Annotated in this window: 60 protein-coding genes and 2 tRNA genes (1 of these 62 only partly in view); 21 read left to right on the top strand and 41 right to left on the bottom strand. The window is 42.6% G+C overall.

The features are described from left to right. The 3 genes in view from OA79_RS12135 to OA79_RS12125 are tightly spaced (at most 39 nt apart) and all read right to left on the bottom strand, a layout consistent with a single transcriptional unit that may run on beyond the window. Positions 1 to 612, bottom strand: the 5' portion of a protein-coding gene (locus OA79_RS12135) for a DUF4194 domain-containing protein (RefSeq protein WP_013796246.1). It extends 36 nt beyond the left edge of the window; 612 of the gene's 648 nt are visible here — the first part of the coding sequence; its start codon is at positions 610 to 612; its stop codon lies off the left edge, out of view. Continuing rightward, positions 612 to 2,003: a Wadjet anti-phage system protein JetA family protein gene (locus tag OA79_RS12130; protein WP_063333510.1), complete on the bottom strand. Its 1,392-nt coding sequence runs from the start codon at positions 2,001 to 2,003 to the stop codon at positions 612 to 614. The genes OA79_RS12135 and OA79_RS12130 overlap by 1 nt, the downstream gene beginning before the upstream one ends. Before the next feature lie 39 nt (positions 2,004 to 2,042). Next, the gene (locus OA79_RS12125; protein WP_063333509.1) at positions 2,043 to 2,420 is read right to left on the bottom strand and encodes a sirohydrochlorin chelatase; all 378 of its coding nucleotides are present in this window, start codon (positions 2,418 to 2,420) and stop codon (positions 2,043 to 2,045) included. 162 nt (positions 2,421 to 2,582) lie between these two features. Here OA79_RS12125 and OA79_RS12120 point away from each other — a divergent pair, with 162 nt between their 5' ends. Further along, the gene (locus OA79_RS12120; protein ID WP_063333508.1) at positions 2,583 to 3,470 is read left to right on the top strand and encodes a TIGR01777 family oxidoreductase; all 888 of its coding nucleotides are present in this window, start codon (positions 2,583 to 2,585) and stop codon (positions 3,468 to 3,470) included. Positions 3,471 to 3,474: 4 nt separating this feature from the next. Here OA79_RS12120 and OA79_RS12115 read toward each other — a convergent pair whose 3' ends face one another. From OA79_RS12115 to OA79_RS12090, 6 genes are all read right to left on the bottom strand, one after another. Next, positions 3,475 to 3,984, bottom strand: a complete 510-nt coding sequence (locus tag OA79_RS12115) for a DNA topoisomerase family protein (RefSeq protein ID WP_063333507.1) — start codon at positions 3,982 to 3,984, stop codon at positions 3,475 to 3,477. Between the two features lie 5 nt (positions 3,985 to 3,989). Continuing rightward, complete coding sequence (locus tag OA79_RS12110; RefSeq protein WP_063333506.1) at positions 3,990 to 4,370, bottom strand: hypothetical protein; 381 nt, start codon at positions 4,368 to 4,370, stop codon at positions 3,990 to 3,992. Further along, positions 4,367 to 5,101: an HAD family hydrolase gene (locus OA79_RS12105; RefSeq protein ID WP_063333505.1), complete on the bottom strand. Its 735-nt coding sequence runs from the start codon at positions 5,099 to 5,101 to the stop codon at positions 4,367 to 4,369. The genes OA79_RS12110 and OA79_RS12105 overlap by 4 nt, the downstream gene beginning before the upstream one ends. Position 5,102: 1 nt before the next feature. Next, a complete protein-coding gene (hemH, locus tag OA79_RS12100) occupies positions 5,103 to 6,095 on the bottom strand; it encodes a ferrochelatase (RefSeq protein ID WP_063333504.1) in 993 nt (330 codons plus the stop codon). Between the two features lie 106 nt (positions 6,096 to 6,201). Next, positions 6,202 to 6,993: a TSUP family transporter gene (locus tag OA79_RS12095; protein WP_063333503.1), complete on the bottom strand. Its 792-nt coding sequence runs from the start codon at positions 6,991 to 6,993 to the stop codon at positions 6,202 to 6,204. 74 nt (positions 6,994 to 7,067) lie between these two features. Then, positions 7,068 to 8,003, bottom strand: a complete 936-nt coding sequence (locus OA79_RS12090) for a chemotaxis protein CheV (RefSeq protein WP_063333502.1) — start codon at positions 8,001 to 8,003, stop codon at positions 7,068 to 7,070. Positions 8,004 to 8,118: 115 nt separating this feature from the next. Between OA79_RS12090 and OA79_RS12085 the strand changes: the two genes are divergently transcribed. Both OA79_RS12085 and OA79_RS12080 read left to right on the top strand, forming a co-directional pair. Further along, positions 8,119 to 9,306: an EAL and HDOD domain-containing protein gene (locus OA79_RS12085; RefSeq protein ID WP_063333501.1), complete on the top strand. Its 1,188-nt coding sequence runs from the start codon at positions 8,119 to 8,121 to the stop codon at positions 9,304 to 9,306. After that, positions 9,303 to 10,094, top strand: coding sequence for a TatD family hydrolase (locus OA79_RS12080; RefSeq protein WP_063333500.1), 792 nt, complete (start codon positions 9,303 to 9,305; stop codon positions 10,092 to 10,094). The genes OA79_RS12085 and OA79_RS12080 overlap by 4 nt, the downstream gene beginning before the upstream one ends. Here the strand turns inward: OA79_RS12080 and OA79_RS12075 are convergent. From OA79_RS12075 to OA79_RS12065, 3 genes are read right to left on the bottom strand one after another with little or no spacing between them, the layout of a single operon-like run. Next, a complete protein-coding gene (locus tag OA79_RS12075; protein ID WP_063333499.1) occupies positions 10,091 to 12,424 on the bottom strand; it encodes a DNA polymerase II in 2,334 nt (777 codons plus the stop codon). The two genes, OA79_RS12080 and OA79_RS12075, sit on opposite strands and share 4 nt — an antisense overlap. A gap of 23 nt (positions 12,425 to 12,447) precedes the next feature. After that, positions 12,448 to 14,907, bottom strand: coding sequence for an ABC transporter permease (locus OA79_RS12070; protein WP_063333498.1), 2,460 nt, complete (start codon positions 14,905 to 14,907; stop codon positions 12,448 to 12,450). Further along, entirely contained in the window at positions 14,904 to 15,587 is a 684-nt protein-coding gene (locus OA79_RS12065) for an ABC transporter ATP-binding protein (protein ID WP_063333497.1), read from the bottom strand. Before OA79_RS12065 ends, OA79_RS12070 begins: the two co-directional genes overlap by 4 nt. Before the next feature lie 24 nt (positions 15,588 to 15,611). On the opposite strand from OA79_RS12065, the gene OA79_RS12060 reads away from it, so the two are divergent. From OA79_RS12060 to OA79_RS12050, 3 genes are read left to right on the top strand one after another with little or no spacing between them, the layout of a single operon-like run. Continuing rightward, a complete protein-coding gene (locus OA79_RS12060; RefSeq protein WP_063333496.1) occupies positions 15,612 to 16,235 on the top strand; it encodes an arylesterase in 624 nt (207 codons plus the stop codon). Positions 16,236 to 16,244: 9 nt separating this feature from the next. Further along, on the top strand, positions 16,245 to 17,183 hold the full coding sequence (locus OA79_RS12055) for a D-2-hydroxyacid dehydrogenase (protein WP_063333495.1): 939 nt from the start codon (positions 16,245 to 16,247) through the stop codon (positions 17,181 to 17,183). Beyond that, positions 17,180 to 17,908 (top strand): pseudouridine synthase, encoded by a 729-nt coding sequence (locus OA79_RS12050; RefSeq protein ID WP_063333494.1) that lies wholly within the window; start codon positions 17,180 to 17,182, stop codon positions 17,906 to 17,908. Before OA79_RS12055 ends, OA79_RS12050 begins: the two co-directional genes overlap by 4 nt. Here OA79_RS12050 and OA79_RS12045 read toward each other — a convergent pair. Then, positions 17,877 to 18,425 (bottom strand): GNAT family N-acetyltransferase, encoded by a 549-nt coding sequence (locus OA79_RS12045; RefSeq protein ID WP_063333493.1) that lies wholly within the window; start codon positions 18,423 to 18,425, stop codon positions 17,877 to 17,879. The genes OA79_RS12050 and OA79_RS12045 overlap by 32 nt on opposite strands. 151 nt (positions 18,426 to 18,576) lie before the next feature. Here OA79_RS12045 and yciH point away from each other — a divergent pair, with 151 nt between their 5' ends. The 5 genes from yciH (at position 18,577) to OA79_RS12020 (ending at position 22,383) form a co-directional block, all read left to right on the top strand. After that, the gene (gene yciH / locus OA79_RS12040) at positions 18,577 to 18,921 is read left to right on the top strand and encodes a stress response translation initiation inhibitor YciH (protein ID WP_063333492.1); all 345 of its coding nucleotides are present in this window, start codon (positions 18,577 to 18,579) and stop codon (positions 18,919 to 18,921) included. 152 nt (positions 18,922 to 19,073) lie between these two features. Further along, positions 19,074 to 20,084: a GGDEF domain-containing protein gene (locus tag OA79_RS12035; protein WP_063333491.1), complete on the top strand. Its 1,011-nt coding sequence runs from the start codon at positions 19,074 to 19,076 to the stop codon at positions 20,082 to 20,084. 12 nt (positions 20,085 to 20,096) lie between these two features. Then, positions 20,097 to 20,510: an acyl-CoA thioesterase gene (locus tag OA79_RS12030; protein WP_197465390.1), complete on the top strand. Its 414-nt coding sequence runs from the start codon at positions 20,097 to 20,099 to the stop codon at positions 20,508 to 20,510. Positions 20,511 to 20,749: 239 nt separating this feature from the next. After that, positions 20,750 to 21,073 (top strand): helix-turn-helix transcriptional regulator, encoded by a 324-nt coding sequence (locus OA79_RS12025; RefSeq protein ID WP_063333490.1) that lies wholly within the window; start codon positions 20,750 to 20,752, stop codon positions 21,071 to 21,073. Next, the gene (locus OA79_RS12020) at positions 21,073 to 22,383 is read left to right on the top strand and encodes a type II toxin-antitoxin system HipA family toxin (protein ID WP_231908864.1); all 1,311 of its coding nucleotides are present in this window, start codon (positions 21,073 to 21,075) and stop codon (positions 22,381 to 22,383) included. The genes OA79_RS12025 and OA79_RS12020 overlap by 1 nt, the downstream gene beginning before the upstream one ends. 226 nt (positions 22,384 to 22,609) lie before the next feature. Here OA79_RS12020 and OA79_RS12015 read toward each other — a convergent pair. Together OA79_RS12015 and OA79_RS12010 are read right to left on the bottom strand one after the other, a co-directional pair. After that, a tRNA-Ser gene (locus OA79_RS12015) sits at positions 22,610 to 22,697 on the bottom strand. Positions 22,698 to 22,791: 94 nt separating this feature from the next. Next, positions 22,792 to 23,358 carry a nitroreductase family protein gene (locus tag OA79_RS12010; RefSeq protein WP_063333488.1) on the bottom strand — a complete coding sequence of 189 codons (567 nt, stop codon included), beginning with the start codon at positions 23,356 to 23,358 and terminating at the stop codon, positions 22,792 to 22,794. 111 nt (positions 23,359 to 23,469) lie between these two features. Here OA79_RS12010 and OA79_RS12005 point away from each other — a divergent pair, with 111 nt between their 5' ends. Continuing rightward, positions 23,470 to 24,993, top strand: a complete 1,524-nt coding sequence (locus OA79_RS12005) for a hypothetical protein (RefSeq protein WP_063333487.1) — start codon at positions 23,470 to 23,472, stop codon at positions 24,991 to 24,993. 68 nt (positions 24,994 to 25,061) lie between these two features. On the opposite strand, the gene nadA is transcribed toward OA79_RS12005, so the two are convergent. The 13 genes from nadA to OA79_RS11940 form a co-directional block, all read right to left on the bottom strand. After that, positions 25,062 to 26,108 carry a quinolinate synthase NadA gene (gene nadA / locus OA79_RS12000; protein WP_063333486.1) on the bottom strand — a complete coding sequence of 349 codons (1,047 nt, stop codon included), beginning with the start codon at positions 26,106 to 26,108 and terminating at the stop codon, positions 25,062 to 25,064. A 117-nt stretch (positions 26,109 to 26,225) separates the two neighbouring features. Next, positions 26,226 to 26,301 (bottom strand) — tRNA-Lys (locus OA79_RS11995). Between the two features lie 41 nt (positions 26,302 to 26,342). Further along, a complete protein-coding gene (gene ybgF, locus OA79_RS11990) occupies positions 26,343 to 27,158 on the bottom strand; it encodes a tol-pal system protein YbgF (protein WP_063333485.1) in 816 nt (271 codons plus the stop codon). Continuing rightward, positions 27,158 to 27,745, bottom strand: a complete 588-nt coding sequence (gene pal, locus OA79_RS11985) for a peptidoglycan-associated lipoprotein Pal (RefSeq protein WP_063333484.1) — start codon at positions 27,743 to 27,745, stop codon at positions 27,158 to 27,160. Before pal ends, ybgF begins: the two co-directional genes overlap by 1 nt. Positions 27,746 to 27,764: 19 nt before the next feature. After that, on the bottom strand, positions 27,765 to 29,060 hold the full coding sequence (gene tolB / locus OA79_RS11980; protein ID WP_063333483.1) for a Tol-Pal system beta propeller repeat protein TolB: 1,296 nt from the start codon (positions 29,058 to 29,060) through the stop codon (positions 27,765 to 27,767). 1 nt (position 29,061) lies between these two features. Beyond that, positions 29,062 to 30,024, bottom strand: coding sequence for a cell envelope integrity protein TolA (locus tag OA79_RS11975; protein ID WP_063333482.1), 963 nt, complete (start codon positions 30,022 to 30,024; stop codon positions 29,062 to 29,064). A gap of 2 nt (positions 30,025 to 30,026) precedes the next feature. Continuing rightward, positions 30,027 to 30,452: a protein TolR gene (gene tolR, locus OA79_RS11970; protein WP_082825461.1), complete on the bottom strand. Its 426-nt coding sequence runs from the start codon at positions 30,450 to 30,452 to the stop codon at positions 30,027 to 30,029. After that, positions 30,452 to 31,132: a protein TolQ gene (tolQ, locus tag OA79_RS11965; RefSeq protein WP_063333480.1), complete on the bottom strand. Its 681-nt coding sequence runs from the start codon at positions 31,130 to 31,132 to the stop codon at positions 30,452 to 30,454. The genes tolR and tolQ overlap by 1 nt, the downstream gene beginning before the upstream one ends. Positions 31,133 to 31,141: 9 nt before the next feature. Then, positions 31,142 to 32,155, bottom strand: a complete 1,014-nt coding sequence (ruvB, locus tag OA79_RS11960) for a Holliday junction branch migration DNA helicase RuvB (protein WP_063333479.1) — start codon at positions 32,153 to 32,155, stop codon at positions 31,142 to 31,144. A gap of 2 nt (positions 32,156 to 32,157) precedes the next feature. Beyond that, complete coding sequence (gene ruvA, locus OA79_RS11955) at positions 32,158 to 32,760, bottom strand: Holliday junction branch migration protein RuvA (RefSeq protein WP_063333478.1); 603 nt, start codon at positions 32,758 to 32,760, stop codon at positions 32,158 to 32,160. After that, a complete protein-coding gene (gene ruvC / locus OA79_RS11950; RefSeq protein WP_063333477.1) occupies positions 32,757 to 33,314 on the bottom strand; it encodes a crossover junction endodeoxyribonuclease RuvC in 558 nt (185 codons plus the stop codon). The genes ruvA and ruvC overlap by 4 nt, the downstream gene beginning before the upstream one ends. A gap of 160 nt (positions 33,315 to 33,474) precedes the next feature. Further along, positions 33,475 to 35,244 carry an aspartate--tRNA ligase gene (gene aspS / locus OA79_RS11945; RefSeq protein WP_063333476.1) on the bottom strand — a complete coding sequence of 590 codons (1,770 nt, stop codon included), beginning with the start codon at positions 35,242 to 35,244 and terminating at the stop codon, positions 33,475 to 33,477. A gap of 188 nt (positions 35,245 to 35,432) precedes the next feature. Next, the gene (locus OA79_RS11940; RefSeq protein ID WP_063333475.1) at positions 35,433 to 35,921 is read right to left on the bottom strand and encodes a hypothetical protein; all 489 of its coding nucleotides are present in this window, start codon (positions 35,919 to 35,921) and stop codon (positions 35,433 to 35,435) included. Positions 35,922 to 36,094: 173 nt separating this feature from the next. On the opposite strand from OA79_RS11940, the gene OA79_RS11935 reads away from it, so the two are divergent. Then, complete coding sequence (locus OA79_RS11935) at positions 36,095 to 36,529, top strand: MarR family winged helix-turn-helix transcriptional regulator (protein ID WP_063333474.1); 435 nt, start codon at positions 36,095 to 36,097, stop codon at positions 36,527 to 36,529. Positions 36,530 to 36,540: 11 nt separating this feature from the next. Next, positions 36,541 to 37,275 (top strand): siderophore-interacting protein, encoded by a 735-nt coding sequence (locus tag OA79_RS11930; protein WP_063333473.1) that lies wholly within the window; start codon positions 36,541 to 36,543, stop codon positions 37,273 to 37,275. 98 nt (positions 37,276 to 37,373) lie between these two features. Here OA79_RS11930 and cysN read toward each other — a convergent pair whose 3' ends face one another. The 3 genes from cysN to OA79_RS11915 all read right to left on the bottom strand — a co-directional run bounded on the left by cysN (position 37,374) and on the right by OA79_RS11915 (position 41,047). Beyond that, positions 37,374 to 38,987 (bottom strand): sulfate adenylyltransferase subunit CysN, encoded by a 1,614-nt coding sequence (cysN, locus tag OA79_RS11925; protein ID WP_063333472.1) that lies wholly within the window; start codon positions 38,985 to 38,987, stop codon positions 37,374 to 37,376. 17 nt (positions 38,988 to 39,004) lie between these two features. Next, positions 39,005 to 39,910, bottom strand: coding sequence for a sulfate adenylyltransferase subunit CysD (gene cysD / locus OA79_RS11920; protein WP_063333471.1), 906 nt, complete (start codon positions 39,908 to 39,910; stop codon positions 39,005 to 39,007). A 195-nt stretch (positions 39,911 to 40,105) separates the two neighbouring features. Further along, positions 40,106 to 41,047 (bottom strand): hypothetical protein, encoded by a 942-nt coding sequence (locus tag OA79_RS11915; protein ID WP_231908863.1) that lies wholly within the window; start codon positions 41,045 to 41,047, stop codon positions 40,106 to 40,108. A 156-nt stretch (positions 41,048 to 41,203) separates the two neighbouring features. Here OA79_RS11915 and OA79_RS11910 point away from each other — a divergent pair, with 156 nt between their 5' ends. Beyond that, positions 41,204 to 41,788, top strand: a complete 585-nt coding sequence (locus OA79_RS11910) for a superoxide dismutase (protein WP_063333469.1) — start codon at positions 41,204 to 41,206, stop codon at positions 41,786 to 41,788. A 97-nt stretch (positions 41,789 to 41,885) separates the two neighbouring features. On the opposite strand, the gene OA79_RS11905 is transcribed toward OA79_RS11910, so the two are convergent. Continuing rightward, positions 41,886 to 42,323: a tellurite resistance TerB family protein gene (locus OA79_RS11905; protein ID WP_063333468.1), complete on the bottom strand. Its 438-nt coding sequence runs from the start codon at positions 42,321 to 42,323 to the stop codon at positions 41,886 to 41,888. Beyond that, positions 42,324 to 42,785, bottom strand: coding sequence for a DUF6942 family protein (locus OA79_RS11900; protein ID WP_063333467.1), 462 nt, complete (start codon positions 42,783 to 42,785; stop codon positions 42,324 to 42,326). 106 nt (positions 42,786 to 42,891) lie between these two features. On the opposite strand from OA79_RS11900, the gene OA79_RS11895 reads away from it, so the two are divergent. The 4 genes from OA79_RS11895 to OA79_RS11875 all read left to right on the top strand — a co-directional run bounded on the left by OA79_RS11895 (position 42,892) and on the right by OA79_RS11875 (position 46,096). Further along, positions 42,892 to 43,290, top strand: coding sequence for a YeeE/YedE family protein (locus tag OA79_RS11895; protein ID WP_063333466.1), 399 nt, complete (start codon positions 42,892 to 42,894; stop codon positions 43,288 to 43,290). A gap of 9 nt (positions 43,291 to 43,299) precedes the next feature. Next, positions 43,300 to 43,719, top strand: a complete 420-nt coding sequence (locus OA79_RS11890; RefSeq protein WP_063333465.1) for a DUF6691 family protein — start codon at positions 43,300 to 43,302, stop codon at positions 43,717 to 43,719. A gap of 260 nt (positions 43,720 to 43,979) precedes the next feature. Beyond that, positions 43,980 to 45,146: a type III PLP-dependent enzyme gene (locus tag OA79_RS11880; RefSeq protein WP_063333463.1), complete on the top strand. Its 1,167-nt coding sequence runs from the start codon at positions 43,980 to 43,982 to the stop codon at positions 45,144 to 45,146. 113 nt (positions 45,147 to 45,259) lie between these two features. Continuing rightward, complete coding sequence (locus OA79_RS11875) at positions 45,260 to 46,096, top strand: MOSC domain-containing protein (RefSeq protein ID WP_063333462.1); 837 nt, start codon at positions 45,260 to 45,262, stop codon at positions 46,094 to 46,096. An 89-nt stretch (positions 46,097 to 46,185) separates the two neighbouring features. Here OA79_RS11875 and OA79_RS11870 read toward each other — a convergent pair whose 3' ends face one another. Further along, positions 46,186 to 47,772, bottom strand: a complete 1,587-nt coding sequence (locus OA79_RS11870; RefSeq protein ID WP_063333461.1) for an ABC-F family ATPase — start codon at positions 47,770 to 47,772, stop codon at positions 46,186 to 46,188. A gap of 315 nt (positions 47,773 to 48,087) precedes the next feature. Here OA79_RS11870 and OA79_RS11865 point away from each other — a divergent pair, with 315 nt between their 5' ends. Beyond that, positions 48,088 to 48,582 carry a cyclic nucleotide-binding domain-containing protein gene (locus OA79_RS11865; RefSeq protein WP_063333460.1) on the top strand — a complete coding sequence of 165 codons (495 nt, stop codon included), beginning with the start codon at positions 48,088 to 48,090 and terminating at the stop codon, positions 48,580 to 48,582. 46 nt (positions 48,583 to 48,628) lie between these two features. On the opposite strand, the gene OA79_RS11860 is transcribed toward OA79_RS11865, so the two are convergent. From OA79_RS11860 to OA79_RS18555, 5 genes are all read right to left on the bottom strand, one after another. Continuing rightward, positions 48,629 to 48,982 (bottom strand): RidA family protein, encoded by a 354-nt coding sequence (locus OA79_RS11860; RefSeq protein ID WP_063333459.1) that lies wholly within the window; start codon positions 48,980 to 48,982, stop codon positions 48,629 to 48,631. 107 nt (positions 48,983 to 49,089) lie between these two features. Beyond that, positions 49,090 to 49,698 carry a cob(I)yrinic acid a,c-diamide adenosyltransferase gene (cobO, locus tag OA79_RS11855; protein WP_063333458.1) on the bottom strand — a complete coding sequence of 203 codons (609 nt, stop codon included), beginning with the start codon at positions 49,696 to 49,698 and terminating at the stop codon, positions 49,090 to 49,092. A 26-nt stretch (positions 49,699 to 49,724) separates the two neighbouring features. Beyond that, complete coding sequence (gene metH / locus OA79_RS11850; RefSeq protein WP_063333457.1) at positions 49,725 to 53,459, bottom strand: methionine synthase; 3,735 nt, start codon at positions 53,457 to 53,459, stop codon at positions 49,725 to 49,727. A gap of 216 nt (positions 53,460 to 53,675) precedes the next feature. Beyond that, on the bottom strand, positions 53,676 to 53,963 hold the full coding sequence (locus tag OA79_RS11845) for a hypothetical protein (protein ID WP_156486264.1): 288 nt from the start codon (positions 53,961 to 53,963) through the stop codon (positions 53,676 to 53,678). Between the two features lie 193 nt (positions 53,964 to 54,156). Then, positions 54,157 to 54,279, bottom strand: a complete 123-nt coding sequence (locus tag OA79_RS18555) for a hypothetical protein (RefSeq protein WP_269447842.1) — start codon at positions 54,277 to 54,279, stop codon at positions 54,157 to 54,159. Between the two features lie 320 nt (positions 54,280 to 54,599). Between OA79_RS18555 and OA79_RS11840 the strand changes: the two genes are divergently transcribed. Further along, positions 54,600 to 55,052 carry a hypothetical protein gene (locus OA79_RS11840; protein ID WP_063333455.1) on the top strand — a complete coding sequence of 151 codons (453 nt, stop codon included), beginning with the start codon at positions 54,600 to 54,602 and terminating at the stop codon, positions 55,050 to 55,052. Between the two features lie 51 nt (positions 55,053 to 55,103). On the opposite strand, the gene OA79_RS11835 is transcribed toward OA79_RS11840, so the two are convergent. Together OA79_RS11835 and OA79_RS11830 are read right to left on the bottom strand one after the other, a co-directional pair. Then, a complete protein-coding gene (locus OA79_RS11835; RefSeq protein ID WP_063333454.1) occupies positions 55,104 to 55,403 on the bottom strand; it encodes a hypothetical protein in 300 nt (99 codons plus the stop codon). A 62-nt stretch (positions 55,404 to 55,465) separates the two neighbouring features. Further along, positions 55,466 to 56,917 carry a hypothetical protein gene (locus OA79_RS11830; protein ID WP_063333453.1) on the bottom strand — a complete coding sequence of 484 codons (1,452 nt, stop codon included), beginning with the start codon at positions 56,915 to 56,917 and terminating at the stop codon, positions 55,466 to 55,468. Positions 56,918 to 57,090: the final 173 nt, after the last annotated feature.

Raw genomic sequence — 57,090 nt, 5'->3', positions numbered from 1 at the left:
ACTGTCATCACTTTCTATGTCGTCTTCATCTGGGTCTGTTCCATTGAAAGACTCTAATTGTCTCAAATAAGCTTCCGTAACAATTAGGCGAACCACAGGCGTAATATTGATGATCTGGTTTTTGCTGTCTTCTTCGTAGGTTTTGCCGCGAATGATCACACCATGACGACTGAATAAAGATAAAATATCTTTAAAACGAGTTTCACTCGGGATTTCTCGTTTTACCAAATGCACAAAACGATCCAAAATGGTGTGAGTATTGGTCGCCACAAAGCCGTTATCCACTTCAAAGTTTTCAATCTTCTCTTCGTATATTTGTCGCAGCACAAGTAAAAATAACGTTTCATCGGTTTTTAATCGAACAAAGGCTTCTCTTTGAACCGGCAAAACGCCAGCTAAACGTTCATTTTCATTGATGTAGAGTTTCATGCCGAGCGCATCAAATAAACGATCAAAATACTCTTGATAAGACTCAAGTAACAAATAGTGTTTGCGTTGGCCATGTTTGTAAGCACTGGCAAATTGATTGGCGATGACATAATTTGCTGTCTGTTGGAACTCTTGTGCGTCCTTCCCTGACTCTTCAACGACCTTTTTTAATTCTTTAAGCATTAAGCTTCGCTCCTACGTACGACATTGAATTCACGGCATTCAACAAAATCATGAACATCTACAAATTGATCGGTAAATTGTATTTCAAACACATTTTCTAATTTTTTTGCACTGACACCCAAAGAGCCGACATAACGAAGATGATCAAAGCAAACAAAGTCTTCCACTGACGAAATGGTAAAATCTAAAATGTGTTTTTGAGTATGGCTGGCCATCTGTTTTTCAAGGTAAGTCTGCATTTTCGCGACAGTCACTTGTCGCGCTTCATGGAATCGACGCTGTTGGTCTCTCAATTTAATGGCATCGGCTGATACCTCCGCAGGTGTCATCACCCGTGGTGGTGGCGCTTCACGACGTTTTGTTGGCTGTGCGGCAGAAGCCATGCCAACAAAACGAGAGCCGATGACTTGCTTCATCACTGGCAAATGCTCGAACTTCGCCACATCGGTAATAATACCGGCAATTTTCGTTGCCATGCCGGGGCGAGAACTGTCCATATAACGAGCCGTATCAGCGGCTCGTTTTTCTAATCGATAGCGATATTCATCAATTCGTTCTAAGCGTTGCTCGATGTTATTAAAGGTTTGCAATATATCGCGACAATCTTGTTCAACCATAGCTTGTGCTTCTGCCATGGTGATAAGTTGCTGATCAACATAACATTGTGCAACTTGTCCCATGGTGGTTGGATTGGCTAAAAAATCTTGGGTTAGTTCGAGGATTTGTCGACGAAAACGAAATGGGTTGTTACTGGTTTTGATGGTTTTGTAGTCAGCAATCAGAATGCCTTCAACAAACAAGTCAAAGAAGCCAGACACAATGGCTTTAGGGTCTCGACTAGCAAACAATTCCCGTTGTAAGCTGCGAATGCCTAATAATATTTGGTTCAGATGGGCGGAAAATTCTCGTGCCGCTTCTGCCGATTGACGAAGGGTGACGCCCCTTTCTTTCGGCTGTTTTGCGACCGCTTCCAAATTACTCAGTATGCTGAGTACCGTTGCCCCATAGTTCCGTTTGCCATGACGGCTGATCTCAACCAAAGATCGTAACAACATGGAAATCTGCGGTGTCATGAGTACACTAACGCGATACAACTCTTGCTCTTCAACAAGCCATCCTGTGTTGACTAATCTATGGTAGATGCGTAATGCATAATCATGAATGGTTTTTGGTGAATCAAATGACTCTTTTTGATCCTCATGCCAAGACAAGGTATCCAATTTATGAAGCGTGTCTTCAATCGATTCAATAATGGTGGACTTGTCTTTGATTGGATCCTCAGCGTGATCATAGAAAACGTCAGCGAGATCTTTGAGTACCGCTTCGATGAGAGTCTTATTCGAGCCGCTTAACGCCTGAAAAATTTCATCTGGCAAATGACTAAACAACATTGTCATGGCTCCATGGCTTCACTAAAAACAATCGCATTCTTATTCCTTACCTAAATATCCAGCTATCACGCTTTCCATGGCTTTTTTTACGGCATTATCTTCACCAACTGGTGGCAGTAACACAATGTTTAATTTCTCGCTCTGAAGGGCTTCTATTTGCGCAGGAACATCCGCGCGCAAATGTCTTCCAACAGCAAGAAAAAGTGGCAACACGGCCACGGAAGTTACCTTCTCGCTCAATTTCTCTACGACATCTTCTAAAGATGGCGTGGTTAATTCCATATAAGCTAAACTAGTATTCGCTTCACCATAAAGTTCCACGACTCGTTGGTGAAGGGTTTCGAATGGCTCTTTCCAAAGAGGATCTGGACTTCCGTGTGCAAGAAGTATGATGTGATCGTATTCTTTGCGTAACATTATCTTACCTAAATATTAACAATGGTTACCATTTTAGCCATCCTGCCAGAGAAAAAGAAGGTGCGATTTAAAAAAACGCAAAAACAAAGAACTACTTGATCCAATTTTAGTTTTTGTTCGTTTAGTCTCAATCTGAATAATGAAAAATCATAAGGATTTACCATGAAGATTTTAATGACAGGGGCAACGGGGTTTATTGGTCGCTCATTACTAGATGAGCTACTAAAGACCGATTCAGAGATCTGCGCGCTTGTTCGTAAAAAATCGAATAGCTTGCCCGTGGCAGTCAAACAAATTGATTTTTCTGCACTTTCCCAATTAACTGAACCCTTTGATGTCTTTATCAATCTGGCAGGAGAAAGCATCGCCGCCCAACGTTGGACATCGAAACGCAAGCAAGCTTTGCTTAATAGCCGGGTTAACTTAACGAATCGTATTTTTGATTTATTACAACAACCTCCTAAAACCATCATTTCTATGTCGGCCATTGGCTATTACGGTGTCACTAATGAAGGAGAGTTTACTGAAAGCACACTTCCTGCATCAGGTTTTGCTCATCAATTGTGCGAGTTATGGGAGCGTTCTGTAACAGAATCAGCTCAACACGATAGTCGTGTGGTTATTTTTAGACTGGGGGTCGTATTAGGAAATGGCGGGGCGCTAAATGCAATGAGACTTCCCTATCGTTTAGGCTTGGGGGGCAAAATCGCCTCAGGAAAGCAGTGGTTTAACTGGGTTCATCTAGACGATGTGAAACAATGCATTTTAAACGCTGTAACCGATACAACCTATCAAGGAAGCTATAATTTGGTTGCGCCCAATAATGCCACTCAAGCTGAGTTTGCTAGTGGTTATGCAAAATGTTTGAAACGTCCTGCTTTAGTTTGGACACCACAGTGGGTGTTAAAGGTCTTATTGGGTGAAATGTCGACGTTACTAACCCATGGACCTAAAGTGATTCCTGATAGGCTGGTAAAACAAGGTTACCAGTTTAAATTTGACCGATTGGATCAAGCCCTTAACAATATCGAAGCCAATAATACACAGTAAAGACTTACCGTTTCTTTCGTAGCTCAGGCAAGCCTTTATCATCGTTGAGTGTGTGAGTGCATTTGGGGTAAGTAATACAGCCCCAAAAATAGCCGTTTTTACTTTTCTTTCGGACGAGGTAGTGACCACAGGCTCGACATGGGTATTTCTTTGTCGCCGATGGTGCGCCATCGTCATCTTCTACCGTGACCTTACAATCAGGGTAATTGGAGCATCCCCAAAAAACACTCTCTTTAAATTGTCTTTTGCGCAATGGGGATTGGCAGGCAGGGCATAAATAACGCTTTGCTCGAACAGGTTTCCCTTCTTCATCGTTCGCTGTGTAGTCACAATTTGGGTAAGATTCACATCCCCAAAACACGCCATTAGCGCCTTGCTTCTGTCTTAAAAGACTTTGGCATTTAGGGCATCGATAACGAACTTGAGCCACTGTGACTTTAACGTCATCTTGTTTCAGAAACTCTTGTTCCCAGTGGCTACTTGGCAAATGAGGTGCTTTGGTATCTTTTGACATGAGGATTACTCTTTATCTTGATAGCAAAGAGCTGAGTCTTCCTGGCATTTATTGCTTTCGTCTTCCGCGAACACGGTTCGTACTTTTGAAGCACCCTTTCGTGCTGCCTCCGCGGTCGCCGCTCCGGCTTCTTGTAAACTTTCCCAAACAATTGTCCCAGTCTCTTTGGCGTTTTTACTTACTTTGCCGCCAAGCACTGAGGCTTTGCTCCCTAGATCACTGGCTTTCTTTGCGGTTTTGTCGGCGACATCTGACGTCGTTTCCTTTGCATCTTGCCAAAACTCAATGACATTGTGCTTAGCTTTATCAAAACCTGACTCATCATCCGCATACGCCACATTCATTGCCAAACTGATGATTACAATCATCAAACGACTGATATTCATGCCAGCTCCTGTTGGATTTTATCTCGGTGCAAATGCTCAAGAACAAGCGAGACATCCGTTAACTGTACTAAATTTTCATAACTGGCCAAGATACTATCGTCAACCTGCTCATGAACCCAAGTGCTATGGTATGGAATATGAATGGCGGCGGCACCGATATCAAGCACGGGCAAAACATCGGATTTAAGAGAATTTCCTATCATTAAGAATTCGTCTTTTGGAATATTGTGCTTAGCCAGAATCTGCTCATAAGTTGCAGGTAGCTTTTCACTTACCACTTCAATAATGTCAAAGTAATCGGCAATTCCGGAACGGGCAAATTTACTTTCTTGGTCAAGTAAGTCCCCTTTCGTAATCACCATAAGTCGGCATTTTGATTGCAAGGTTTTCAGGACCGCTTCGATATTTGGCAACACCTCAACAGGCATAGCCACCATGCATTTTGCAAGATCAATAATTTGTTGAATTTCATGACCTAAGATGCGCCCTTCCGTCAACTCAATGGCGGTCTCTATCATGGAAAGAGTGAAGCCTTTGATGCCGTAACCAAAATGCCCTAGGTTTCTGACTTGTACTTCACCAAGGTGTTCTCGAATATAAGCTTCAGAATGATAAGGTGACAGTAAACGAATAAACTCGTCTTGAGCATTCATGAATATTTCTTCGTTACGCCACAAAGTGTCATCCGCATCAAATGCGATGGTTTGGAAAGCTTGGCGTGATTTTGTCATATCATGTCCAGTTTTTAATGTTTTCTTCAATAATATTCATATAAAGCGAAATCTGCTCAGGGCTGTCGTTTAACGCAGGAATGTAGTCAAATGCCACACCGCCACTGTGTTTAAACTCATCCCCTAATTCTAACGTCACTTCTTCTAGAGTTTCGATGCAATCAATTGAAAAAGCTGGGCTAATTACATTGATTTTTTTAATGCCCATGTCAGGCAATGCTCTAAGGGTTTCGTCTGCATATGGCTTTAACCACTCTTCACGGCCAAATCGGGATTGATAGACATGAGTCCAATCGCTATCACCTAGTTCAAGCTCTTCTGCAACTAAGCGGCTGGTTAGTTCGCAACGGCGTGAATACGGATCGCCATTGCTTACGTATCGTTTTGGAATGCCGTGATAGGACAAAACCAAATGACGTCGTTCACCTTGTTTTTCCCATTGCGCTCGAACAGAATCAGCTAACGCGGTTATGTACAAAGGGTTATCCGCATAATCGCCAGCCAAATGTAACTCTGGCCAATGTGGGCACGACTTTAAGGATCTCATAAGGCGATCGTAAGCGGCCGCTGAGGTAGTCGATGAGAATTGTGGATACATTGGGATCACCAGAATCTTACCTACCCCTTGCTCCCTCAATTTGTTTGCCGCGGTCTCGACACTTGGTTTGCCATATGTCATAGCCAACTCTACCGCGACTGGCAGAGGAAACTCCTCTGTAACTTGTCTCTGTAATTTGTCCTTAAGGCGTTGACTCAATACCAATAAAGGGGAGCCTTCTTCCATCCAGACTTGCTGATACACTTTGGCCACCTTAGGCGGTCTAAGAGTTAAAATCACCAAGTTCAAAATTGGCTTCCACAACAATGGATTTAAATCCACCACACGGGAATCTGACAAAAACTCTCTTAAGTAGCGACGAACTGCCCCAGTTTCAGGTGCATCAGGTGTACCGAGATTCATCAACAGCACGCCAATTTTCTTATTATCAGTCATTAAAACAAACCTTTAAAATTTACCAATGCATTATAGGGCATCATGCACAGAACAACGTGTAAATTCACGTTATTTTAAGTTCAAATTCACCGCTTTAATAGCAATATCATTGCCAAATCCTGAATAAACACACGATTAAATATAGGTTAAAGCATATTACTAAAATCTTATGCTCGTAGTGGCTTACTTGCCATCGCGACAGTAAAGTACCGAGGAACACCCCTGCCCCGAGAATCAATGCGGCCGGCAAGTAAATGGCACCTACCAATCCAGCCTCTAATGAGGTCATAGGCGGTGGCGTTGCAGGGAATACAAACCCAATCAGGGCCGCAAATGAGAGAAATAATGACATGCCATGAAGGGTTCCATCACCGTTTTCAACTGAACGATGATGTAACCGCTCAAGTAAGCGCGAAACGATATGACCATCATTTCCCCCTAACAAACTTATTCCACCAGCAAGCAAGCCAATCGGAAGTGGGAAGTTTGGAATCGACTGCAATTTAACATGGCGCCACGGCATCGTACTGACGAAGATACTGAGCAATAGAGTAAACGATAAAAAAGCCAATATTACTTGAATACCAGCAAAGCTAACCAATTGCGCACCAATGACGCCCCCCATGGCGAAGCCAGGAGCGTATTTGAATAGCAGTACGTACTCAACTTGGCCGACCCTCATTGCTTTCAACCATTGATAAAGGTGTGTTGGTAAACAAGCCACAATGGTTGTCGCAATGACGATAGAGACGACATTTTCTATCGATAAGCCAATTGCGGGTAAAAAAAAGTATAAGGATGTTAGACAAGTTAAAGCGGGAGAAACTCTAATTTGAGTACTGACCAAACCACAAGCCAAGCCTATTAAGATCAGAAATACAGCAAATTCAATCGGCATGAGTTATATCGTTCTATGAGGTAAATGAAAGGCAAAAAAGCGGGCATAAGCCCGCTTTTTTGATTTGCTATAAATTAATCGCGATAGACAACGCTTCTGATTCTTTCTTGGATCAAAGACGCCAGTTTATCCGGCTGAAATTTGGACAAGAAATCGTCACAGCCCACTTTTTGTACCATGGCTTTGTTAAAGCTACCACTCAAAGAGGTGTGCAAAACGATGTACAAATCTTTTAGTCTTGGATCCTCTCGCACTTCTCGAGTGAGTCGGTAGCCATCCATTTCAGGCATCTCGGCGTCTGTGATCATCATAAGCAGTTTTTCCGGGACGATTTCACCCTGATCTGCCCATGTTTTTAATCGTTCTAAACCACGTTTGCCATCTGTCGCGGTATGAACGGTAATGCCCATGAAATCTAAAGTAGAACGACATTGCGCTAAACCTACCGATGAATCATCAACCACCAGTACTTCCAAGCCCTTTGCGAGTGCCATAAGATCGTCATCGATGATGTCATCACTGACGGTACTGTCATACGGTGAAATTTCAGCAAGTACTTTTTCAACATCAATGATCTCAACAATGCGATCATTCACTCTAGTAATGGCCGTTAAGTAATGTTGACGACCAGCGCCATCAGGTGGCGGAAGGATTTCATTCCAGTTCATGTTGATAATGCGATCTACTTCACCAACCATAAAGCCTTGAACGGTGTTGTTGTACTCGGTGACAATTAAATTGCAGGATTCATTACGTTCAATGGGTTTCATGCCAATGGATTCTGATAAATCAATTACCGGAATGGTACGACCGCGAAAGTGTGTTACCCCTGCAACAGAAGGGTGCCTATGGGGCATTAAGTTGAGTTTTGGTAGCTGCACAACCTCTTGAACTTTAAAGACATTGATTGCAAACATTTGCATTCCACCAAGACGGAACATCAACAATTCTAGGCGGTTTTCACCCACTAACTTGGTTCTTTGGTCTACAGCGTCTAACATGCTCGCCATATATCACTCCACACATTTTTAAATAAGGGCGTTATTCCATTATAACCATGATATTGTATTCAGCTACGGGTTACAGTATTTTTTTGTGTTGTCTTTTTAATTATAGGGAAATGAGATGAAAAACGATGATGTGCTTTTTTGTCATAAAGCTGTCGTGAACCATAAATCTCAAACAATGGCATATCAGCTTCTTCACCCTGAAGATGCTTTATATCAAGACGAAAAGACATTTTTTAGTTCTTTGTTCGTGGATGTAAATCTAAATGAACTCACTCAGCAAAAAGTGATTTTTTTTATTGGGTCAGTTGATCAATTAACTAAATTGCCAGAACTTAATGGGCTACGAGTGACGATTTTCATTGATTGCTCCACACTAGATCAGAATAAGTACATGGATAGCCTTTCTGAAGCGCGCCTAGATGGCTACCAATTTGGTCTTATTAATCCTCATCCAGAGGACTATGACAGTGACTTTATCAATCTGTTTTCATATGTTTTATACGATTTAGATCTCGTCTCTTTAGAAACCGTCTTAGCGTCTAGCCAACACCCAGCCATTGCATTAAAAAACATCTGGATTCATAAAATTGAGCAGGCTCAAGATTTTGACATCCTTAAGCAATCACTTCCAGATGCTTTTTTTAGTGGCACGTTTATCCGAAAAATGACCAGAGTAAAAGGCAAACGCGTTATTGCTTATAAAGACATACTCATTGAATTACTGAATCATTTAAATAATCATCAGACTTCCCCTCGTCTTTTAGCGGATTGCATAGAGCGTGACCCTACCCTGACATATAGAATTATCAAGCTAACCCATACGGCGCGATATCATAGCCAATTCAATGTTTCCAATGCACAGCGAGCCGTTGAAATCATCGGAGTTCGAGACCTTGTTAAGTGGGTAGGTCTTGTGATGCTTAGTAGCGTTCCGGGAAAACCAGATTGTTTATTTTCCATGGCGGTGTCTCGAGCTTGTTTCTGCCATAACATTAGTGCGGCTTTATTTCCAAAATTGGAAGGCGGTTTTTTAGTGGGTTTGTTTTCTTACTTACCTAGCTTTTACGATGAAGATTTAGCCACATTGTTAAAAGAACTGCCCTTGGACACCAACATCACTAAAGCCTTATTGGAGTATCAAGGTAACTTGGGAGGCGTATTGCGAATGGTTGAAGCCTATGAATCAGGTCGCTGGGAAAAAATCCCGTTTGAACAGCTAGCAACGAAAAACATCTCCAAAGAAGCATTAAAAAACCTCTACATCGACAGCCTGACCATGGCAAAAGAGATGGCACAAGTATGATAGACATTGGCGTTAATTTAAATCATTCCATATTTTTAGACGATTTAGATCACACATTGACTGAGACAAAGCAACATGGCGTCAATGGCATCATTTGCATTGCGTCCGATATTGAAGAGAGCCTGTTACTGGCACAACACTGTCAGCGTCATCCGAGCCTTTGGCAAACCATTGGTTGTCATCCACATCAAGCTAAAACATGGCATGTGGACAGCCAGCAAATATGTCGGGAGTTACTTAACAAGCATCATGCCGTCGCGATTGGGGAGACAGGGTTAGATTTTAATCGCAATTACTCAACCCCTGAACAACAACGATTTGCTTTCCACCAACAGATCGAGCTAGCCAAAGAATTCACCTTGCCTCTTTACTTACATGAAAGAGATGCCCATCAAGAAATGATTGAAACTTTGAGGCAGCATCCCGACGTCGCTCAGCATTCCGTCATTCATTGTTTTACTGGTTCAAAGGAAGAATTAGACCATTATCTAGAGCTTGGGCTGTATATTGGCATAACGGGGTGGGTTTGCGATGAAAGACGAGGTCACGATTTACAATCTTCGGTGCCTCACATTCCTTTGGATAAATTGCTATTGGAAACGGATGCGCCGTATTTATTGCCTCGAAACATACGACCTAGACCGAAAAAGAATCATCCTAAATATCTTCCCTATATTGCAGAAGAAGTGGCTCGATTACGTGGAATGTCAGTTGAATCTTTAATCCAAGCCAGTATCGATAACTCACAGAGATTGTTTAATCTGTCTGCGGATCATCACAACGCTTAAAGTAATGAAATTTGCTGTGATAATAGACTGGCCATGTTTGTTTTAAAGATTGGTAAGATACTATCCGCAATGGGAACGAGTTGCTTTTCAATATAATGCTCATAATCTAAATGACACAAATCGGCTTGTGTCTCATAGGGCACCACCCCAGAAGTTTGATACACGTAATTCACTCGCTTACGACCTTTATTGTATTCCAGTGGTAGACCAAGACTGGCGCGCTTTTCATCAATCATCATCGCGGCACGAACATGAGGCGGTTTATGTTTTGAATACGCTGACAGTGGTCGACTCAGTTGTTTACTGTACACCAACCATTCATCAAGTTGGCCCGCTTTGAGCTGCTCGATGACAGATTGAATATAGGGAATAGGATTTTCATCCTTAAAAATAATATCAAAAAGATTGCGCTGAAATTCCCTCGCCAACTTTGTCCAATCGGTGCGCGCGGCCTCTAGGCCTTTGAATACAATTTTGTTATTGGTTTTACCGGCATAACGTTTTTTACTGCCTTCTTCTTGACCGCGAATGGTGGGCATAAAGAAGCGTTCATATAGGGTTTCAAACTCAAGTTCTAGGTGAGAATCCACATTGGCGTAATCATGACACCATGCGGTTAAGGTTTGATTAATATCCTCACATAAGCGCTTGCCTAACACTTCTGGTTTATCACTGTCATCGTTTAGCACTACGAATAAGGAATCGGTATCGCCATAAATAACTTTGGCGCCCTTCTTTTCCATCCAGGCTTTTGTGAGCTGCAATATTTCATGACCGCGCATGGTGATCGAACTGGCGAGCTCTGCATGATAAAACCGACACACATTAGAGCCAAGTACGCCATAGAAGGAGTTCATGATGATTTTAATGGCATAACTTAAGATGTCATTATGAGATGATTTCGCGTCTTCTCTGGCTTTAGCAAGTTCCCCAACCAATTCTGGCAAAATAGCCTGCTCTACATCAAAGTGTGCTCCCAAGTAACCAGGCACAATATGCTGAATACCTTGTTGTGGGGTATTTTGTGCGGATATACGAGCTAAAGGGTCAATGAAAAAAGTTCGAATAATACTGGGGTAGAGGCTTTTGAAGTCGAACACTAAGACATTTTTATAAAGACCTGGAAGGGAGTTCATGACAAAACCACCGGGACTGGCAACAAAGGCTTCGTCTTTCCATGCTGGTGCAACGTACCCGGCTTGATGCAAGCGTGGGATATAAAGGTTTTCAAAAGAAGCAACCGAACCACCAGTTTGCTCCATGGGTATACCAGTGAGATCCACTCGGGTCTGCTGTAGTTCGATCAATTTTAGCTGCTTAAAAATACGCCATACTAGATCGCAGTCTTGTAAATTGTAAGCCACAAAAGAAGCCAGATCATGCTGATGCATCCGCTCTATTTCTTGCCAACGATCACCGCCATGTAACAGCTTACTGTCACCTAAGATTTCGTGGCTGACATTGTTTAAACTGTATGACTCAAAGTGATAGCCCCCCACCTTAAGTAAGGTAATGCCGTCTAAGGCCACTCTTCCAGGAATAGAGGCAAAGTATTTGCCTTGATTGTCTGAGGAGCGAATATTCCATGTTTCTCCATTCACGCCAAAAGCTGCACGAATCCCCAACTGTTGGCAACGCTGATCAATAAAATGAAGATCAAAGCCAATCAGATTCCAACCTATGAATATATCTGGGTTGTGTTTTTTGACGAATTGCATAAAACCGAGTAGCAAACTTCGTTCATCGGCAAACGCCGTGACATTCTCTAGTTGGTGGTTATCAGGTGTCACCACAAAGGCATGCCGAAGCTGATCATTGGTCACCCCAATGGAAAGAATTCTGTTATGTGTGACTGAGGTTTCAATGTCTAACGACCAGATAGTCCAATTCGGAGAATAATCTCCTGTAATGACCTTGGCTTGCTGATAAACGGAACCACCTTGCTCTACCAAACCAATAAACCGAATGGCACCACGTATGTTTCTTTCCATTAAATAGCGATCATGTGGCTTAATGTCTTCTTCAAAAACGGCATGACCTGTTTGTTTAACAAACTTCAAGATTTGTCTGTGCAAGGTCAGACTATTGGTCTGAATTAAATTGACCGTTTGATGATCAAAAGAACGGAGTTCAGTGGCGTGATATTGAACGCCACTGATGTCGGTAGGAAGTTCTGAAATTGGGATGGTACTAAAAAAACTGCTTTGTTGACGATCCGGCACCACTTTTACAGTACCGTCAGGTGTTTTCACAAAAAGGCTCATTTCGATCTGACCATTCACTTCTTTCGTATGGCGACTGACAATGTAGCCTTTTTGTTCTTTAAACATTACAAACCTTATTTGAGGTAAAATCAGAGATCGCGCAATAAATGCATCGGTGGCACATTCAACACCTTACGGCTGGCAAAAACACCAATGGTCAAAATGACACAGACACCGATTAGTGGTCCGAACAACCATAGGCTAGGATGCCAATTCGCTTGAGTATTAAAGACATAAACTTGCAGTCCGTAAAGGCATAGTTCGGCACCAAGGGCGGAAATCACACCAGAGAAGAATCCTAACGCACCAAATTCAACAAATATTGATTGTCTGACCAAACTGCTTTTTGCCCCCAACACTCTTAACAAAGCACCTTCTTCTAATCTCTCCTCAAGGGTAGATCTGACACTGGCCAGCAGCACTAAACCGCCAGCACACAAGATACACAAGAGGACTAATTGAATGGCTTGAGACAATTGCCCGATAATGGTTTGAATCTGTTTTAAGATATCGCCCACATTCAAAATCGAAACCGTGGGGTAATTCGACATGCCTTTATAAAAGTTCTGCGCTTTATCATCGTCCACAAACAGGCTGCTCACGAAATTAGCAGGGTAATCTTGCAGAGCTTGCTTAGGCAATATCAAATAGAAGTTAGGCTGCATTGTTCCCCAATCTACCTCTCTCACTGAGGTAATGGGTAAGGTAATGATGTTGCCACCAATATTAATAGTGAGTGTGTCACCAATAGAAACACCAACCTCTTGCGCTACGCGCTGCTCAATGGATAGTCCCTCAGCGGAGAAATCACCTTCAAGAAGTGTGTTCCCCTGCCCCAGTTGATCAGACCAAGTGAGGTTTAATTCACGGTCCACTAATTCAGGTTCATTACGCCCCTCAGGATATAAGTCGTCCACATTCTCATCATTAATCTTTATGACCCGACCACGCACCATGGGATACCAATCCGAGTGCGGTATCTGCAATGCTTGACTGGTTTGATTAATGGCGTCTATTTGATTGCTCTGAACGTTAAAAATATAGTGATTAGGCGCATCTTCAGGAAGTTGCTTTTGCCAGTCACTGATCAGACTCGATTGCACACCGATCAAAATTAACGTCAACATAATAATCAAGGTAAAAACCAACAACTGAAACAAGTTGGGCATCAACCGGCGATACAGTGAAGCCAAGCCGATTTGCCAGCCACTGGTCGCGCCAGAGGTCAGTCTTCTTCCAAGTTTAAAAGCACCAACACCAATTAACCCAACAATTAAACCAATGCCAACGATACTCAAGGTCATGACACTGGGCAGTAAAAAGCCTTTCGTATAAATACACATCAGTGCGTACATACCAGCAAAGCCAAGACCGTAAATAATGGCCGTGTTTTGCTCAATTTTTGCCGAAGGCTGTAATACTGAAAGCGGTGAAATTTTGATTAGACGCATCACCAAAGGCAAACAAAACGCCAACATAGACACCAAACCTGTTGCCACCCCGAGCCATAAACGGTTAATAGAAGGTGGTGGTAACTCAGTCGACATTAAACCAGATAGCAATGAGGCGATGATTTCTTGTATCCCCCAACCTATTGCCAAGCCAATCAAGGTACCTACGCAGAAGAGTAAGCTGAGCTGTTGGAGAAAAGCCCAACTTAAGAATTTAGGCGTTGCACCAATGGTTTTTAAGATGGCGACTTGCATCAAGTGGCGTTTTACAAAGCGAGCAGACGCCAATGCCATGGCAATACCAGACATCACCACGGCCAGCGTACCGGCTAACAATAAGAAGGATTCCGCTCGGCTGATGGTATTACCAACGCGTTCGCTACTTTGTGATGGTGTGCGCCATCGCTGACCATCCACCAATTGCGGTGCCAACCAATCGCCATACTCTTGCAAAGCCTCTCGGTTTCCCGCTAACAACAAGGAATAACGAACTCGGCTCCCTGGAATGATGACTTGTGTTTTTGCTAAATCCTTGTGATTGATTACTGCCCTTGGTGAAATAGCAAAGGCAGAAGTTGTTGAGCCCGGGTCCCGAACCAAAAACTTGCTAACATTAAATTCCGCTTCACCGATTTCGACTTGATCGCCGATACTAACGCCAAGCATGCTGGCCAACCTAGACGACAGCCAAACGTCTCCTACGGCTGGTGGTTGTGTCCATTGCTGCCCCTGACCAAACAATGTTTGATCAACTAAGTAAGCGCCTCTTAAAGGATAGGAATCGGTAACGGCACTGATTTGTGCGAGCTGTAAACTGTCTTTCGCGAACATCATTGTGGTAAAAGACGTTCGCTGAGCTTGCTCTAAGCTCAGATCATCTGCTTTTTGGATCCAGTCTAATGGGATGTTTTCATCACTACGTACCAAGCGATCTGCCGCCAACAAATTGGCAGACTGTTCTTCAAATGAGAGTTGTAAGCGGTCAATAAAGAGTCCAATTGACGTTACTGTGCCTACCGATATGACAAGCGCGGCCAACAGTGTGAGTAAATCGCCACTGCGAAAATCTCGAACCATTAATCGAAATATAAACATCATAGAGATTTTTCCGTTAGCTGTCCGGACGACATGATCAATTGACGATCACACAGTTTGGCAAGTTCGTTGTCGTGGGTCACCATGACCAGAGTCGTACCCTGTGATTGGTTAAGGTCAAACAGCAAATCGATGATCAATTTACCGTTTTCTTCATCTAGGTTGCCTGTGGGTTCATCCGCGAATAGGATTTTCGGCTGAGAAGCAAATGCTCTGGCGATCGCAACCCGTTGTTGTTCGCCACCAGACAATTGATTCGGGTAATGCGTCAAACGATGAGATAAGCCCACTTTCTGTAACAATGCTTCTGCTTTTTGTCGTGCATCTTTGTCTCCTTTTAATTCGGCTGGCAGCATCACGTTTTCGATTGCTTGTAAGCTTGGAAGTAAGTGAAACGATTGGAAGACGAAGCCAACATATTGGCCTCTTATAATAGCGCGCTTTTCTTCGCTTAATGCTGAAAAAGCTTGATCATAAACAAAGATATCCCCTGATGTGTTAATATCCAAGCCTGCCAATAGACCAAGCAATGTCGACTTGCCTGAGCCAGATGCACCGACGATTGCGACAGATTGACTCTCAAGAATTTCCATGTTGATTCCTTTCAATATGGTTAAATTCCCTGTATTTGAGGTCACTGTGTGAGTAAGATTACTGACTTTAATCGCCGTTCTATTGCTCATGTTTAAATACTCTAAAGGTTAAATATGTTTGTTAAAATCATTCAAAAATTCGTTTTCGCATTTACCCTGCTGCTTCTGACGACCAGTTCTTTTGCCGCAAATTTACTTGTCATGGGCGATAGTCTAAGTGCTGCTTATAATCTAAGACAACAAGATGGCTGGGTAAGTTTACTTAAAAATCAATTAAATCAATCACACCCAGATATTAACGTGATCAATGCCAGTGTCAGTGGTGAAACTACTCAAGGCGGTTTGTCACGTTTTCCATCGCTATTAAAACAATATCAACCTAAATGGGTGATATTGGAGCTGGGTGCCAACGATGCCTTACGTGGTTACCCTTTAAATCAGACCACAGACAATTTAAAAAATATGGTCGAACAGTCTCAGCATCTTGGCGCTAAAGTATTGTTAATTGGTAACCAGATACCGAAAAATTATGGTAAGCGCTACACAAAAATGTTTTTTGAACTCTATAAAGACATTGCGGATCAATATCAAACGGCCTATTTGCCATTCATGCTGCAAAACGTCGCGCTCAATAAAGATCTCATGCAAAATGACGGACTACACCCTAATAAAGCGGGTCAACCGATAGTGCTAGAAAATATCCTGCCATATTTACAGCCATTATTAGACGAAAAATAAGGAAAATTAATGAAAGCCGTTTTTTTAGATCGTGGATCCTTCCCCAAAAACCTAAGTATTCGCTTTAATAACAGCATTACCAGCTATGTTGAATATCATAATACCCATGAAGCCGAAGTGGCTGAGCGTATTCTGGACGCTGACATCGTACTCACAAATAAAGTGGTGATCAGTCGTGAACAAATTAATAACACGCCTTCCCTTAAACTCATTCAAGTGATGGCAACAGGCACCAACAATGTGGCAATGGAAGCTTGTGAGCAAAACGGTGTAAAAGTCCAAAACGTGGAAGGGTATTCTGCCACCAGTGTCCCTGAACATACATTTGCCATGTTATTAGCCCTGCGTCGTAATCTAATGCCCTATCTTCAGGAAGTTCAATCTGGCGCCTGGGATAAATCTGAATTCTTTTGTTTGATGGATCATCCTATTAAAGATCTATCTGGCTCTAAAATGGCCATTATCGGAAGCGGTCAATTAGGTCAGCAGGTTTCGATATTGGCGAAGGCATTTGGCATGCAAGTCATGTTTGTAGAGAGAAAAAACCAAACCACAATACGTGAAGGCTATGTTTCTTTTGATCAAGCCGTTCAAGAAGCCGATATTATCAGTTTACATTGCCCCCTCACCTCAGAGACAACCAATTTGATTGGTGAATTGGAATTTAAGCGCATGCAAAATCATGCATTACTGATTAACATGAGCCGAGGCGGTATCGTCAATGAAGAAGCACTTGTTAGCGCTATTGAATCGAAACAGATTGCTGGCGCGGCTTTTGATGTTGCTGCACAAGAACCTATGCCAAACAACTCACCATTATTCCATTTAACACAATACCCTAACTTCTTACTGACGCCCCATGTTGCGTGGGCAAGTCAAGGAGCGATGGAAAAGTTAGTGCAGATTGCCATTAATCGTATACACGCGTTTGTAGAAACTAAAAAATGACGCTAGACATTCTTTATCAAGACGAGTTTCTTGTGGCCGTAAACAAGCCGGCAGGTTTACTGGTGCATCGAACGTATTTGGCGAAAGGTGAAGAAGATGCCGTCGTTCAACGTTTAAGGGATCAAACGGGACAATGGGTATTTCCTGTCCATCGTTTGGACCGAGGGACGTCTGGTGTTTTAGTGATGGCATTTTCGCCCGAGATTGCCCGTGGTTTGGCGGAGCAATTTAGTCAATCCCAAACCGATAAAACTTACCATTGTTTAGTGCGTGGATTCAGCCCAGAAGAAGGTAAAATCAACTACCCACTTGCCAAATTGAATGAACAAAAAGGTCGTGCCCGATTCAAAATTTCCGGTACAGAAAAAGAAGCAGAAACATTTTTTAAGCGACTGCATCGATATCAACTCCCCATTCCAGTAAGTCGTTACCCTGAAATGCGGTTAAGTTTATTGGAAGTTACGCCCAAGCAAGGTCGTAAGCATCAAATACGCCGTCATTTTAAACACCTACTCAATCCATTGGTTGGTGACACTTGTTATGGGTGTCGGCATATAAACAAAGCCTTGCGAGCAGAGTGGCAGGAAGAGTTGCGACTCATGTTGCACGCATCTTCTTTATCCTTCGCTCATCCAGTGGATGGCCATAGGCTAACCATTCAAGCGGCGTTCCCTGATACCTTACAGGATGTGCTTAATAAGATAACACCCTATCAAATTGATTAACGTCTTGTGCTGGCTGTTGACTGGCTGACCATCTAAAAACCCACCCTTCCTGAGGTTGAGTTTTTAGATTGACGGTTTGTGGGCAGAATTCATCGACCCAAAAACCACAAGACAGTAATACTTTTATTGAGGATTTATTGTAATCCGCCACTTTTGCATAAATTTCGTTTATGCCTCGGCACGCCCAAACGAGTAATAAATGCTTCAGTGCAAATCGCGCGATGCCACGATTTACAAAGCACTTGTCTATACGATACGAGATTTCAATCATTTCTTTGTTTTGATCTAAGTATTGAGCATTAAAGCGTCCAATGACTTTGCCGTTATGCAAACAGACTAAAAACTGCATACCAGTATCATCGACTTTTAGCTTTTTTTTAAGCAGGGATCGGCTTGGTGGATTGCCTGCGTAATGTGGCAAGAAATGAGCAAACCACTCTTGATTGTTTGTTTCGAATTGCAAAATATTGGCAAGATCATTTAATTTTGCAGGGCGTATTTGCAGTAAATCTTTCATGTGTCTGTTGTGTCTTTGAAGCGTATTTAAATGTTAGACCAGTTCACCTAAAATTGCGCTTTATTGTTTTAATATTACTAATATTCACTTAAGGCCGGCCCGTGAAGTGGTATACTCATGTTAACTTGTATAAACATTTTTGAAGCCCGTTATGAAGAACCGTAATATCGTTTATTCCACCGATCAGGGCCGTCTATGCCCTGACTGCGAACAACCTACTTCAGAGTGTCAATGTCAAAGCACAGAAGTCATCGGTGATGGTAATGTTAAAATCGCTTTGGAAACGAAAGGTCGTAAAGGTAAAGGGGTGACAACGGTTAAAGGCTTGCCTTTAAACGAGTCCGAACTAAAAAGCTTAGCTAAAAAATTAAAGGCACAATGTGGTACTGGTGGCTCTGTCAAAGAAGGCCAGATTGAGATTCAAGGAGATAATCGACAAAAACTGAAAACTCTGCTTGAAAAAGAAGGCTATTCCAGTAAATTTGTTGGTGGCTAAAATTACAATAATAGCCTTTAATTAAACAAGCTCATATTTCTGTCAATTTTTTTATATATCAACATCATCGATATGGCTGAGTATTTACTCAAAAGATGGAAGACCGCCAAAAAAAGACTCTTTAGTGGTGATGAGTTGCAGTAGAGGTACCTATGTTCCAGCATAGTATGAAACAGGCCAATCAGCTTATGCGTTCGGCCATTCCATTAATGGTCAAGTTGGACATTCCGCCAACGCCATACAATTATGGTATTTGGTATGAATACGCATCAAATAACAACCCCAAATTAAATCAAGTTGTTGACCGCACCATCCGTCGTTTCGGCAGCTTACCAGCCTTTGTTTCAAAAGAACTGTTCAATGAATTTATTATTGCCGATGACATTAAGCAAGCGGATGCACAACACAAAAGCCTGGACGAACTTACAGAGAAACTGAATGACGAGAGTGCTTCTGTTACCAAAGAGCTGTCGACCTTTACTCAGTCTCTCAGTCATACCCGTGCAGCATTAAAAGTAAATACAGACAAAGAAAAACTCGTACATATTGCGAACTTACTTGATCGACGTACGTTCAAAGCTAACCAAGTAGTAGAGCAATTTGGTCAAACCGTGTCGGAAGTTCAAAATGAATTGACACGTCTTAGACGAGAACTAGCTGAGGTGAAGAAAAGCACTGAAGTAGATCAGATGACCCTATTGGCAAACGAGAAAGGATTTGAACGCACCCTATTCTCTTTGGCCCCCTTCGCTGAAGATGACCTGACCCTCTTGATGATTGATATCGATAACTTGGCCAAAATAAATCAAGATTATGGCAAGAAAGTCGGATCTTCGCTTATTTTGTATATAGCAAAGACGGTTTCCAGCTTTTTACCTGATCGAGCGTATGTTGCGCGACTTAAAGGCGGTCAGTTTGCGGTATTAATCAATGACATGGAACTTGGAGAAGCCTCTGAACTGGCGGATGCCGTTCGATTGAATATTTCAAATCAGAAGATCCGCAACAAAGACAGCAATACGTTGTTGAAGCAAATTACAGTATCCATAGGCGTAGCGACATTACTAGGTGATGAAGGCCCAACGGAACTAGTGCAGCGAGCTCAACATTATTTAACGTATGCGAAACGCTCTGGCAAAAATCGCATTGCTCATCATGTATAAAGGTAGAATATTGTGACATCGTTTGAACCTCAATCGAACCAAATGCTTTTCGAAGTAAGAGACTATGAATGTGACATGCAAGGCATCGTCAATAACGCGGTTTATCAAAATTATCTTGAGCATGCTCGTCATAAATTCATTAAAACCAAAGGGTTGGATTTTGCCCAAATCACGCAACAAGGAATCAACCTAGTTTTGATGCGCGCTGAAATTGATTACAAGCGCTCATTAAAAAGTGGAGATGCATTTTACATAGAGACACACGCGCAACGTGAGTCAAAGCTAAAATTCGCATTTTATCAAAAGGTGATACGTTGCCATGATCAACAAGTCATTCTGCAGGCAAAGATGGTAGTGGCATCAACCAATCAACATGGTAAGCCCGTTATTTTTGATCAAGCCGATACGTTGTTTGAGCCGATTTAAACAACTTATCTCAATTCATCCATTTCCCTTTGTCGCATATTGTTTCAAACACACCGCCCTTCTTCCAAAAAACCTATACGACATAAAGTCCTCTTTTGGTAACTTTGAATGACTAAAATTTAATTAAAGTACCCATTATTGGACTTTGCAATTAATATTGACATCACTCAATTAAAGTTCTAATTTATACTCATTAACAGCTATAAATGCATTCAATATCACCATTTAGGGACTTTATAATGAAGGATGCGTCAGCCTCAGCGCTTGCCGAGGAAATCGGTCAGCGCTTAAAGCAAGCAAGGCTCAATCGAGATCTCACACAATCCGAGGTTGCCACACTGGCTGGCGTCGCTCGAAAAACCGTTCTGAATGCCGAAAAAGGCAAAGTCCAGCTTGAAATTTTCATTGCTCTGTTAATGGCGCTCGAGTTAACGGAACAATTGGATTTATTTTTACCACGACAGCAAATCTCTCCTTTGCAACTCGCAAAACTACAAGGTAAACAGCGTCAAAGAGCCTCAAGACAACGTCGTGATATGGATGAGGAACAGACAGGATGGTAATGGAAGTCGTCACTATCAAATATCATGATGATGAAGTCGGCGCGGTTAGTTTTGATTCCGAAAATGGCTTAGGGGCATTTGAGTATGCGCCAAGCTTCATACAAAAAGGAATTGAGCTTTCCCCTATTAAAATGCCACTGTCAAAACAGATTTATAGTTTTCCTACACTAAACTACAGCACATTCAGAGGATTGCCCGGTTTGATTGCCGACTCATTGCCTGATGATTTTGGCAATGCTGTTCTAAACGCCTGGGTTGCCGCACAAGGCCGCTCTCCAAGTGACATCACACCTTTACAAAGACTTCAGTATACCGGCAAGCGAGGCATGGGAGCTTTAGAATACGCCCCCGCGACACAAGTTCGTAGTTTGAATGCATCACACTCTATTGAGATTCAAATGCTGATCAGTATTGCACAAGACATTTTGGATTCTCGAGGTCACTTTGAGGTCGAATTAAAACACCATGACCAAGAAGATCGTGAAGCCATGATGTCTTTACTCTCAGTGGGCATGAGTGCTGGCGGAGCAAGACCTAAAGCGGTATTAGCATTCAATGACGAGTTTACTCAAGTGCGCTCAGGACAGACTGATGTACCAGATGGGTTTACGCACTACTTAATGAAATTTGATGGCGTAAGTGAACACAACAAAAATCAAGAAACCTTTGGCGATCCACTTGGTTATGGCGCCATGGAATTCGTCTATCATCTGATGGCCAAAAAATGTGGCATTGATATGATGCCTTGCCACCTCCTTCATGAAGGTAATCGAAGGCACTTCATTACCCAGCGTTTTGATCGAATTAAAAATGAAAAAATACATGTGCAGACACTGAACGGACTGGCTCACGTTGATTACAAACAGCCCGGTTCATTCTCATACGCAGAACTGTTTGGCATTGCTCGTCAATTAAAGCTTTCCGCAGCGGAAGCAGAGCAATTATTGAGACGTATGATTTTTAATATCATCGCGCGAAACCATGATGACCATGCAAAGAATTTTGCTTTTCGTCTAATTAACGGAAAGTGGTCTCTTGCACCCGCATATGACCTTGCCTACAGCTATAAACCTGGTAGCAAATGGGTAAACAGTCATTGGATGAGTTTGAATGGCAAAAGGGATCAATTTAGTCGTGCAGATTTTTACAGTCTTGAAAAACTCAGTCCATTATTTAACAAACGAAAGATTGACAGACTCATAGATGAAACCATTGAGCATGTGTCTTGCTGGCGACAACTGGCCACCGAATGGGAGGTGCCTAGTAGGCTAATCGATGAAGTTTACAAGAATTTGCGTCTTAGTATTTAAAATACATGCACCAATAAGCGTTAATTGAAAAATGAACTTAAGAGGCATGAGAAAAGAAAGATTTTAAAGGGAACTATTTAAAATAAGCCGTCTTTTTAATACTGAGAAAATTATAGCTAGATAGGATGTAAAAACCGTACCAGTCTTTCGTACCAGCACGGCTAATGACATTTTCTACAACTCACTGATAAATTAAAGTTATAACCAATCAATGACTTAGGAATAATGGCGGTGAGCAAGAGATTCGAACTCTTGATGCCTTTCGACATACACACTTTCCAGGCGTGCTCCTTCGGCCACTCGGACAGCTCACCAAAACCGATCAATACGCTCCGCGTAATGAGTGCGCATATATTAGTGATGGCGAACTCTTTTTGCAACCGATTTTTAAGGAATTATTGTTAAAAATTAATCTCTTACCCATTCCAGTCTGTCTGCAAGCATTGGATCCGGAGAAGGCTTTGCTTGCTCTTTAGCTGTCCCAACATAAATCAGGCCAACAATTTGATCATTTGAATCCAATTCCAAAAGATCTTTCGTTTTCTGGGTAAAACAAGCGGGCCCACTGCGCCACATACCGCCATAACCTAACGCGTTAAGCCCTAAAAGTGCCTGCTGAGCAGCCGCTGAAGTCGCCATGATTTGCTCAATGGCTGGTACTTTTGGATGATCTTGGATGTGCGCATAAATTAACAAAACAGCAGGAGCTCGATAGGCTTTTTTGATAAAGGAGTCTTTTTTGCTCTCAGGTAAAGCGGCCACCTCTGATAAAGCATGCTGCCAATATATCTCCCCAAGCTTAGCGCGCCCTTCTCCTTCATATATACGGTAACGCCATGGTTTGAGGTTACCATGATCTGCCGCCCGACTTGCTGCCTCGAGGATTTCTTGCCATTCATTATCTTGTGGTGCCGGTTCGGTTAAAGCAGGCTGAGATACACGATTACGTATAAACGTTAAAATTTCTTTACTCATAGAAAAACAAATTCCTTTAATATAAATCGTATGGATGACAATACTTTAACATCCAGCAAACGTTAATGATAATGGATATCACATAAAACCTTTTTAGGTCTAGGAGTTTTTATGCCAAAGTGGCTAATTTGGACAACCCTTGAATTGACAACACTTCTCTTGGTGGGCTGTATTGCACTTATTTGGTTATCCTATTCCCTAAAGAAGAAAATCTCTGAGCAAGAAGAAGCAGATCAAACAGAATCCACAGAGATTGAATCACTGCCACAGGAAGATTCAAAAGAAGAAGATCAGTCCTATAAGCATTTTGCCCAATATCTTGATAAACAAATTAGCCATGCCGCTGAATCCATTAAACCTAACACAATGAAACCACACCAAGTCAACACGTTGAAAATTTGGGGGACCGTATTAAAAGCAGAACGGGCTATTGTGCTAAACCAGGTCAGCGATAACCCAAAACCCATTTTAACGCGCTTCCTATCCAGTTTGTTGTACGCTCTATCCACACCCAAATTACAAACAACCAATCCTGAGGATTTAACTAAAAACCTTAAGAGCATGGAAGAGGAATTTTATCAAACCTCTGAGTTGCTGATTAGTAAAGAAGCGTTATCAAAGAATCAACAAAGACTCAATGACGACTTGCGTAAAAGTATTGATAATGCCGTCGCCAAGCTGCAGCGGTTAAAGGTAAAAAAGAACGAACAGCAAAGATTACAGAAAGAAGCGGAAGCATTAAAAAAACGCATTTTACGACTTGAGGAATTACAGGACCAACAAGCAGGTCAAGCCAATGTTGTATCGATGAAAGCGAACACAGCCACAAAATCCAGTGAGCAAAATCGCACCGCTTCTTACAAGCAAATTATGTCACTAAATAATTTGGCAGATCGACAACAAATGGTGATCGATCAGCTAAGAAATGAACTTGAACACGCAGGGCAAAACGCCTCCTCAGAACAAGCAGCACAAGCCCAGAAAGTCGCGGTCGCTAAATTAGAACGAATGTCTCAAGAGTCACAAAGCCTTATTTTTCAGTTAGAGGCAGAGCTAGAAAATTCTGATTTGAGCATAGAATCATTAAGACAAGACATTCAATCAAAAGACGCTAAATTAGCCGAAATGGATAAGAAGCTCAGCTCAAACAATGAAACGGTTATCGGCAACTTACAAACCTTATCAAGCAATAAAAAAGCGGCATTAGGATCTTTGAAAGAAGGCTTAAGCAATGCCATTGAATCCAATTCAACCAATAATTTATTAGAGCAAGAAAAGGACACTCAATCTTTAGAGCGTTTGTTACAAGAATCAGAAACCTGTGTCACCCTGCTGGCACAAGAGCTCGAAATGGCGGAGCAATCCAATAACGAATTGCAAACTAAAATGGACGCACTCATTTTAAGCAACCCTGATTTTGGTGCTAACTCCATCCCATTAAAACAAGAGAAAGAACGAAACCGCAAATTAGCGCAAGCTACAACTCAGCTTAAAGAGCAATTAGCCACTCACATTGGGGAGAAAGATTACCAAGAATTGAGAGTCAGCTATAATAAGAAGAGTTTGGAATATGATCGCTTACAACTGGCGTATTCTGATTTGGAAATGAAATATTTGGGTACGTTAAACAAATAGCGTCAAATTAAAGTGCATGCCTCTACAAGCTCTAGTTGATATAAAGATCATGCACTTAGTTTAAGCCTTTAGCTTTTGTTAAAGTTGAGCATTCTATGAAGCGGGATTAACGCTTTTTCACGTAAAGAATGAGTAACTTCAATCTGACCAGAGCCATCTCTCAAGGAATTTCGCAACAACTCAAGACTATTTAGCGCCATCCATGGGCAATGCGCACAGCTACGACAGTTAGCACCTGAACCAGCAGTAGGTGCTTCAACAAAACGCTTATCCGGTGATGCCTGCTTCATTTTATAAAAAATGCCACGGTCAGTCGCAACAATAAAGGTGCTGTTTGGCATGGACTTAGAGGCATTTAATAGCTGAGACGTTGAGCCAACCACATCGGCAACCTCAACAACTGATTCTGGAGATTCTGGGTGCACCAAAACAGCGGCATCTGGATAAATGGCTTTCAGATCCAATATGCCCTTCGCCTTGAATTCTTCATGAACGATACATGCACCATCCCACAAGATCATGTCTGCGCCAGTTTCACGCTGAATATAGCCACCAAGATGCTGGTCAGGTGCCCAAATGATTTTTTCCCCCTGATCCACAAGATGATTCACGACATCGAGCGCAATACTAGAAGTGACAACCCAGTCAGCACGTGCTTTTACCGCAGCCGAAGTATTTGCATAAACCACAACGGTACGATCAGGATGTTGATCGCAGAACGCAGAGAATTCATCAATTGGGCAGCCAATATCCAAAGAGCAGGTAGCTTCCAGGGTGGGCATTAAGATGGTTTTTTCTGGGCTTAAGATTTTTGCGGTTTCGCCCATGAATTTTACCCCAGCCACAACTAAGGTTTGCGCGTCATGATTTGCCCCGAAACGAGCCATCTCAAGAGAGTCAGCAATCACGCCGCCAGTTTCTTCTGCCAACTCTTGAATGGCATCATCGGTATAATAATGAGCGACAAGAACGGCATTTTTAGCTTTTAGAAGTTGTTTGATTTCCTGACGAATCTGCTCATTATCAATGACAGGCGACTCTAGACTCTTTTCAGCGTCAGCTAGGTATTGTTGAACAGTATTACGGAGAGCGGCTTTTGTGGAAGTATCAAACATCTTATTACCCCTGCTAAAACTGGGCGCGAAAAGAGCATTGCTAACAGAATGTATGGTGTCACGCCAAGTTATTATGGCGAAGTATCAAGATATAGCCAATGCCATGAAAAAGAAAATTGGTGGGTCGTACTGGATTCGAACCAGTGACCAATTGATTAAAAGTCAACTGCTCTACCAACTGAGCTAACGACCCAACGGGATGCGTATAATACAGAGCCCGTTGAGAAATGCAAGTTATTTAAGTTTGCTTAAATAACCGGCTGCTAACTTAGCTGTCTTACTGTTTGGAAAACGTTGGATCACGTCTTGCAGATAAGTCTTTGCCTGCTCTGTACGACCTAGTTGATCATTAACAGTACCAAGCTTATAGAGAGCATCTTTTTCTTTACCATGACCAGGGAAATTCTGAATAACAGTATTAAAAGACTCTAATGCTTCTTCTGATTTACCTTGCACCAACTTAACCTCACCCAACCAATAGTAACCATTACCTGTTAACGTATTGTTTGGATAAGTCATTACAAATTGACTGAACGCTTGCTCAGCTTGAGCAAAATCTCGTTGATGAATCAAATTATAAGCTTGAGTATAAGCCTCTTTTGCTGCAGCACTTGGCGTTTTTAAAGAAACAGGCGCTAAAGGTGTTGCAGGAAGACTGGCTATTTGATCTGTACTTGGCTCAGGAGTTCCAACAGTTTGCGGAGATGACTGCACTGGAACTGAGCTTGACGGAGCAGGTTGTGAAGGATATGTCACTGGTGTTGGATCTTTTTTAGCAGAGGCAGACATCAGTAATGAAATGCGCTTATCAAGATCAATATAACGATCTCTTTGACTTTGTTTCATTAATTTAAGTTCATGGCCTTGCTGCTCTAACTGCCCTCTTAAATGTTGCACTTCCTGCTGTAAAGTTTCTAGCTGGAACAACAAATCTGCGGCGGCACTAGGTGACAAACCTACTGTTGATTGGCTTGATTCAGACAAAGCAAGTGGTGCTGTTAAAGACAGCACCACCGCCAAAGAGCGAATCTTTATGTCTTTAGCATTCATTATTCGTAGCGAACTTCAACGCGACGATTAAGTTGCCAAGCATCAGCATCGTGACCGAAAGCAACCGGCACTTCTTCACCAAAACTTACTGTTTCGATTTGAGAAGCCGCAACACCTTGAATGGTAAGGTAACGACTAACCGCTTTAGCACGACGCTCGCCTAGAGCCATGTTGTATTCACGAGTACCACGCTCATCTGCATGACCTTCAAGAACAATACGTGCATCTGGGTTTGCAACCAAGAACTCAGCATGTTTCGCTAGCGCTTCACGTGCAGCTGGACGAACGATAGACTTGTCGAAATCAAAGTAAAATACAGTATCAACACCAGCAAGTGGATCAGTCATTGGCTCTTCTGCCACTTCAGCAGAATCATCAACAATAACACTTGTCACAGCATCATCTTCACCAGCACCAAATGATTGGTCTGTAGAACCAGCTGCTGCTGAATCTTCAACCTGTTCAGTTGAAGCCGCATCTTCTGCAACAGTTGAAGAATCAGTATCTGTTGCTGTTGTACTACAGCCTGCTAGCCACGCAGCAGACAACCCAATTACAGCAAACTTACCTAGTTTGTTTACACTCATTATTCACTCCTCAATGTCTTTATTTGAAATACGGGGACCAAGATGGCTCACGTACATCACCGTCTGCTGATGGTAACCTATATTTAACAAGTCCATCAACGGATACTACGGCTAAGATACCCTTTCCTTTATAGGTTGTGGCATATATCACCATGCTGCCATTCGGCGCAATGCTTGGCGATTCGTCTAAGTAAGTCTCTGTTAGAATCTGAACTCGGCCTGTTTTCATATCCTGTAACGCAATATGATAGTTGCCATCATGTTTCTGAACAGTCACAAGATAACGACCATCAGGTGTCATTCTTGCTCTGGTATTAAGGTCACCTTCAAATGTCACCCTTTCTACCTGCTTACTATTAACATCTAATCGATATATTTGTGGATTACCACCACGATCAGACGTAAAAACTATTCCTTTACCATCAGGCTCCCAACTTGGCTCTGTATCGATCGCATAATGGTTTGTCATACGCTCAAGCTTTTGCGTTGCTATATCAAGCGTATAAATTTCTGGATTGTTATCTTTTGATAACACAATCGCCAGTTTCTTTCCATCTGGAGACCAAGCTGGTGCACCATTTAGGCCTTTGAATTGTGCTATTTGCTGACGTTTTCCAGAAGCTAATTCTTGTATAAAAATGTTAGGCCTTCTGTTGCGAAACATTACATAAGCAATTTTACGACCATCGCTACTCCAAGATGGCGATAATATTGGCTCTTTAGATTCCACAACAACTTGTGGTCTATGACCATCAGCATCTGCCACCTGCAATTTAAATAAAGGCGCTTTTCGATCACCTTCAGCAGTAACATATAAGATTCTAGTACTAAATGCACCACGAGAACCTGTTAATAATTCGTAAATTTTGTCACTAATATAATGTGCGGCATCACGAAAGTTATTAGCTCCAACATCAATAGAAGAATGCTTTTGCACTGGCTTTTGGCTTAAAACGTTTAATAACTCAAAGCCAATTCTGTATTTATTATTAGGCAATTTTTTTACCGAACCAATTACCACATAATCGCTTTTTAATAGACGCCAGTCACGATAAAAAACATCTTCTTCTTTACTTGGCATACTCAGCATATTGCCACGAGGTATGGGTTGAAACAAACCACTGCGCGCTAAATCATCTTGAACGATTTGCGCAATATCTTCAGGTAGGGCCTCAACACCATCATAACCAAAGGGCACAACCGCAATGGGTAATAATTGATCCGCCCCACTGGTTATTTCAATGACTAATTGTGCTTTCGCCGTGCTAACAAAAAAGAAAAACACAAAAACAGCACTTAAGCATCTTTTAAACATATTAGTTTCTCAAGTCTTGCGGGTTAAAAATTAAATCTACCTTTCGGAAGTTACGTTCAAAAATATACGAATCAACTTCGGCTAATTCTTCTATGCGCCTAACCTTATTAACGGCATCTAAAGCTCGTTGGTCAAATAATGCATCACCACTTCCTTTGGTTACTTGTGCATTCATCACCTCACCATTCGGCAAGAAATCAATACGCAACTCCGTTTTCATACCATTTCGAGCACTAGGTGGTCGACTCCAAGCAGCCGCCACTCTGGCATTAATCAAACTGCTTATGGATTGAACCATTTGAGCTTCTTCAGCAGCCAGACGTTGTGCTTCTTTTTCAGCGGCGGCTTTTTGGGCCGCCTCTTCTTTCGCACGCTTTTCTTCTGCCAATCGTGCAGCTTCTTCCTGACGTTTGTGCTCTTCCTCTGCCAGCCTATCGGCCTCAGCTTGTCGAATTAAAGCTTCTTCACGTTGTTTCTGCTGGCGTTTTAGCGCCTGTTGCTGCTTTTCTTCTGCTAAACGCTTTTTCTCAGCTTGCTGAGCTTGTCGTTTCTGTTCGGTTTCCTGAGCGATACGCTTTTGTTCGGCTGCTTTCTTTTCCGCTTGCTGCTTTTTCTTAGCTTCTGCTTGCTCTTTTATGCGTTTTGCTTGAGCGGCCTTTTTACGCTTTTCCTCTAATGCCTTTTTAGCAATTTCTTTTTTACGCGCTTGTTCGGCGGCTTTTTTCTTTTTCTCATTAATTGCAGCGGCTTGCTTTTGAGCCGCTTTTTTCTCTGCTTCACGCTGGCCTATAATAGTCTGTGACACATCAACTACTTTAGCGTTTACAATAACGGGACGCTTTGGTTCCGGCTTTTCATTGTCTGAAAAATCCACAGCAAAAACAGCTGTTAATACAATACCAGCATGCAAACCAATTGCTAGGGCAACAGGTAGGCTATAACTGTCACTACGTAACCATTTCATACTCAGTTATCCGGCTCTGTCACTAAGCCTACATTAGGCGCACCAGCACCTTGTAATGCGACCATTAATCCAACAACATCACCGTAAGGCACATTTTTATCGCCTCGAACCAAGACAGACATATTTGGATTTTGATTGAGAATCTTACGAACTTTCGTTTGTAAATTTGATAATGAGATGGTTTCTTGCTGGCCGCCCACGTCTAAATAAAACTGCCCTGTAGAATCAACGGATGCAATTAGCACATCGTTTTCATCATTTTGTATTGGTGTTGCATTGGCATTAGGCAACTCAACATCGACACCTTGCGTCAACATAGGTGCCGTGATCATAAAAATAACCAGCAACACCAACATGACATCAATGTAAGGCACCACATTAATTTCCGCCATTGGGCGACGTTTATCTCTCCGTCTTGAGCGAGCCACTATGCTGCGCCTCCCTCTTTGACATGAACCTTGCGATGCAAAATACTCGCAAACTCTTCGGCGAAATTATCGTAACTAGCGCTAAGCGACTCGGCAGCCGTAGAGAAACGGTTATAAGCGATTACTGCAGGAATAGCCGCCGCCAAGCCAATTGCCGTGGCAATAAGGGCTTCTGCTATGCCTGGAGCCACTGTCGCAAGTGTGGCTTGCTGCACTTCGGCCAAACCGATAAAGGAATGCATAATCCCCCAAACGGTGCCAAATAAACCAACATAAGGACTGGTCGAACCCACAGTGGCCAAAAAAGGCAAATGCTGATCGAGCTTTTCTTCCTCTCTATACAACGCCACTCGCATGGCTCTTTGCACACCATCCATCACCGCATCTGGGTCGACATTTTGGTTCTGTCTTAAGCGAGTAAACTCTTTAATGCCTGCGGTAAAGATGGTTTCCATCCCTTCTACTTTGCGTCCTTCTTGGGTCAATTTACGATACAACTGACTCAAATCCATACCAGACCAAAATTGATCTTCAAATTCAGAACGTATTTTCTTTGCTTGTTTAATAACTCGAATGCGTTGAAAAATAACGATCCAAGAAAACACGGACGCAGCCAACAAGGTCAACATAACAAGCTGTACTACTAAACTAGCGCTGGCGATTAAACCCCAAATTGACATCATGGACCTCTATTTTAAATCGTTTGGTAATTGGTAATTAAAATGTTCATAAGCTCTTTTCGTCACTTGGCGACCTCGCGGAGTTCGTATCACAAACCCCTGCTGTATCAAAAAAGGTTCGATAACATCTTCGATGGTATCCTTATCTTCACCAAGAGCGGCAGATACACTGTCAAGCCCAACAGGTCTACCATCGAACTTTTCTATCATAGTCAACAACATACGTCTATCTAAATGATCAAAACCCTGACTGTCTACACTTAACATATCCAGTGCTCGTTGGGCAACTTTTTGTCCAACTAAGTCAACCCCATCGACTTGTGCTACATCACGAACACGACGCAATAAACGGTTAGCTATTCGAGGCGTACCGCGTGACCGCCTAGCCACTTCAAAGCTACCACTATCGTCTAATTGAATACCCATTTTTGTGGCAGAACGAGACACGATAGTCGTCAATGATGCCACATCGTAAAATTCCAATCGTTGCACAATGCCAAAGCGATCACGCAACGGTGACGTTAATAAACCCGCGCGTGTTGTAGCTCCGACAAGCGTAAAGGGCGGGAGTTCAATTTTTATTGAACGAGCAGCAGGGCCTTCACCAATCATGATATCTAATTGGTAATCTTCCATGGCTGGATAAAGCACTTCTTCAATAGCAGGGCTTAAACGATGTATTTCATCAATAAATAAAACATCACCTTCATTTAAATTGGTTAGCAAAGCGGCCAAATCCCCTGCCCGCTCTAACACAGGACCCGATGTCGTTCTAACTTCTGCGCCCATTTCATTTCCAATGATATGAGCTAACGTCGTTTTACCAAGTCCTGGTGGGCCAAATACCAAAGTATGATCCAGTGGTTCATTGCGTTGTCGAGCCGCTTGAATGAAAATCTCCATTTGCTCACGAACGACTGGCTGACCTATGTATTCTGACAAGGCTTGCGGACGAATCGCACGATCTACCTGTCTGTCATTACCTTTTAATTCAGCTGAGATAATACGATCTTGTTCAATCATGGTTATTTCCTCAACATTCCTTGTAACGCCGCTTTAATGACAGACTCACTGTCGGCACTGTCCATTGGCACGGCCGCAATCGCTTTCGCTGCTTCTTGTGGCTTGTAGCCCAATGCAATTAACGCAGCTTCAGCTTCTTGTCTTGGGTCTGCTTGCACTTGTTTTAATACCGCTGGCGCTGTAAACAAATCGCCTTTAGCGGCTTGTCCAAGCTTATCGCGCAATTCAATAATCAATCTCTCAGCGGTTTTCTTTCCGACGCCGGGGATGCGTGTCAGTGCGGTTACATCCGAATCTTGCACATTGGCAATGAGTTCTTCTGCAGACATACTCGATAATATAGCTAATGCCATTTTTGGACCGATGCCATTGACCTTAATTAAGACCCTAAACAACGCCCTTTCATTTTTGTCTATAAAACCAAACAGAGTATGAGAATCTTCTTTTACGATAAGGTGTGTGAATAATGTGACCCGCTCACCAACTTGTGGTAAATCGTAAATTGTCGTCATGGAGGCACTAATTTCGTAACCCAGCCCTTGCACATCGATTAATAATTCTGGCGGTGACTTTTCCACCAAGGTTCCGATAATTCGACCAATCACAACACATTCCTTACATCTTGTTCTGACCAACGTTTGGCACTTCGACCTGCACGCTTACCTGTACCATATTCCAAACCGCCGGATGTTCTAGTATTGGCATGACACAAAGCAATCGCCAGTGCATCGGCCGCATCCGCTTGCGGCTTAGCCGTTAAACCAAGCAACAATTGCACCATACTTTGAACTTGAGTCTTGTCGGCGCTACCCGTGCCCACTACCGACTGCTTCACCCGACGGGCAGCATATTCGTTAACGGTTAATTCTTGCAGTGATGCCGCAACGATAGCCGCCCCTCTAGCTTGACCCAGCTTTAATGCGGAATTAGCGTTTTTCGCCATAAACACTTCTTCAATGGCAAACTCCGTTGGCTGGTATTCTTTTAAGAGCGATTCAACACCATTAAAAATATGCTTTAACCTGACAGATAAATCTTCATCAGGTAAGCGAATACAACCACTGTTTACATACACTGGCTTACCTTTAATAATATCAATAATTCCAAAGCCAGTAACACGCGAACCTGGGTCAATCGCCATAATTCTAGTTTCAGTCATGGTTTTCTCATATGCACCATCATTACTGTATATTTCAACAGGGCTTTACACTAGATGCAATGTGTAAATACAAAAAAGGCCGCGAAGTAGCGGCCTTTTACGTTTTTCTTTCGTTTCCTTAACAGCAACCGCTTAATTTAAGCGATTCACTTGCAAAACGTTATTCTGCAACCGGCTTACGAACACGAATGCTTAACTCTTTCAATTGCTTCTCGCTCACTTCACCTGGCGCTTGAGTTAACAAACAAGTCGCACTTTGAGTTTTAGGGAAAGCAATAACGTCACGGATAGAGCTTGATCCTGTCATTAGCATCACCAAACGGTCCAAACCGAATGCTAAACCACCGTGTGGCGGCGCACCAAACTTCAATGCATCCAGCAAGAAACCAAATTTCTCTTCTTGCTCTTCTTCACTGATGTTCAATAATTCAAACACAACCTCTTGCATTGACGCTTGGTGAATACGAATCGAACCACCACCTAGCTCAGTACCATTAAGCACCATGTCATAGGCTTGCGACAAAGCCGTTAAAGGATTGGCTTTCAAATCTTCAGGAGAACAAGAAGGCGCTGTAAATGGGTGGTGAATCGCGGTAATACCGCCGTCACTTGTTTCTTCAAACATTGGGAAATCGACAACCCAAAGCGGTGCCCACTCACACGTGTAAAGATCCATGTCTTCACCGAGCTTACAACGCAATGCGCCTAAGGCCTCGTTAACAATTTTTGCAGAATCTGCACCAAAGAAAATCAAATCACCGTCTTGCGCGTCTAAACGCTCAAGTAAAGCGCCACGCACTTCAACCGGAAGGAATTTAACAATCGGTGATTGTAGGCCTTCTTCAAGATTCGATTTATCATTTACCTTGATGTATGCCAAACCTTTCGCGCCGTAAATACCGACAAACTTAGTGTAATCGTCAATCTGTTTACGCGTTAAGCTGTTACCCCCAGGCACTTTAAGTGCCGCAACACGACCTTTTGGATCTGTCGCAGGACCAGAGAAGACTTTAAAATCAACCTCTGCCATCAAGTCAGACACTGTGATCAATGTCAGTGGAATACGCAAATCAGGCTTGTCACTACCATAGGTTTCCATCGCTTCTGAGTAAGGCATACGTGGGAAAGAACCTAGATCAATGTTCATTAACTCTTTAAATAAGTTAGTGATCATTTCTTCCGTCATGGCCATGATCTGCTCTTCGCTCATGAAAGAGGTTTCAATGTCGACCTGTGTAAACTCAGGCTGGCGATCAGCACGTAAGTCTTCATCACGGAAACATTTGGCAATTTGGTAGTAACGGTCAAAACCTGACACCATCAACAATTGCTTAAACAACTGAGGCGATTGTGGAAGTGCAAAAAAGCTACCTTGTTGTGTACGACTTGGCACCAAATAATCACGAGCACCCTCTGGGGTTGCACGCGTTAGAATTGGCGTTTCAATATCAAGGAAACCATTGTCATCCAAGTAACGACGCAATACAGAAGTTACTTTTGAACGGAAACGCATTTTTTGCTGAATTTCAGGGCGACGCAAATCAATAAAACGATTTTTAAGACGAATGTCTTCACCAACGGACTGATGCTCGTCCAACTGGAATGGTGGTGTTTGCGCAGCATTAAGAATTTCTAGGCTAGTACCTAAAACCTCAATCTCACCCGTACGCATGTTCGGATTGATTGTTCCTTCAGGACGAGCTCGGACCAAACCGGTTAATTTAATCACATATTCGTTACGAACACTGTCGGCCAAAGCGAAACTATCCGCACGATCTGGATCAAAAACAACCTGAGTAATTCCTTCACGATCACGAACGTCTAAGAAGATAACACCACCGTGATCACGGCGACGATGAACCCAACCGCATAAAGTAATTTCTTGTGAAATGTTAGAAGCATTTAATTCGCCGCAATAATGGCTGCGCATAATTTCTTTCCTATTACTGTCTCAGTAAGAGAGCTATGTTCTTAGTGTGTCATCCTGCCAGCCAATCAAAGTGAGTAACTCAGCCGTTTCGTCCGCCAGGGTAACAGAATATTTTAAGGCCAAGCATTATATGCGAAGCGAGTCCGACTCTCTATAGGTAGAACCAAATTTGTCACGAGACAATGCAATTATTGAATTGAGTCAATCTCAAATTCCGTTGTTTGCCCTGCTAAAGTGAGCGAAATACACTCCCCTTCTTCTTGGCCTAACAGCATTTTACCAACCGGTGTCTCTGGAGATACCAACACCAAGGTTTCACCCAAGTGCGCTAAGCTCAAACCACCAGCAATGTTTGAAATAAAAAAATACCTTAGTGGTAATGCGCTACTGACAGGGACCAACCGAATCAACGACCACAAACACACCTTACCGGTCTCACTAAATTGAATAGGGACATGACGACTAAATTGCAACCAATCATTTTCACATTCGATAACACGCTGTGATTGACCGTGAGCCAAGTATGAAGACTCAAGCCCGAAGGTATCATATTTGTTTTCCGCCACACTCTCCTCATTTATTGCGGCCTCTCGTGCTTGCTGCGCTGCGGCTCGAGCCGTTTCAAACCGTGTCTGAAGAGCACTGACGATTGAATCGATCGCTATCTGTCTGTTCATATAGGGGCTTAATTACTCCACATTTTTTAGGCTAGGTTAATGCCCTGCTTATACTGGTGTTCACATATTAAATCATGCAAACAGTGAGACCTTATTCGCTAACAAAAAAACTAAGTTGACAAAGTCAACCATAAAAAGTAAAGTACAATCATTCTCAAATAGAGGCAAGCCATATGCAACACAATATCAGCGAAGCACTACATGGCTTAACGCTAAGCTATCGTAAGGCATTAAAGCATCTCGCTGCTGAGGCAGATATTTTAATCCCTGTCACTCACATTCGAGCAATAAAATGTATCACTAACATAGAAAATTGCAGCGCCCGGGATATCGCTAAAAGATTAAGACTAGACAAATCTCAAGTCGCAAGGCTAGTGAAAGATTTACTAGAACAAGATTACATCGAAAAAGACAAACATCCGACCAATAATCGCTGCCAAGTTATTTCATTAACAGCCGCCGGTAAAGGATTACAGCAAAAAATTGCTCATGTTGATAACCAAGCGCGCACTCAAATGTGCAGCGGCATGACGCAACAAGAAATAGAAAGCTTTATTCAACTGACCGAGTTGATGAAAAGCAACCTAACTCAGTATTCAAAAGATTAAGGCTAAACATTATGAGCAGAATGCAACCTAGAGACTTCATCGTTATTCGTAAAGAGTTAATCTCGCCAAATATGCTAAGAGTCACGCTTGGAGGAGACAATGTCCAAACCATTCCAGATGATCAAGAAAGTGGCTACGTAAAGCTAATCTTTCCCACTGATGGCAAACCTTTATTTCGAACTTATACCATACGTCACCAACGTCACAATGAAATCGACATCGATTTCATGCTTCACGAAGATGGAGGTCCGGCATCATCTTGGGCAAAGTCCTCACAACCTGGAGATAGCATCTGTATTGGCGGCCCAGGCCCTAAAAAAATGATTGCTAACACTGGTGATTGGTATTTATTAGTGGGAGATATGACTGCCCTACCAGCCATCAGTGTCAACCTAGCTCAATTGCCAGAAGACGCAAAAGGCTATGCCGTCATTGAAGTCGTATCTGAAGCTGACATTCAACCTCTTGAACACCCAGAAGGCATAAAGATGGTATGGGCAATCAACCCACATCCAGGCCAACAAAGCGACCTATTATTAAAACAATTGCAATCACTGGAATGGCTTCAAGGCTCTCCAGCGGTTTGGACCGCTTGTGAGTTTAATAGCATGAAAACGCTACGAAACTTCTTTAAGAAAGACAAAGCAGTGTCAAAAGAGAATCTTTATATTTCCAGCTACTGGAAATTAGGCAGTAATGAAGATCAGCACAAAGAAGTAAAGCGACAAGATGCTGAGATGGCTTAACCCCATCGACCATTATGCTTTGCAACTTACTGTATCTGATAAGCAAAAAGCCTACTCTAAGAGTAGGCTTTTTAAATTGGCAGATAGCAAAACGTCTTTTATAGACGAATGCTCTCTATAATTTGCTCGACAACATCATCAACCTCTGTGCCACTGATCGAATAATCCGCCACATTGTCATCAGAAACCAAAATAGCCACACCTGTTTCGCGCACTAAATTAGCTTCTTCACTGGTTGCATTGGCTTTCGCAAGGGCCGTTACGCCACTTCTTAGCAACAAGCGCTCAATCACATCCGATTTATCCAGTACTTGAGAGGACAAAGCAATAATGGCTGGCTTTTGACCAAGACGAGCTGCACGATCTTCAGCGGTTACTAAAGACTCTTGGTCTAGCTCAACCACCGCCTCTTCAACCATACCAGCACCAACAGTAACATTGGTGAGGCGATCAATGATGACCAAAGCCCCTGTCAATCGACTGTTCTGGTATTCATCAAATGCGACAGGCGTATCGAATTGCAATACAGCGTCACCAATACCATTTAACTCAAGCTCATCAATGGCGCTGTGCTCAAGAGTATTCACATCGATTTTGTGATTAAAGTGATGCACTTTACCTGGTACGGTTTGTGTACCTAACTTAAAGTCATATAACTTACCTGGTACTAATGGCTGTTCCGCCATCCACACAAGAGACGCGCGTAATGCTGACGAAATTAACGGCTCCTCATCAGCATGAGACAGCATATCACCGCGACTGATGTCAATTTCATCCGTTAAAGTAATGGTAACGGCTTGGCCCGCTTTTGCGGAATCCAGCTCACCATCGAAGGTGACAATTTTATCCACGTTAGAAGTTTTGCCGGAAGGCAAAGCCACCACTTTATCGCCGGGCTTTACTTGACCTGCCGCTATCGTGCCGGCGAAACCGCGAAAATCCAAATTAGGACGGTTTACATACTGCACAGGCAATCGGAAAGCGGACTGCTTTACGTTACGATCAATTTGTACAGATTCAAGAATCGACATTAAAGAACCGCCTTTATACCAAGGCGTGCTCTCAGATGGATTAACAACATTATCACCACGTAACGCTGACATAGGAACAAACTGAATGTCCGCCGGTTTACGATCGCCAAGCTGATCAACAAACTGCAAATAATCAGACTGAATGTCGTTAAAGGTTTGCTCAGAGAAATCGACCAAATCCATCTTGTTAACGGCCACAACCACATGCTTAATGCCAAGCAAAGACGCAATGTAGCTATGACGACGAGTTTGTGTCTGCACGCCATAGCGAGCATCAATCAAGATGATCGCTAAATCACAGGTCGACGCGCCCGTCGCCATGTTACGTGTGTATTGTTCATGCCCAGGGGTGTCGGCGATGATAAATTTACGTTTTTCCGTTGAAAAATAACGGTATGCCACATCAATAGTAATGCCTTGCTCACGCTCAGCTTGCAAACCATCGACTAAAAGCGCGAGATCCACTTCTTCGCCCTGTGTACCGGATTTTTTACTATCACGTTTAACGGCATCCAAATGATCTTCATAAATCAATTTAGAATCGTGTAATAAGCGGCCTATTAAGGTACTTTTACCGTCATCAACGTTACCGCATGTCAGAAGACGCAATAAGTCTTTTTCTTCATGCTGTTTTAGGTAACCAAGTATGTCTTGGCTGATCAGTTCTGACTGGTGAGACATGCTCTTTTACTCCAAACTTAGAAATAACCTTGTTTCTTCTTCTCTTCCATAGACCCAGCTGAGTCATGGTCAATCATTCGCCCTTGACGCTCTGAACTCTTGGTCAACAACATTTCCTGAATAATTTCAGGAAGTGTGTCGGCTTCCGACTCAACCGCTCCAGTCAATGGATAGCAACCTAACGTACGAAAACGTACCGATTTCATTTCAGGCTGCTCACCGTTTAATGGCATACGATCATCATCAACCATGATCAAAGTGCCATCACGCTCGACAACAGGGCGTTTTGCAGAGAAATACAAAGGAACAATTGGAATACTTTCTAAGTAGATGTATTGCCAGATATCCAGCTCAGTCCAGTTAGATAAAGGGAAAACACGTATACTTTCGCCCTTATTCACCTTTCCATTATAGATATTCCATAATTCAGGACGCTGGTTCTTAGGGTCCCAACGATGCTGTTTATCACGGAAAGAATATACACGCTCTTTGGCACGGGATTTTTCTTCATCGCGGCGGGCACCACCAAACGCCGCATCAAAGCCATATTTATCTAAGGCTTGCTTTAGGGCTTGGGTTTTCATCACATCCGTATGTTTCGCACTACCATGAGTGAAAGGACCAATGCCTTGATCAAGTCCTTCTTGGTTTTGATGAACGATAAGCTCAAGACCAAGCTTGGCAACCATCTCATCACGAAACGTAATCATCTCTTTAAATTTCCACCCCGTATCCACATGCATTAATGGAAAAGGAGGTTTTCCTGGATAAAAAGCTTTCATGGCCAAATGCAGCATGACGGCTGAATCTTTACCAATAGAATAAAGCATTACAGGATTATCAAATTCGGCAGCCACTTCACGGATAATATGAATACTTTCCGCTTCAAGCTGTTTTAGGTGTGTCAGTCTTGCCTCTGTCATAATGTCCCATCTCTAATATTAAGGCTTTAGCATTTCTTACACTATAACATGCCTTTAAGTTATAAAAACCACGCCATCTAGACTTTAGTAGAATATGTATATTAAAAAAGCTATATAGATTCCACTTATGTAACAGCATAAAAAAGGCTAAAGCGTCTCCGCTTCAGCCTTTTAATCAGGATATCTTACAGATGACTATTGAGCGTTCAATTGTTGCTCTAACATCAGCTGATTAATCTGCTTACGCAAACGAATGATTTCTGCGTTTACTTGCGATCGGAATGCATCGCTAGATTGAATTGCTTCCTGCTGCTGTTTCAAGGTCTGCTGCACCTGCGTTAAATCCGAAGCATTTGATGCGTTAGCCTTTTGCTCAACGGTATTAAGCTGCTTCTGCAGTCGATTAACTTCCTGCGTTACGCTTTCAATGCTTAAACCAAGCGCTTGAGTCGTACCTGTTTGCTCATTGAGGGTCTTCTCTGCTGAACTGAGTTGCGCAGCTTGGTTCTGAAGTTTAACCTCTTGACTGTTAACTTGATCCCCCAAAACCTTTGTTAAAGCATCAAGCTCTGCCACCGTTGGCAACAGTTTGTTATAAGCCGCTTCCAAATCACTAAAGGCCCCGTCTTGATGCGCTATGCGTTTAGCCTGCGTTGAAAGATCTGATTTGAGCGTTTTAATCTGCTGCTTCAATAAATCAACGGCTTCACCATTTTCAGCGATGGTTTTGCGGTTTCTGTCATAAGACACCCCCCACAGTTTACGGATCTCGCTCGCATGTGTTTTCAGTGTTTGCTCAACCGTTTGACCTTGCTCATTAGCCGATACATCAGCGGCTAATAACTGGTGGTCAAGGTTTTCAATTTCACTTTTCGCACCGTAAAGCTCATTACGTAATTGTTGATTCTGCTGCCAAAGCCAAAAGCCAGCCGCAGCAGAAAAGGCCAATATCAGAAACAAAAGAAGGTATATACCGAATAAGCTTTGCTTCTTATGAACCACGGCAGGGGCATGAGCGGGTTTAGCAGGAGAAGGCGCTGGACGTGTTTTGGGAGCGTCAGCCTTCTGCCTTCTTTCAGTTACTTCATCTTGATCCAAAGTCATACTTGGGATCTCTACATCATCGTCTCTTCGCATGAAAATCTAATATATTGGTTATTAACAAAAATTATGGAAAATCCAGATAGAACAATTCTAAATAATATTATCTTAGTTCTTTCGATGCTACTATATAAGCACCATTAACTGCTTGATAACAAGCACTTTAGTTAATTAAAAGCAAGGAGAATCGTAATGTCTTTTGAATTGCCCGCGCTACCATACGCGAAAGACGCACTTGAACCACACATGTCTGTAGAGACATTGGAATATCACCACGGTAAGCACCATAACACTTATGTTGTTAAGCTTAACGGTCTTGTTCCTGGTACGGAATATGAAGGCAAAAACCTTGAGGAGATCATTGAGTCAGCTCCTGCAGGTCCAGTCTTTAACAATGCGGCACAAATCTGGAACCACACTTTTTTCTGGAACAGCTTAAGCCCAAATGGTGGCGGTCAACCAACTGGTGCGCTAGCGGATGCGATTAATGCTAAATGGGGTTCTTTCGAAGCCTTCCAAGAAGCATTTAACGACAAAGCCGTTAACAACTTTGGTTCAAGCTGGACTTGGTTAGTTAAAACCGCTTCTGGCGAGCTTGATATCATCAACACCAGCAACGCTGGCACACCATTAACTGAAGGCCAAACACCGTTAATCACGGTTGACCTTTGGGAACATGCTTATTACATCGACTATCGTAATGTTCGTCCTGATTACCTTAAAGGATTCTGGGCGCTTGCAAACTGGGAATTTGCAGCAGCGAACTTTGCCGCTTAAAATTAGTCAATTTTAAGCCAGTCAAAAAAAACGGCCTTAGTAAAACTAAGGCCGTTTTTTTATGATCAAAATGTTTAACACATCCATTGTGACACTATTACTGTAACTCTTCTTGGACTGCCAATTTAGACTGTATAAACTCAGAATGCGGCATAAAAAGCAGCTCACTGATTCGACGTATTCGATGATCTTCATGAGCATCAAGATCACCATCAGACAAAGCCACATGCCAAAGCCCTTTTAACAGCTGCATTTTTTGCTCTAACGATGCATGATCATTGATCACTTTGGTAAATTGATATAAATCATTGGCCTCATCGACACCTTTTCGCGCCTCTTCATATATCAATTCTATGTCATCACCAAGATCACTGACTTCATTTAAAATGCGCTTAATCTCTTTCTCTTCTTCTGGAGCCACATGATGATCCGCTAACATCACCTCCATTAATAATGCCGCCACCGCCTTTTGATAAGATATTTGCTCTTCTGGCTCAATTGGCATGGTAAAAAGGCTTTTTAGTAGGTTTAACATTTATAAGGTCTCCAACAAAGTCTCTCTTAACTCTGAAATTAATGCATTCGGAAATTGACGATAATCTAAATATGGACACCAAACATACGGCCGCTTAACCCAGCAATCCCGACCAACCTGTACGCTTCCCTCTAATACCGGCCACTCCTGCCGCAATTTAAGGCCAACAATAAAGACCGTATTTGTTTTATGTGCAATAGACATTAGCTCTCTTGCACTAAACGTAATGCCCACCTCACTGAATAAAGTGGCCTCTCTGTGTTCACGCCATTGGTCAGGGGCAACGGATGTCAGCTTAGCCATTATGGTTAGAATTTTACGCCAGTGATTACCGTTCAGTTCAATCAACAGGTCAACGCTGTGCTCTGAAGACAAGATGTTTTCGTCCAGTTTGGGTTCGTTTGGCAACAGAAACACATAATTTGCCGTGCTGATATTATGACCGAGTTTCATCGCATCCATATACCCTCTTTCGATAAATTAGGTAATTTTTACTAAATTCAACCCAAAACATTAGACAATACTAATACATTTACATTAGAATTATCTAATATCGAAGGAGATCCTAATGGAAAACTTAACATACCCAATATTGGGCGGCCTATTGATAGGCCTTACTACCAGTTTTTACCTTATTACAACAGGTCGTGTTGTTGGAATAAGTGGAATTTTAGCACAGCTCTTATTTAATAAAGGTCGCCTTCTGCCATTATTGTTTATCTTGGGCCTCATTCTTGGCGGCAGTGCTTATGGTACATTTTTTCAGCCAAGCGTCCCTTTCCCTGAAATAAGAAGTCCATGGCTATTGATGATTTCTGGCTTATTAGTTGGTTATGGTACGCGCTTGGGTGGTGGTTGTACGAGTGGCCATGGTGTTTGCGGCATTTCTCGATTATCCATTCGTTCCATCGTTGCCACCTTAGTGTTTATGGCAACCGCCATTATCACCGTTGCTGTTACCCACTAGGAGTCACTCATGTACGCATTCGTAACCTTTTTAACTGGCTTACTATTTGGCTTAGGTTTAGCCATTTCGGAAATGACCAACCCAGCTGTCGTGATTGGTTTTTTAGATATTTTTGGCGATTGGAACCCATCACTCATTGCCGTGATGGGAGGCGCAATATTTGTTGGCATGCTTGGCTACTGGATCAAAAATAAACGCCTTAGCCCTATTATCGCAAATGAGTGGCAAGTACCTAACCTAAAGCACATTGATCGTAAGCTGCTGATTGGTGCCGGTTTATTTGGCATAGGCTGGGGCCTAAGTGGGTACTGCCCAGGACCTGGCTTAACGGCATTGACCAACAACCCACTGGAAGGCATCTACTTTGTTGGTGCTTTGATAGTAGGCAGCGCGATTCATCACTTTCAGAATGTGTTGTTTCGTAAATAACGTCTAAAAAAAGTGCAAACTAACAAAGGGGCTTTTTATTGCCCCTTTTTTTGTTTAAGGTGCCAAAAAATACTTGACGGGCAGTTAATTCACCCTTAAATTGCGCCCGCGTCATTGCTGAACATAATCCGCACCGCTTCAACTGCTGCGCTAGTCGCTTAAGGCCATCGAGCCGGATAAGTAACAGCCATAAGTAGGACGGGAGAAGGTAAAGACGTTTACTAATTTTCGGTTTATGTTTGCTAAATAGGAGCACCTGCATGTCTATTGACGTTAATGAATTCTACACTCCAGAACGTTTTGCTCGTCTAAAAGCGTTTGCAGATAAAAAAGACACCCCTTTTGTTGTCATTGACACAGAAATTATCGATGAAGCCTACACTGAATTAAGCAAGGGCTTTCCAGTCGCTGACATTTTTTATGCGATCAAAGCCAATCCAGCGCCACAAATTTTAGAACTACTAAGAGATCGTGGCTCCAGTTTTGACGTGGCATCACGCTATGAACTAGATAAGTTATTTGCAATTGGTGATGTATCTCCAGATCGTGTGAGTTATGGCAATACCATCAAAAAAGCCAAAGACGTTCGCTACTTTTATGAAAAAGGCGTGCGTATGTTCGCGACAGACTCAGAAGCGGATTTACGAAATATCGCCAAAGCCGCACCAGGCTCTAAAATCTATGTGCGTATTTTAACGGAAGGGACAGTAACAGCCGATTGGCCGCTGTCACGTAAATTTGGCTGCCGCCCTGACATGGCGATGGATTTATTGATTCTAGCAAAAGAGCTTGGCCTAGAGCCCTATGGCGTTTCTTTCCATGTTGGTTCACAACAGCGTGATATTGGTGCTTGGGATGCGGCCATTGCCAGCGTAAAAGTGATTTTTGAACGCCTTAAAGAAGAAGATGGCATTGTCCTTCAAATGATAAATATGGGTGGTGGCTTCCCTGCTAACTACCTTTCTAAGACAAATGAGTTATCTGTTTATGCAGAAGAAATCACTCGCTTCTTAGAAGAAGATTTTGGCGATGATATTCCACGCATCATTTTAGAACCTGGTCGCTCATTGATTTCTAATGCTGGCATTCTAGTCAGTGAAGTGGTGCTTATTTCTCGTAAATCCCATACGGCGCTAAACCGCTGGGTCTTTACCGATGTGGGTAAGTTTTCAGGCTTAATTGAAACCTTAGATGAATCGATTAAATACCCCATTCACGTTGAAAAAGGCGGGGAACTGGAAGAAGTGATCATTGCCGGCCCAACTTGTGATAGCGCAGATATCATGTATGAGAACCATAAATATGGTCTGCCTTTGAACTTAGCAATTGGTGATCGCATGTACTGGTTGTCTACTGGTGCTTACACAACGACATACAGTGCCATCGAATTTAACGGCTTTCCGCCATTAGAATCCTACTATCTATAAGCGTTTAGCATTGCTTATTCAAGACCTCGGAGGCTTACGCCCCGAGGTTTTTTTTCGGTCCTTTCTCAAGCCCCCAAAATACGTAATAATGACGCCTTAAAGCAGGAGTTGTTATGTCTTATTTGCTCAGTGAACTTGCCATATACCCAATTAAATCCATTCATGGAATCAAGAGTACTCGCGCTGAAGTGCTATTTTCAGGGCTAAAGAATGACCGTCGTTATATGTTAGTCAAGCCAAATGGCGATTTCATTACGGGTCGAAAATACCCGCAATTAACGCAAATCAATGCTCAAGTTTTACCCAACAACGGCCTTGAACTTAGTCATCCAGAGACTGAAAACAAGCTAATATTGAATCCAAACGACTTTCCTCAAACCTATCGAGACGTCACTATTTGGGGGAACGACATTTCAGCTCAGTCGGTAGGAGAAGCAGCAAGCCTTTGGTTTCAAGCTTTATTATCCATCGAAGCCGAACTGGTATTTTTTGGCGAATCGTCACAACGCTTTACCAGTCGTCGCCCTGATTCTCCTGTTGGCTTTGCAGATGGTTACCCTTTTCTGTTAACCACAGAAGCGTCACTAGAGGAATTAAACCGAACTTGCCCAGAACACATTCGTATGGCGCAATTTCGCCCTAACATTGTTATCAAAGGCAATGACGCATTCGCAGAAGATACCTGGAAGCGCATTCGCATAGGTGAGGTAGAATTTGAAAACATTAAACCTTGTGTGCGCTGTATTTTTACCACCATTGATCCGGATAATGCTGAGCGCAGTAAACTAGGCGAGCCGCTAAAAACCTTAGCAAAATTCCGCAAACTGAAAAATGCTGGCATTACATTTGGAATCAATATGGTTGCTTTAAATCAAGGCATGATCCAACAAGGTGATGAGGTAGAAATATTGGAATATCAAGCAGCGGACAGCTATGAAGACAAACGTTAAATAAGCATTACCCATCACGGGACAGAAAAACGAAAAAAGGGAAATCAATCGATTTCCCTTTTTTATGCAACATGAAACGCCAGTTAAACTTAACTGTCCATCTTAGCGAGGTATTCATCGTATGTACCATGGAAATCCACAATGCCATCTGCCGTGACTTCAACGATACGTGTTGCCAAAGAGGAAACAAATTCACGGTCATGACTGACAAACAACAACGTACCTGGGTAATGTTCAAGCGCCAGGTTTAAGGATTCAATCGATTCCATATCCATGTGGTTAGTCGGTTCGTCCATCACGAGAACGTTTGGTTTTTGCAGCATCAACTTACCAAACAACATTCGACCTTGCTCACCACCAGACAAGACTTTGACCGACTTTTTGATGTCGTTTTGTGAGAACAGCAAGCGACCTAGGGTGCCACGAATGACCTGCTCGTCATCTCCTTCTTGCCCCCATTGCCCCATCCACTCTAAAAGATCCACGTCTTTTTCAAACTCATGAGCATGATCTTGAGCGTAGTAACCGATGTTGGCATTATCTGACCAGTTCACATCACCTTGAGTCAATTCCGTATCCCCTACCAGACATTTCAATAGGGTTGTTTTACCAATACCGTTCGGCCCGATTACCGCAATGCGCTCACCCACCTCAACCATCATATTAAGATCACTGAAAATCTTCTCGTCGTAAGATTTCGCAACATTCTCAACCTGTAAGGCCAAGCGGTGAAGTTTCTTTTCTTGCTCGAAACGAATAAATGGATTTTGACGGCTAGACGGCTTCACTTCTTCCAATTGAATCTTATCAATCTGTTTGGCACGAGACGTAGCTTGTTTAGATTTAGACGCGTTCGCAGAGAAACGACTAACAAAAGATTTCAATTCGTTGATTTGCGCTTTTTTCTTCGCATTGTCGGCCAACAAGCGATCACGCACCTGAGTCGCTGCCGTCATGTATTCATCATAATTACCGGAGAACAAACGCAATTCACCGTAATCCAAGTCAGCCATATTGGTACACACAGAGTTTAAGAAGTGGCGGTCATGGGAAATAATGATCATGGTACAAGTACGTTCGACTAATACCCCTTCCAACCAGCGAATGGTATTAATGTCCAAGTTGTTGGTTGGCTCGTCCAACAATAAAATATCAGGATCAGAGAACAAAGCTTGAGCCAGCAACACTCGCAATTTCAAACCCGGCGCAACTTCACTCATTAAACCGTAATGCTGCTCTGTTGGAATACCCACCCCTAACAGTAGCTCACCGGCACGTGCGTCTGCAGTGTATCCATCCATTTCAGCAAATTCGGCTTCCAAATCCCCCGCTCGCAAACCATCTTCTTCGGTCATTTCGGCGTTTGCATAGATGGCATCTTTTTCAGATTTAATCGCCCATAGCTCAGTATGCCCCATAATGACAGTATCAATGACGGAATACTCTTCGTAGGCAAATTGATCCTGCTTCAGTTTACCTAAGCGCTCATTAGGATCTTTAGACACGTTACCTGCGCTCGGCTCTAAGTCACCACCTAGAATTTTCATGAAGGTGGATTTACCACAACCGTTTGCACCGATGAGTCCATAACGTTTGCCTTCGCCAAACTTTACAGAGACGTTTTCGAATAGAGGTTTTGCACCAAATTGCATGGTGATATTGGCTGTTGTTAACAAGGTTTCGTTCCACTCTTCATTAAATAAATTGTTTTGCCCTATTAGGACAATTAAGTGCGCGCATTATCGCATAGAAAGACCTTGGGTTGCGAACCCGTTCTGACATCTATGAATACAGTTATGGCGAATAACCGACATTTCATCAACTTACTCTCACTTATGATTACAAAGGAATATGATGCGTTACTCGACCACACAAAAAGCACCTAGTTTATTGTCGGCAGTCGAGGCACACTTAAATTATCAAAAAATCATTTAGAAACACCGAAATTGGTCGATTATAAATAGAACAGAGAAAATGACGGGAGGGTTCTAATGCAAACCGTCTTAGCAAATGAAGCAAAATACGACATATCACCAGCTGAATTGAAAAAAGGCTCCATTTTTGGCGCTTTATCGGACTCAGGCATTCAATATCTATTGGATAACGGTGTGATTCATCAAGTGGGTATGGGGGAAGAGATCTTTTCCTATGGCAGCAAAGGCAATAGTTTTCACGCTGTGCTGCATGGCAATTTGGATTTCTACAAACAGCACGGTGATAAACAAACGCGCACCCGAACAATCAAATTCGGTGAAGCCATAGCCTTTGTCTCTATGATAGCGCTTCATGAGCGAGTCGGAAGTTTGCACGCTAATGAAGATAGTTTATTACTGGAAATATCCAGTCAGCTGTTTAGTGACTTCCATGACGATTACCCATTCGACTTTGGCATTTTACTCATGAACCTTTCAAGGGACATGGCAAGAACCATTCGAGTATTAAGCAACGCCTTAGTTGAAAATGATGTGATCGTGAAAAGAAATTAGAAACTGGCATCAAACGACACCAGTTCAGTTTATATAGCCCGAAAAGTTATTTTTCAGCGGCAACCACAGAGACTTCGACCAGCAACTCTGGACGAGCCATTCTCGCCTCAACGCAAGCACGGGCAGGAGCATGACCTTCTGGTACCCAAGCATCCCAAACAGCGTTCATCGAAGCAAAGTCTTTCATATCACGAATGTAAACCGTTGCCGAAAGAATGTGCTCTTTGTCAGACCCTGCTTGAGCTAACAGAACCTCTACTTTATCCAACATGGTTTGTGTCTGCTCAGCAATGCCGGCATTCGCATCCGCTGCCACCTGACCACACAAATAAATGGTGCCATTGTGTTTTACAATACGGCTCATACGTTGACCTACTTCTAAGCGCTCAATAGAAGACATAACTCACCTCAAATACTGTTGGATATAAAGGAGCAAATCATACCAGCGAGCAAGCAGTATATTCGCCTAAATAAAACCAAAAACTCAGTTGAATGCACCAGAGTACACTAAAATTCTAAGCCTTTCTGCGCCTTAATGCCTCGCTTAAAAGCATGTTTCACTTCTTTGATCTCACTTACGGTATCAGCAAGCTCAACCAGAGCATCTGAAGCGCCGCGTCCAGTCACCACTAAATGTTGATTTTCTGGACGAACCATCAAGGCGTCCAACACCTTACCTTCATCAAGGTATTCATAGTGTAAAAGGTAGGTTAATTCATCTAACACCACGAGATCGAAACTATCGTCTTGCAACATTTCTTCAGCTTGACACCAAGCTTGCTCAGAGGACTGAATGTCGGCATCACGACTTTGTGTTTCCCAGGTAAAACCGGAAGGCATAATTTCCCATCGAACATTATCCTGCTGACGAAAGAAATCTATTTCTCCCGTGTTCCACTCTCCTTTTAGAAACTGCACCACCCCCACTTTCATGCCATGACCCAAAGCACGTGCCACCATACCTAAAGCAGAACTGGATTTACCTTTGCCATTGCCCGTTAGTAGTACAAACGTCCCTTTGTCTTCTTGTGCCTTAGCAATGCGCTTATCCACATGCTTTTTAATGGCTTGCATGCGGTTTTTATGTTGCTCGGAATCCTTAATTACCTTAGCCATGAAATCTCTCAGTCGTTTGGCTTACTTTATACACGATCATCTTCAGGATCGTATCCTAAGTTTGGCGCTAACCAACGCTCAGCGTCATCTTTGCTCATGCCTTTACGTTCGGCATACTCTTCAACCTGATCTGGACCAATTTTACCCACACCAAAGTAAGTGGAATCTGGGTGCGCGAAATACCAGCCACTCACCGCAGCCGTTGGTAACATAGCGAAGCTTTCAGTGAGCTCCATACCAATACGTTCATTGGCCCCCAACAGATCCCATAATTTGCTTTTTTCTGTATGATCAGGACAAGCTGGATAGCCTGGTGCAGGTCGAATACCTTGATATTTCTCTTTAATCAACTCTTGATTACTTAAGCTTTCTTGTGGGGCATAACCCCATAAATCCTTACGTACTTTTTCATGCAAGTATTCAGCAGTGGCTTCTGCCAAACGATCCGCTACGGCTTTAATCATGATGGAATTGTAGTCATCATGGTCGGCTTCGTACTGCTCTACCAAAGGTTCAATACCAAAGCCTGCAGCACAAGCGAAGGCCCCCATGTAATCCGCAACGCCCGATTCTTTCGGGGCAATAAAGTCCGCCAAACTGTGATTGTATTTACCTGGCGCGGTTAACTCATTTTGAATACGTAAGAATGACAAGGTTTCCACTACCTCATCACGTGATTCATCAGCGTAAATCTCAATATCATCATGATTCACCTGATTCGCTGGGAACAAGCCGACGACCGCTCTTGCCTGAAGACTGGCTTCGGCAATCACTTTATCTAGCATCACCAATGCATCTTGGTAAACTCGAGTCGCTTCCTCTCCCACTACGTCATCAGTCAAGATACGCGGATAAGCACCTGCCAATTCCCATGTTTGGAAAAATGGCGTCCAATCTATGTAGTCTTTCACCACGGCAAGGTCGATATCCTTTTCACTGAGCACAGTCACCCCAAGCTGATTTGGTGTTACCACTTGTCCGTCAAAAGTTACTGGAGGCTTGTTTTTTCTTGCCTTATCAATGCCAACTCGACGCCCCGCTTTGGCTCTGTCTTTATACCGAATGCGGGTCTTTTCATAATCTATTTTGATCTCATCCACAAAGCTCTGGCGACGCTCAGCATCTTTGCTTAGCAGAGCACTGGCGACGCCCACACTGCGTGATGCGTTTGTAACATGAACAACTTGATTGCGTTTGTAGTTTTGTTCAATTTTAACGGCGGTATGAGCCTTTGATGTGGTTGCGCCACCTATCATCACAGGCAAATCAAAACCTTGGCGCTCCATCTCTTTAGCCACGTGCACCATTTCATCCAAAGAAGGCGTAATCAGACCAGATAAACCGATCATGTCCGCACCTTCTTCTTTCGCAGTACGTAAGATTGTTTCCGATGACACCATGACGCCAAGGTCTATCACTTCAAAGTTATTACACTGCAACACCACACCAACAATGTTTTTACCAATGTCGTGCACATCACCTTTCACCGTTGCCATGACAATCTTGCCATTACTGGACGAAGCCGTGTCCATGTTTCGTGCTTTCTCTTCTTCGATATAAGGCATCAAATAGGCGACCGCTTTTTTCATGACACGAGCTGATTTCACCACCTGTGGTAAAAACATTTTCCCCGATCCAAAAAGATCGCCGACAATGCCCATGCCATCCATCAAGGGCCCTTCAATCACCTCTAATGGCCGATTGTAGGACAAACGCGCTTCTTCAGTGTCTTCATCAATAAACTCAGTAATGCCTTTCACCAAAGCATGGGACAAACGATCAGAAACAGGTAAATTACGCCACTCTTGTGTTTCTTTTTCTGCGGCTTCTCCCGTACCTGCAAACTCTCCTGCAATGGCCAACAAATTATCTGTGGCATCTGGCGTTCGATTCAATACAGCGTCTTCCACAGCATCGCGTAATTTCACTGGAATGTCTTCATACAAGGCCAACTGACCCGCGTTAACGATCCCCATGGTCATGCCTTGTTTAATGGCGTGATAAAGGAAAACCGCATGAATCGCTTCACGAACTGGGTTGTTACCACGGAATGAGAAAGAAACATTCGACACACCGCCAGACACCTTGGCATAAGGCAATTCACGAGTGATATCCCCCGTCGCCTCGATGAAGTCCAGCGCATAACGATTGTGTTCTTCTATGCCGGTGGCGATGGCAAAAATATTCGGATCAAAAATAATGTCTTCAGGTGCAAAGCCGACTTCGTCGACCAATATATGATAAGAGCGACGGCAAATTTCAATTTTACGTTCACGAGTATCCGCTTGCCCTGCTTCATCAAACGCCATAACAATGACAGCCGCGCCATATTTCATCAGTTTTCTGGCTTGCTCTTTAAACTTCTCTTCGCCTTCCTTGATGCTGATCGAGTTCACCACACCTTTGCCTTGAATCCACTTTAGCCCAGCTTCAAGAATTTCCCATTTGGAAGAGTCCAGCATGATCGGCACACGAGAAATATCTGGCTCAGATGCGATTAATTTCAAGAAGCGTTCCATCGCCGCTTGCGAATCCAGCATGCCTTCGTCCATGTTGATGTCAATGATTTGCGCGCCGTTTTCCACTTGCTGACGTGCCACATCCAAGGCGGTATCAAAGTCACCTTCTTTGATTAAGCGCTTAAACATAGCCGAACCGGTAACATTAGTTCGCTCTCCGACATTAACAAACAGGGAGTCGGCGCCAATGTTGAAAGGCTCAAGTCCAGACAAGCGACACTCTTTTACGATTTCAGGAATAACACGTGGCTTGGCGTCCGCAAAAGCTTTCGCAAAGGTTTCAATGTGCTCTGGTGCTGTACCACAACAGCCACCAATGATGTTCAAGAAGCCAGACTCAACCCAACCTTGAATTTCATCCAACATTTCATCTGGTGATTCATCGTACTCACCAAAGGCATTCGGTAAGCCAGCATTCGGGTGCGCAGATACATGCGTGTCGGCGATACGGGATATTTCTTCCACGTACTGACGCAGTTCTTTTGGACCCAGCGCACAGTTTAGACCAACGGAAATCGGTTTAGCATGAGCAACCGAGTTCCAAAACGCTTCCGTGGTTTGACCCGATAAAGTCCGACCAGAAGCATCCGTAATGGTGCCAGAGATCATAATGGGATAACGCACACCGGTTTTCTCAAAGTAATCCAGCACAGCATAAATAGCCGCTTTGGCATTCAAGGTGTCGAAAATGGTTTCGATCAACAGAATGTCGACACCACCTTTAATTAACCCATCGACGGCTGTGGTGTAGGCGTCTACTAATTCATCAAAATGAATATTTCGAAAACCAGGGTCGTTTACGTCTGGTGATATGGTACAGGTTCGACTGGTTGGCCCCACCGCCCCAGCCACGAAACGCGGCTTAGTTGGATTCTTGGCCGTAAATTCATCCGCCGCTTCACGTGCTAAGCGGGCAGATTCAAAGTTTAATTCATAACTCAAATCTTCCATGTGGTAGTCCAACATGGAAATGTAGTTGGCATTGAAGGTGTTGGTTTCAATGATATCCGCACCCGACTCAAGGTACTGAGCGTGGATCTGTTTAATAATGGCTGGCTGAGTCAGTGACAATAAGTCATTATTGCCTTTCAAATCACTTTGCCAGTCAGCAAAGCGTTCGCCTCGGTAATCCGCTTCCTCAAGTTTATAAGCTTGAATCATGGTTCCCATTGCACCATCTAGGATCAATACATTTTCAGATAGACGCTGCTCAAGAACAGAATACGATACCGATTTAGCCACGCTTTACACCTCACAAAATTATAAGCAAGCCTACTATAACAAAAGCGTTCGGCTTTACGTTGAAAAATAGTAATGTGCAAATGAATGATTCAAAAGATCAAATGTTTAGCATAAAAAAAGCCCATTCAAAAATGAGCTAAAGATGTTTGATTTGGGTTTAAAATATACAACTATCTTCCAAGCACACTTTAAATCATAGGCTCAGTTTCATTGGATCTAAGGATTACCGTTCTTATCCCAAATATAGCCACTGCTCCCATTCCCCGCTCTATCACTCTTTCTGCCAAGTGCAAGGATGAGCTGATCGGAACCTATTGGCGTTCCACCATACACCCAAGCGACACCTGTCTGATTAGTAATATGCGCATGCTTCGCTTGAGCATGTAAATTTGTCGGTCCGGGCGTACCATAAGTCGGAGCATCGGTTTTAATGATGGTTAACTTATTCAAGATGTTCTGATCCGCTTCGCAAGCTTCCTTCAGTTTTGGAGTCTCGTAGGTCATTGTCATGTCTATCTCCTTTCATTCCAATCCGATTAAGTAAAACTCATCGAGGATTGTTAACGAATGGAGAATGTAAAACTTGGTGAAACGAATGGCGTTTTAAGGGCTTTTAAGTACTTTTGAACAAATAAAAACCGAACAGGTTGGCTAAAAACACTGATTCTATTAATGGTTAGAGTGAAATGACGTATCCTCAAAGCCAATATGCATAGGCTTTCATGTCTTCATCACAGGCAAAAATGGGCTGGCGGTTATTACCACGCTGAATAATGTGCTCGGCATAACCTGGAATTGACACTCTCGGACGACGTGGCATGGAGACTCCTGTCTCTCATACTTTAAGATAAAAAAGATAGCACGAAGAAGAATTCTCTAGAGAGTAAATTTAATTTTACTCTGCCCCCAATTATTCCCTGATAAATTGCTGTAAGCATCCCAAACCTTTTCGGCTCTATCGCCATGATTCATCGCTAAAGTAGTTTGGTCATACCGTGATTGGCCACTTAAGGTGAGTGTCTTGCTAAATTTTCTTAATAATGCAACATGAGTATAGTTCGATGTAGACCTCTTCACGGTACAGATGTAATATGCCAATATTATTCAATATAGGTATTTTAAGCCACTTGGTCAAATAGCATGATAGAGAATATTACCGAAATCACTAGTACTGGATACAAATTTAAAGAAGGAGAAAAGGACTTCCTTCTTGCCAATTTAGGCTTTCAGGAACGCTTAGATAAAAATAGAGAAATAGGTAAGACCATTCAGCTAAAATGGGCATATGAAGACTTAGAAAGAAGCATCAGCTTCAGCCAACCAATAGATTCATTTTGTCTTTCAGACAACAGAGATTACCTAGCCGTTTCATTAGAATTAGGTATATTTTTATATTCCAGAAGCGGCGAATTAATAAACTCAATCAGCTATCCATTTACCTTCGGAAAAATCGACATTAAAAAAGGAAAGATAAGATTAAAAAAAGCAAATGAAAGTCTTCTAAAATTCAAAGTCATAACAGATGAAAACGACTTTTTCGTTATATACTCGTTGAGCGATAAAGTTATAAGAAGTATCGAATGGATACGATAAAATTAACAACGCCACTAATAGGAAAATAATCCCAATATTAATAAATAACAACTACTCTTTAGGTAGCTTTCTCGCAATACTTTCAAATTCATCCGCACTAAACCCTGTAAGTATAGGCATTTCCCAATCAAAGAACTTCTTATTCCCGATTGCTTCTATTAATAAAGACCTAACACCATACATCTCTGATGTTGTTAATGATGTATCTGGCACTACTGTGAGAACAGCTTCATGAAGCTTCCTTATCACCGTGCTGGTATCGTTAGAGCAAATAACGATATCACCATCGTCTTCCATCTCTTCAAGTAAACTCGAAATTGTGTCCCATAATTTTTGATCTTTAACATTCATAATATTTTTCTCGCTTAAGGAGGAGTTATCCTTTTAGGGATTTTGTTTTCTATATAGTCTTTCTAGTCTTTAGGCTGAAATGAAGTACCGCCATCTGGAGCTTTTGGATCACGAACAACTACTGTTCCTGTAGATTCATGAAGATAATATGTTCTACCATCACTAGCATAACGAACACTACTAGGATTGCTTAATACATTTTCAATGTGATTTTGAAATTGTGTTTGAGTACGAATCCCAAGTCCAGAAAACTCTCCTTGAGTTAAAACATGCTTTTCAAAAGCATGACCTCCAGAAATTTCTTCCGATACTTTTTGTGTATTTAATCGAGCAGAATTAATATTAGTCGTCGCTGGACCGTAAGGCAGATCAGCTTTTACTTCTCCGTCTGGGCCACCAGAACCCTCACTAGTCATCTCCTTCACATTGGTTATTTTGACTTTCCTGGAGGTATTCTCTTTACCCTCAATAAGCTCAACTTGAGTTGCGCCTCCTGGTAACTTTCTATCAATAGATTCATCGTACATTTCACGTGTAGAGCCACGATTTACGTTTAGAGGCTCAGTCACTTCAATCTCAACAATAGAAGGGTCTTCTTTCCACTCAACTTTTACCGCAGTAACATCACGAGCCTCTTGCTGATCCAGTGGTAATGTATCATCAGATGCCCAACGCCCCATAACACTATTTGGATTATCAGCATCAATATTTTGCAGAGCATCTTTCTCTACCATTTGCTCTAGCTTGTATCCGGGCATTAAAGTGACATTTTCTACATCTGTCCCATCTGTCCATGCGGGTTTATATCCCGAATCAATCATTTCCTGATTGACCTCTTCGGCAGTTTTGCTTGAGTGAACAACGACATCATAAGTTGGTGCATCCTGCCCAATCATTTCGCTGTCAGTATCAACAAAATCCACTTTTTTCGAAGCTTGCTCAACAGCTTCTTTTGCAACAACAACCGTAGTCCCTTTGGCTGCTTTTCCAACGCCCGGTGGCATCATTTCAGACACGGTATCAATTAAATTTGATCCGGCTTCTTTAGTGGCTGTTTCAGCGTTACCCTGCAATTCAGCAACCAGTTGTCGGTCTGCGGCACTGCCTTTACTGTCCTCAAATACAAAAGTATCTAATGGGTGAGTAACGGCATCAATTGCCACGTCCCTAAGACCCTCTGCTAATCCTATTGGATCTTCTTGTATAACTTGTACGAACGCATTTGCGCTGTCTATGGCTGTTTTAATCGCTTGCTCAGCCGCATCCTCTAACTCAACATCTACCGTCTTTTCACCATTTTTTGTGCCGTATTTTTCAATGAAATTCGCTTCGCCGCCCCATCCTTGCTCTATCAAGCTCACTTCTCTAGCATTGATATTGGTGTCATTGAAAGTGTCTTGGTCTTTTGCTTGGAAAGCTTCACTGCTCTCGGTATCAAAGCCAATATCCAGACTTCCACGCCCCATTGCACTTTCAGAAACTTGCCCAATATCTGACGCGATATTCGCCAACATTTCTCTGGCTTCTGGGTTTTCTTCAATCTGTTCAGACCAAGTTAATCACGTAACAGGACAGGCATGATAAAAGCACTCGTAGCCAGTAAAAGCAGATCAATGCGCTTACTAAAAAGTCTCTTTTATTGTGCTTGAAGAAAGAATATTCCAGATAAGGAGTAAAAGCCTGAATT

The sequence above is a fragment of the Marinomonas sp. TW1 genome (assembly GCF_001625355.1).
In the GTDB taxonomy this organism is placed as follows: Bacteria; Pseudomonadota; Gammaproteobacteria; order Pseudomonadales; family Marinomonadaceae; genus Marinomonas.
The sequence above is the reverse complement of the archived record's forward strand: the minus strand, read 5'-3'. Positions and strand labels throughout refer to the sequence as shown.

Coding starts and splice junctions, on each gene's coding strand:
- OA79_RS12105 (WP_063333505.1), bottom strand. CDS start 5,101: ATGACAAAATCACGCCAAGCTTTCCAAACCATCGCATTTGATGCGGAT.
- OA79_RS11935 (WP_063333474.1), top strand. CDS start 36,095: ATGCAACACAATATCAGCGAAGCACTACATGGCTTAACGCTAAGCTAT.
- OA79_RS11910 (WP_063333469.1), top strand. CDS start 41,204: ATGTCTTTTGAATTGCCCGCGCTACCATACGCGAAAGACGCACTTGAA.
- OA79_RS12095 (WP_063333503.1), bottom strand. CDS start 6,993: ATGCCGATTGAATTTGCTGTATTTCTGATCTTAATAGGCTTGGCTTGT.
- OA79_RS11890 (WP_063333465.1), top strand. CDS start 43,300: ATGTACGCATTCGTAACCTTTTTAACTGGCTTACTATTTGGCTTAGGT.
- OA79_RS12085 (WP_063333501.1), top strand. CDS start 8,119: ATGAAAAACGATGATGTGCTTTTTTGTCATAAAGCTGTCGTGAACCAT.
- OA79_RS11860 (WP_063333459.1), bottom strand. CDS start 48,982: ATGTCTTCTATTGAGCGCTTAGAAGTAGGTCAACGTATGAGCCGTATT.
- OA79_RS12090 (WP_063333502.1), bottom strand. CDS start 8,003: ATGGCGAGCATGTTAGACGCTGTAGACCAAAGAACCAAGTTAGTGGGT.
- OA79_RS12115 (WP_063333507.1), bottom strand. CDS start 3,984: ATGTCAAAAGATACCAAAGCACCTCATTTGCCAAGTAGCCACTGGGAA.
- OA79_RS11895 (WP_063333466.1), top strand. CDS start 42,892: ATGGAAAACTTAACATACCCAATATTGGGCGGCCTATTGATAGGCCTT.
- OA79_RS12005 (WP_063333487.1), top strand. CDS start 23,470: ATGCCAAAGTGGCTAATTTGGACAACCCTTGAATTGACAACACTTCTC.
- OA79_RS12070 (WP_063333498.1), bottom strand. CDS start 14,907: ATGATGTTTATATTTCGATTAATGGTTCGAGATTTTCGCAGTGGCGAT.
- pal (WP_063333484.1), bottom strand. CDS start 27,745: ATGAGTGTAAACAAACTAGGTAAGTTTGCTGTAATTGGGTTGTCTGCT.
- OA79_RS11845 (WP_156486264.1), bottom strand. CDS start 53,963: ATGACCTACGAGACTCCAAAACTGAAGGAAGCTTGCGAAGCGGATCAG.
- ruvC (WP_063333477.1), bottom strand. CDS start 33,314: ATGACTGAAACTAGAATTATGGCGATTGACCCAGGTTCGCGTGTTACT.
- OA79_RS11915 (WP_231908863.1), bottom strand. CDS start 41,047: ATGCGAAGAGACGATGATGTAGAGATCCCAAGTATGACTTTGGATCAA.
- OA79_RS12120 (WP_063333508.1), top strand. CDS start 2,583: ATGAAGATTTTAATGACAGGGGCAACGGGGTTTATTGGTCGCTCATTA.
- OA79_RS11900 (WP_063333467.1), bottom strand. CDS start 42,785: ATGGATGCGATGAAACTCGGTCATAATATCAGCACGGCAAATTATGTG.
- OA79_RS12035 (WP_063333491.1), top strand. CDS start 19,074: ATGTTCCAGCATAGTATGAAACAGGCCAATCAGCTTATGCGTTCGGCC.
- OA79_RS11865 (WP_063333460.1), top strand. CDS start 48,088: ATGCAAACCGTCTTAGCAAATGAAGCAAAATACGACATATCACCAGCT.
- OA79_RS12045 (WP_063333493.1), bottom strand. CDS start 18,425: ATGAAAGATTTACTGCAAATACGCCCTGCAAAATTAAATGATCTTGCC.
- hemH (WP_063333504.1), bottom strand. CDS start 6,095: ATGACTGATAATAAGAAAATTGGCGTGCTGTTGATGAATCTCGGTACA.
- OA79_RS11830 (WP_063333453.1), bottom strand. CDS start 56,917: ATGTTGGCGAATATCGCGTCAGATATTGGGCAAGTTTCTGAAAGTGCA.
- OA79_RS12060 (WP_063333496.1), top strand. CDS start 15,612: ATGTTTGTTAAAATCATTCAAAAATTCGTTTTCGCATTTACCCTGCTG.
- aspS (WP_063333476.1), bottom strand. CDS start 35,244: ATGCGCAGCCATTATTGCGGCGAATTAAATGCTTCTAACATTTCACAA.
- OA79_RS12125 (WP_063333509.1), bottom strand. CDS start 2,420: ATGTTACGCAAAGAATACGATCACATCATACTTCTTGCACACGGAAGT.
- ruvB (WP_063333479.1), bottom strand. CDS start 32,155: ATGATTGAACAAGATCGTATTATCTCAGCTGAATTAAAAGGTAATGAC.
- OA79_RS18555 (WP_269447842.1), bottom strand. CDS start 54,279: ATGCCACGTCGTCCGAGAGTGTCAATTCCAGGTTATGCCGAGCACATT.
- OA79_RS11930 (WP_063333473.1), top strand. CDS start 36,541: ATGAGCAGAATGCAACCTAGAGACTTCATCGTTATTCGTAAAGAGTTA.
- OA79_RS11875 (WP_063333462.1), top strand. CDS start 45,260: ATGTCTTATTTGCTCAGTGAACTTGCCATATACCCAATTAAATCCATT.
- cysD (WP_063333471.1), bottom strand. CDS start 39,910: ATGACAGAGGCAAGACTGACACACCTAAAACAGCTTGAAGCGGAAAGT.
- yciH (WP_063333492.1), top strand. CDS start 18,577: ATGAAGAACCGTAATATCGTTTATTCCACCGATCAGGGCCGTCTATGC.
- OA79_RS11840 (WP_063333455.1), top strand. CDS start 54,600: ATGATAGAGAATATTACCGAAATCACTAGTACTGGATACAAATTTAAA.
- OA79_RS12055 (WP_063333495.1), top strand. CDS start 16,245: ATGAAAGCCGTTTTTTTAGATCGTGGATCCTTCCCCAAAAACCTAAGT.
- OA79_RS11835 (WP_063333454.1), bottom strand. CDS start 55,403: ATGAATGTTAAAGATCAAAAATTATGGGACACAATTTCGAGTTTACTT.
- OA79_RS12130 (WP_063333510.1), bottom strand. CDS start 2,003: ATGTTGTTTAGTCATTTGCCAGATGAAATTTTTCAGGCGTTAAGCGGC.
- OA79_RS11905 (WP_063333468.1), bottom strand. CDS start 42,323: ATGTTAAACCTACTAAAAAGCCTTTTTACCATGCCAATTGAGCCAGAA.
- OA79_RS11880 (WP_063333463.1), top strand. CDS start 43,980: ATGTCTATTGACGTTAATGAATTCTACACTCCAGAACGTTTTGCTCGT.
- OA79_RS12010 (WP_063333488.1), bottom strand. CDS start 23,358: ATGAGTAAAGAAATTTTAACGTTTATACGTAATCGTGTATCTCAGCCT.
- OA79_RS12110 (WP_063333506.1), bottom strand. CDS start 4,370: ATGAATATCAGTCGTTTGATGATTGTAATCATCAGTTTGGCAATGAAT.
- ybgF (WP_063333485.1), bottom strand. CDS start 27,158: ATGAATGCTAAAGACATAAAGATTCGCTCTTTGGCGGTGGTGCTGTCT.
- OA79_RS11975 (WP_063333482.1), bottom strand. CDS start 30,024: ATGAAATGGTTACGTAGTGACAGTTATAGCCTACCTGTTGCCCTAGCA.
- OA79_RS12020 (WP_231908864.1), top strand. CDS start 21,073: ATGGAAGTCGTCACTATCAAATATCATGATGATGAAGTCGGCGCGGTT.
- OA79_RS12075 (WP_063333499.1), bottom strand. CDS start 12,424: ATGTTTAAAGAACAAAAAGGCTACATTGTCAGTCGCCATACGAAAGAA.
- OA79_RS12050 (WP_063333494.1), top strand. CDS start 17,180: ATGACGCTAGACATTCTTTATCAAGACGAGTTTCTTGTGGCCGTAAAC.
- cobO (WP_063333458.1), bottom strand. CDS start 49,698: ATGGCTAAGGTAATTAAGGATTCCGAGCAACATAAAAACCGCATGCAA.
- tolQ (WP_063333480.1), bottom strand. CDS start 31,132: ATGTCAATTTGGGGTTTAATCGCCAGCGCTAGTTTAGTAGTACAGCTT.
- OA79_RS12080 (WP_063333500.1), top strand. CDS start 9,303: ATGATAGACATTGGCGTTAATTTAAATCATTCCATATTTTTAGACGAT.
- cysN (WP_063333472.1), bottom strand. CDS start 38,987: ATGTCTCACCAGTCAGAACTGATCAGCCAAGACATACTTGGTTACCTA.
- OA79_RS11940 (WP_063333475.1), bottom strand. CDS start 35,921: ATGAACAGACAGATAGCGATCGATTCAATCGTCAGTGCTCTTCAGACA.
- nadA (WP_063333486.1), bottom strand. CDS start 26,108: ATGTTTGATACTTCCACAAAAGCCGCTCTCCGTAATACTGTTCAACAA.
- tolB (WP_063333483.1), bottom strand. CDS start 29,060: ATGTTTAAAAGATGCTTAAGTGCTGTTTTTGTGTTTTTCTTTTTTGTT.
- OA79_RS12025 (WP_063333490.1), top strand. CDS start 20,750: ATGAAGGATGCGTCAGCCTCAGCGCTTGCCGAGGAAATCGGTCAGCGC.
- OA79_RS12065 (WP_063333497.1), bottom strand. CDS start 15,587: ATGAGCAATAGAACGGCGATTAAAGTCAGTAATCTTACTCACACAGTG.